We start from the raw sequence: 56,826 nt of genomic DNA, 5'->3' as shown, positions 1-56,826 counted from the left end.
ACGTACCATCCGGTGACCATGGGCATCGAAAAGGTCTTCATGGCGCGTAACGCCGACTCCGCCCTGAAATTGGGGCAGGCCCGCGGTGCCGCCATTGTGGCGGGCGCGGAAGAAAACCTGGAAATTGCCGAATACTCCGCGACCCAGGTCAAGCAAGCGGTGGTTGGCACCGGTGCGGCTAATAAAGAGCAAGTGCAGATGATGGTCATGCACATGCTGAAATTGACCAGCAAACCCCAGATCGATGCCTCGGACGCCCTGGCCATTGCCATCTGCCACGCTCATACCCGTTCCAGTCTGTTGCCCCATGGGCTGGGAGCAGCACGCAGTCGTGGCGGGCGCCTGCGTCTCTGATAGCATCAGCAATCATTTTCATGGAGTGAGGGCGTTCCGCCTGGGTTGTCGGCGGTATTCCCTCGCTCTATCAGTCGCTGGCCCAGAGCTGGCCAACGCTCAAGGATTTGTAACGTGATTGGACGTTTGCGCGGCACCCTGGCTGAGAAGCAGCCTCCCCATCTGATTCTGGATGTAAATGGCCTGGGCTATGAACTTGAAGTGCCCATGACGACTCTTTACCGCTTGCCGTCGGTCGGTGAGCCGCTAACCTTGCATACCCATTTGGTCGTGCGCGAAGACGCACAGTTACTCTATGGTTTTGTCGGCAAGCGTGAGCGCGACTTTTTTCGCGAATTGATCCGCCTCAACGGCGTCGGGCCGAAACTGGCCCTGGCCTTGATGTCGAGCCTGGAAGTCGACGAACTGGTTCGTTGCGTACAGTCCCAGGACACTTCGGCGCTGACCAAGGTCCCGGGCGTCGGCAAGAAAACCGCCGAGCGCTTGCTGGTGGAGCTCAAGGATCGCTTCAAGGCCTGGGAAACCGTGCCGGCCATGTTCGCCCTGGTGCCGAACCAGCCGGATGGACCGGCCCCGGTGAACACTGCCGAGACTGACGCCGTCAGCGCCTTGATTTCCCTGGGCTACAAGCCACAGGAAGCGAGCAAGGCGGTGTCTGCGATCAAAGAGAAAGACTTGAGCAGTGAAGACATGATTCGTCGTGCCCTGAAGGGAATGATCTAAGTGATTGAAGCTGATCGTCTGATCGCTGCCACGCACAGCCCGCGTGAGCGCGAAGAAGTCCAGGACCGCGCCATTCGCCCGGTCAGCCTGGCCGAATACATTGGCCAGCCGACCGTTCGCGAGCAGATGGAGTTGTTCATTCAGGCCGCTCGCGGTCGTAACGAATCCCTGGATCACACGCTGATCTTCGGGCCGCCCGGCCTGGGCAAGACCACTCTCGCCAACATCATCGCCCAGGAAATGGGCGTATCGATCAAGAGCACCTCGGGGCCGGTGCTGGAGCGCCCCGGTGACCTGGCGGCGCTGTTGACCAACCTTGAGCCTCACGATGTGCTGTTTATCGACGAAATCCATCGCCTGTCGCCCATCGTTGAAGAAGTGCTGTACCCGGCCATGGAGGATTTCCAGCTCGACATCATGATCGGTGAGGGGCCGGCCGCGCGTTCGATCAAGCTGGACCTGCCGCCGTTCACCCTGGTGGGCGCAACAACGCGGGCGGGGATGCTGACCAATCCGTTGCGAGACCGTTTCGGCATCGTCCAGCGTCTTGAGTTCTACAATACCGCCGACCTGTCGACGATTGTCAGTCGTTCGGCCAGCATCCTCGGTTTGCCGCTAGACCCGGAAGGTGCATTCGAAATCGCCCGCCGTGCCCGTGGCACGCCACGGATCGCCAACCGTTTGCTGCGCCGTGTGCGCGACTTCGCCGAAGTTCGCGCCAAGGGGCATATCACCAAGCCGATTGCCGACCTGGCGCTGAACCTGCTGGACGTCGACGAGCGTGGCTTCGATCACCAGGACCGGCGTCTGTTGTTGACCATGATCGAGAAGTTCGACGGCGGGCCAGTCGGGGTCGACAGCCTGGCCGCCGCCATCAGCGAAGAGCGTCACACCATTGAAGACGTGCTGGAGCCTTACCTGATCCAGCAGGGCTACATCATGCGCACGCCACGGGGGCGGGTGGTGACGCGGCATGCCTACCTGCATTTCGGTTTAAACATTCCGTCACGATTGGGCGAAATGCCCGTGGTAGACGAGTTCCTCGATGCCGCTGACGATTAATTAACGTTGCGTGCTGATTTTTTCGGGCAATGTAGGGTCCCAGGACCGTACTTTCACGAGAAAGCCGCAGAACAATGAAAAACAGTTGCCATGCCGGATTGGCAACCTGAGGAGTAAGCACTAGAGTATGCGCGCGCAAAACGGGCTTGAGCCTTTCGCACATCGTTGTCGCGTTTATTACGAGGACACCGATGCGGGCGGCATCGTGTATTACGTTAATTACCTCAAGTTTATGGAACGGGCTCGAACCGAGCGGCTACGAGATCTGGGCTTTGCCCAATCGCAGCTTGCCGGGGAGGACCTGTTGTTCGTCGTGCATTCCAGCGAAGCGCGCTACCACGCGCCGGCGCGACTGGATGACGAACTGCTGGTAAGCGCTGAAGTAATCGAATTGAACCGTGCCAGCCTGCGCTTCAAGCAGCAGGTCAGGCGGGCAACGGATAATGCACTGCTCTGCGAAGGGCAGTTTCTGGTGGCCTGTGTGCGCACTGAAAGTTTGAAACCCCGGGCCATTCCCGAAGCTCTACGAGCGGCCTTTGCCGACGTGAGCGGCGCGGGTACACACTCAAAGCAGGAGATAAAGCGTGGAAGCTAACGTCGTCGACCATTCCTCCATGTGGAGCCTGGTCAGCAATGCCAGTATCGTGGTGCAACTGGTAATGCTGATCCTGGTAGCCGCATCGGTGACCTCATGGATCATGATCTTTCAGCGCAGCAACCTGCTGCGCGCCGGTCGACGTGCCCTGGAGAGCTTCGAAGAGCGCTTCTGGTCAGGTATCGACCTGTCCAAGCTGTACCGTCAGGCCGGCAGCAATCCGGACCCTGATTCGGGCGTCGAGCAAATCTTCCGTGCCGGTTTCAAGGAATTCTCCCGTCTGCGCCAGCAGCCAGGCGTTGACCCGGAAGCGGTCATGGAAGGCGTGGCGCGTGCCATGCGCGTTGCCATTTCCCGCGAAGAAGAAAAGCTCGAGCAGAGCCTGCCCTTCCTGGCCACCGTTGGTTCCGTCAGCCCGTACATCGGTCTGTTCGGTACGGTCTGGGGGATCATGAACTCCTTCCGCGGTCTGGCGACCGCCCAGCAAGCGACCCTGGCCACTGTGGCCCCGGGTATCGCCGAAGCACTGATCGCCACCGCGATCGGTCTGTTCGCCGCCATTCCAGCCGTTATCGCTTACAACCGTTTTGCTGCTCGCAGCGAAACCCTGCTGGGCCGCTACTACACCTTCGCCGACGAGTTCCAGGCGATCCTGCACCGCAAAGTGCACACCAGCGAAGAATAAGCAGGTAATTTCCAATGGCTTTAATCGCTCGAGCTCGCAAAAAGCGCAAGCCGGTCGCCGAGATGAACGTGGTGCCTTACATCGACGTGATGTTGGTGCTGCTGGTGATCTTCATGGTGACCGCGCCGATGCTCAATCAGGGCGTGAAAGTTGATCTGCCCAAGGTTTCCAGCGAAGCCTTGCCGCAGGACAACAACACCCAGGTCCTGACCATTTCCATCAAATCCGACAAGACCTACTACTGGAACCTTGGCAGCGAAGTCGACACCGAAAAGCAGCAGGATCGGGCCATGACCCTGCCGCAGATGACTGACGCGGTGACCAAGATCATTCGCGTCGGCAACGAAGGCGGCAAGCGTACCCAGGTCTTCATCCGCGGCGACAAGAGTGTCGATTACGGCTCCGTCATGGGGGCCATGGGCGGGTTGCAGAAGGCCGGGGTCGGTAATGTTGGCTTGATTACCGAGGCGCCCTGATGCAGCAACAGCGAGAGCCGTCCGCCTCGGAAAGCTACTTCTGGCCTAGTGTCTGGGCGATTGGCTTGCACGTGCTGGTGTTCGGCATGCTGTTCGTCAGCTTTGCCTTTACCCCGGAACTGCCGCCGGCCAAGCCGATTGTCCAGGCGACCTTGTACCAGCTGAAATCGAAAAGTCGGGCGACCACCCAGACCAATCAGAAGATTGCCGGTGAGGCGCAGAAATCTGCTGCGCGTCAGACCGAAGTCGAGCAGATGGAACAGAAAAAGGTCGAGCAGGAAGCGGTGAAGGCTGCGGAACAAAAGAAAGAAGAGGCGGCTCAAAAGGCCGAAGAAGCCAAGAAGGCCGACGAGGCGAAGAAAGCGGACGAGGCGAAAAAGGCTGATGAAGCCAAAAAAGCCGACGATGCGAAGAAAACCGCGGAAGCCAAGAAGGCAGAAGAGAAACAATTGGCTGATATAGCCAAGAAGAAAGCTGAAGAAGAAGCCAAGAAAGCTGCAGAAGAAGAGGCCAAGAAAGCGGCAGCTGAAGAAGCCAAGAAAAAGATCGTCGAAGACGCGAAGAAGAAAGCCGCGGAAGACGCCAAGAAGAAAGCTGAAGCTGAAGAGGCGAAGAAGAAAGTCGCCGAGGAAGCGAAGAAGAAAGCTACTGCCGATGCTGCGAAGAAGAAATCGCAGGACGCGGCACGTAAATCCGCCGAAGACAAAAAGGCTCAGGCCCTGGCAGATTTGCTTTCCGACACGCCGCAGCGTCAGCAGGCGTTGGCCGATGAGCAGGGCGACGAAGTCGCCGGCAGTTTCGATGACCTGATTCGTGCGCGTGCAGCGGAAGGCTGGGCTCGTCCACCTTCGGCACGCAAAGGCATGACGGTCGTATTGCAAATCGGCATGTTGCCGGACGGTACGGTGACTTCGGTCAGCGTGTCCAAGTCCAGTGGCGACGGTCCGTTTGACGCCTCGGCTGTTGCAGCGGTGAAGAATATTGGACGTTTGACAGAAATGCAGGGAATGAAGCCGAGTGATTTCGCTCCGTATCGTTCATTCAAGATGACATTCACACCTGAGGATCTAGCCTTGTGAGAAACCTTCTTCGAGGAATGCTGGTCGTTATCTGCTGCATGGCAGGGATGGCGATGGCAGATGAGAAAAACATTCTGGTTACCAGTGGCAGCGATCGGGCGACCCCGATCGCCGTAGTACCGTTCGGCTTCCAGGGCGGTAGCGTGCTGCCGGACGACATGGCGGAAATCATCGGTAACGACCTGCGCAACTCGGGTTACTACTCGCCGCTTCCAAAGCAGAACATGATCAGCCAGCCGAGCCAGGCCAGCGAAATCATCTTCCGTGACTTCAAGGCGCTGGGTGCCCAGTACGTCATGGTCGGCAGCATTGTGCCGGCGGGCGGTCGCCTGCAGGTGCAATACGCACTGTTCAACGTCGCCACGGAGCAGCAAGTGCTGACCGGCAGCGTGTCGGGCGGCGTCGATCAGTTACGCGACATGGCGCACTACATCTCTGACCAGTCGTTCGAAAAACTCACGGGTATCAAGGGTGCCTTCTCGACTCGCCTGCTGTACGTAACGGCCGAGCGTTTCTCCGAGAACAACACTCGCTACACCCTGCAACGTTCGGACTACGACGGTGCCCGCGCCGTAACCCTGCTGCAATCGCGCGAGCCGATCCTGTCGCCGCGTTTCGCACCGGATGGCAAGCGCATCGCCTATGTCTCCTTCGAGCAGAAGCGTCCACGCATCTTCATGCAGAACATCGACACCGGTCGCCGTGAGCAGATCACCAACTTCGAAGGCCTGAACGGCGCGCCAGCCTGGTCGCCGGACGGCAATCGCCTGGCGTTCGTGCTGTCCAAAGACGGCAACCCGGACATCTATGTGATGAACCTGGGTTCGCGTCAGATCAGCCGCGTTACCAACGGTCCTGGCATCAACACCGAACCGTTCTGGGGCAAGGATGGCTCGACCATCTACTTCACGTCCGACCGTGGCGGCAAGCCGCAGATCTACAAGACCAGTGCCGGTGGTGGCGGTGCCGAACGCGTGACTTTCGTCGGTAACTACAACGCCAACCCTAAACTGTCGGCTGATGAAAAGACGCTTGTCATGATTCACCGTCAGGATGGCTTCACCAATTTCAAGGTGGCGGCCCAGGATTTGCAGCGCGGTAGTGTAAAAATCCTCACTGATAGCACTCTGGACGAGTCGCCTACTGTCGCGCCCAACGGCACCATGGTAATCTACGCCACCCGCCAGCAGGGCCGGGGAGTCTTGATGCTCGTGTCCATCAATGGACGCGTAAGGCTCCCGCTTCCTACCGCACAAGGCGAAGTCAGAGAACCTTCCTGGTCCCCTTACCTGAACTGACGCGGCGCTATACGTTGTACTTAACACACTGGGGTTCATTAGGAGTTTCACGATGGAAATGCTGAAGTTTGGTAAATTTGCTGCGCTGGCACTGGCCATGGCTGTAGCTGTAGGTTGCTCGTCCAAAGGCGGCGACAATGCCGGTGAAGGCGCGGTAGATCCAAACGCTGGTTACGGCGCAAACACTGGTGCAGTTGACGGCTCCCTGAGCGAAGAAGCTGCACTGCGCGCTATCACCACTTTCTACTTCGAATACGACAGTTCGGACCTGAAGCCAGAAGCCATGCGCGCTCTGGACGTTCACGCCAAAGACCTGAAAGCAAACGGCGCTCGCGTTGTTCTGGAAGGCAACACCGACGAACGTGGTACTCGTGAGTACAACATGGCTCTGGGCGAGCGTCGTGCGAAAGCCGTTCAGCGCTACCTGGTACTGCAAGGCGTTTCCCCAGCTCAGCTGGAACTGGTTTCCTACGGCGAAGAGCGTCCAGTTGCTACCGGCAACGACGAGCAGTCCTGGGCTCAAAACCGTCGCGTCGAACTGCGTAAGTAATTCGTCATGCGAACGTGCCGTCGTGCTGTAACTGTTTTGGCTCTCAGCCTCGCACCGTTTGCGGTGTGGGCTGCGGTTCCTGTGGTCGAGGACAACTCCGGCTATAACAATAGCGGGAGCAGTTATCCGCCTGCGGGTTACGGTACGAACGGCGCCTATGCCGGGGGAGGGGTTTCGGCCCCTGTCTCGGCACAGGGCGAGCTGTTCAACCAACTGCAATCAATGCAGCAACAGATCGAGCGCCAGCAAGGTGCGATTGAAGTTCTGCAAAATGATGTAGCGCGCATGAAGCAGGAAAACCTGGAGCGATACCAGGATCTTGATCGGCGCATAGGAACCGGCGTTGCACCAGCCGCGAATCCTCAGAATTCTTCCACCGGTGGTGATTTGAATGCCCCCGGTGCAGCCGCAGGTGCAGCAGCTGGCGCAGCCGCCGCTCAAGCACCTGCCGCAGGTGGCGAGCCGGCAGATCCGGCGAAGGAAAAGCTCTATTACGATGCTGCCTTCGACCTGATCAAGGCCAAGGATTTCGACAAGGCCAGCCAGGCTTTCGCCGCATTCCTGCGCAAATACCCGAACAGCCAGTATGCGGGCAATGCCCAGTACTGGTTGGGCGAAGTGAACCTGGCCAAGGGCGATCTGCAAGGTGCAGGTCAGGCATTTGCCAAGGTTTCGCAGCTGTATCCCAAGCACGCCAAAGTGCCGGACTCGCTGTACAAGCTCGCTGATGTAGAGCGTCGCCTGGGTCATACCGACCGGGTCAAGGGCATTTTGCAGCAGGTGGTTTCCCAATATCCGGGTACTTCCGCTGCTCAATTGGCCCAGCGCGATCTGCAAAAAATGTAAGCCGGCTTGACCCGCTTCAAAGAAACCCGCGCTTGTCGCGGGTTTTTTCGTTAGAATTCACACCCTTTTTCTGAAACACGCTTTTTGGGATCTGCGCATTGCCGGGGTTCCTTGAAGTGCCTGACGGAGGCGGACAGCCTGTTTAGCTGTTACGCCCGTGGCGACTATGCAAGACACATTGAGAATCACCGAAGTTTTCTACTCGTTGCAGGGTGAGACTCGGACTGCCGGGCTGCCCACTGTTTTTGTGCGCCTGACCGGTTGTCCGTTGCGTTGCCAATACTGCGACAGCGCCTACGCGTTCACCGGTGGGACCATCCGCACCCTCGACGATATCCTCGAGCAGGTCGCCGGTTTTCGTCCGCGATACGTCTGTGTCACGGGCGGCGAGCCGCTGGCGCAACCCAACGCCATTCCCTTGCTCAAGCGCCTGTGTGACGCCGGTTACGAAGTGTCACTGGAAACCAGTGGCTCTATCGATATCTCGGCAGTAGATTCCCGGGTCAGTCGCGTTGTCGATCTGAAAACCCCGGGTTCGAAGGAAGCACACCGCAATCGCTACGAAAACATTGAGCTGCTCACGCCCAACGATCAGGTGAAGTTTGTCATCTGCTCGCGGGAGGACTATGACTGGTCCGTTTCCAAGCTGATCCAGTACGGTCTTAACCTGCGTGCCGGCGAAGTCCTGTTCTCGCCAAGTCACCATGATCTCAATGCCCGGGACCTGGCGGACTGGGTGGTGGCGGACAATCTGCCAGTGCGTTTGCAATTGCAGCTGCATAAATATCTATGGAATGACGAGCCGGGGCGCTGAAATGACTGAACAACTGAACACTGCTGAAAAACGTGCGGTCATCCTGCTGTCCGGTGGCCTGGACTCGGCGACCGTCGTGGCCATGGCGCGCGCCGAAGGCTACAGCTGCTACACCATGAGCTTTGACTACGGTCAGCGCTCTCACGCCGAACTGCACGCCGCCGAGCGTGTGGCGCGGGACCTGGGTGTGGTCGAGCACAAGGTGATCGGTCTGAACCTGAACGGCATGGGCGGCTCGGCGCTGACCGACAGCAGCATCGATATTCCGGAAGAGTTGGGTGAGGGCATTCCGGTGACTTACGTGCCTGCGCGTAACACGGTGTTCCTGTCCCTGGCCCTGGGCTGGGCTGAAGTACTCGGCGCACGTGACATCTTCATCGGTGTCAATGCGGTGGATTACTCCGGTTACCCGGACTGCCGTCCCGAGTTCATCGAGTCGTTCGAGCGCATGGCCAACCTGGCAACCAAGGCCGGCGTGGAAGGCAATGGCTTCCGCATCCAGGCGCCGCTGCAAAACCTCAGCAAGGCGCAGATCGTCCAGGCCGGCGTTAAGCTTGGCGTGGATTATGGTCTGACCGTTTCCTGCTATCAGGCCGACGATAACGGTCGTGCCTGCGGCAAGTGCGACAGCTGCCGACTGCGTGCAGAAGGCTTTGCGGCGGCCGGAATCAGCGATCCAACCCCTTATTTTTGATTTATTTCAAAATAGGTGTTGAATAGTCCTTAAAAATCAGTATTATACGCGCCACCACACAGCGGGTCGTTAGCTCAGTTGGTAGAGCAGTTGGCTTTTAACCAATTGGTCGTAGGTTCGAATCCCACACGACCCACCATTTTTGGCGGTTTAGAAAATCCGGAAGGCCCACGCAAGTGAGGATTTCCGGGTTTTTTTTTGCCTGAAATTCAGTGCTGGCAGGTCTGGAGGGTGGGGCTTTCGCTAAGGTATCAGTGGTTGCCCGGTTTTACCGCGTCGCCGCGATTTTCAGTTCCCACGGTTTAAAACTCAGCCACAACAACACCCCTGGTACCTGCAACGCGATCATCACTCCCAGCGACCACTGATAAGCCTCCACTGGATGTCCTTGTCCAGATCTTGGCCACAGATTCAGGATTTCCCCCATCAACCATTGCAAGACGAACGCCAATACGAACACTACCAGGTTGAACGACGAACTGACCCGCCCGGCAAGTTCAGGGGATACCGACTGAGCCACGATCGCGTAGTTCATGGTGGTGGAAGTGCCGAAGAAGCTGAACCCCATAGCAATCAGTAGCGGCGATACGGGTAGTCCGCTGATCATCAGTGATTGAAATACGATGAAGATTGAAACCCCGGCGCCGCACACCATGATCGGCTGCACACCAAAGCGCCGCAGGTAGTCGGTGAACGAGCCGAAGGCCAGCGAGCCTGCCACCATCGCCACGGTGCCCCAGAGCAAGGTGTTGGCCATACTGGACTCGTTCAAATGTGCGACATCGCGTAGCCACGGCCCCATCCATAGCGACAGCACCGACATGTAGATCGCATGGGCAAACACCGAGTACAACGCCAGTCGCCAAAATACCCAGGAGGAGTAAAGCCTTCCCACTGCCTTGGACATTTCGGCAAGAGTGGTGTGTTTGGGGTTGTAGGTGCGCGGCACGCTCCGATGAATGACTACGCAGACGAACAAAGTCAGCAGCGCCAGAATCAAGAATGCTTCACGCCATGAGATCCACTTGAGCAGTTCATGCAACGGCGTGGTGGACGCCATTGCGCCCAAGCCGCCCACAGATAACAGGCATGCTGTACTCAGCGGCAGGCGTTCGGCAGGCAGCCAGATGGCACACGCTTTGATCGCACTCATCAGCGAGCCAGCAACACCTAGGCCGATCAGGCCGCGACCAATGATCAAGCCCAGTTCCGTATGGGAGAAGCTGAAAATCAGCGAGCCCAACACAGCGAACAGCAGCATGGGTGCCTGCACGCTACGCGGACCGTAGCGGTCGAGCATGACCCCCAGCGGAATCTGCGCTGCGGCGAAAGTCAGAAAGTACACACCGGTAAGCAGGCCCAGGCTGCTGGCGGGCAGGTGCAGTTCCCGCTCCAGATCCACATAGATCAAGGCGTTGACCGTGCGAAACAGGTAGGACACAAAATGCCCGAGGCCAAAGGGGATGAATATGGTCAAAAACAAGTACAAAAACGAGTGTCTGGTTTCCTGGTCGGCTTTTGCGCAAGAGCCTGAATTCTCGTTACTCATGTCGCAAGAGCCTCGCATGTGGAAAATGTCGTGCGTATTTCACAGCAGAAACGCCCCCGCTCTTCTTCAAGCCATAGCCCATCAGGGCACGGTCTCATTTCTGAGAACTTTACGTGGACAGCGTTCCTCAGGGCGTTGCTGATGCCGTCTAAGGACAACGGGTTATCGACGTCGAGGAGGCCCAAGTATGTGAGGATTTCCGGATTTTTTTCTGCCTGCGATTTAATTCAGCGATGCGCCAGGCTGCGCAGGTCAGAATCATCTTTTGCATCCGTCGGATATTCTGTAGCCTTGCGCAGCTTCAACGCTGTCCGTGCCTGATGAATACTCACTTTCCCGGCGGTACCCTGTAGGGTCCGGAGCCGGGTGTATACTCGACTTTCGCGCGAATGCGCCTGCAGGTCTTGCGAACATGACGCAAATTTCCGAACGCCTTCTGGTTCAAGCCCACCTCGACGCCAAGCAGCCCAAGCCGCTGACCGCCGATGAAGAGGCTTATTACCGTGCCGCCATCGCTGCCGAGCTCAAGGCTCAGGACGCGGTGCTGGTGGCCCACTTCTATTGTGACCCTGTCATTCAGGCGCTGGCCGAAGAGACGGGCGGCTGTGTCTCCGACTCGCTGGAGATGGCCCGTTTCGGCAACGCCCATCCGGCCAAGACCGTGGTCGTCGCCGGCGTGAAGTTCATGGGTGAGACCGCCAAGATCCTCAACCCCGAAAAACGCGTGCTGATGCCGACGCTCGAAGCGACCTGTTCGCTCGACCTGGGTTGCCCGGTGGACGAATTTTCCGCGTTCTGCGATCAACACCCGGAACGCACGGTGGTGGTGTACGCCAACACTTCGGCTGCGGTAAAGGCCCGAGCGGATTGGGTGGTGACCTCAAGCTGTGCGCTGGAAATCGTCGAAAGCCTGATGGACAACGGCGAGACCATCATCTGGGGCCCGGACAAGCACCTGGGGACCTACATCCAGCGCCAGACCGGTGCTGACATGCTGCTGTGGGACGGTGCCTGCATCGTTCACGAAGAGTTCAAGTCCAAGCAGCTTGAAGACATGAAGGCGCTGTACCCGGATGCTGCGATCCTGGTGCACCCGGAGTCGCCGACATCGGTGATTGAACTGGCCGATGCCGTGGGTTCCACCAGTCAGTTGATCGCGGCGGCACAGAGCCTGCCGAACAAGACGCTGATCGTGGCGACCGACCGCGGCATCTTCTACAAGATGCAGCAGCTGTGCCCGGACAAGGTCTTTATCGAAGCCCCGACGGCAGGTAACGGCGCGGCGTGCCGCAGTTGTGCACATTGCCCGTGGATGGCCATGAACACCCTTGAGCGCACGCTCAAGGCGTTGAAGGAAGGGGCGAACGAGATCTTTGTCGACCCGGCGCTGATCCCTCAGGCGATCCGACCGCTCAAGCGCATGCTTGATTTCACTGCTGCAGCCCGGATGAAACTCGCGGGTAACGCCTGAGATCTTTCAGGTAAGCCGCAAAAACTGTGGGAGCGAGCTTGCTCGCGATGAGGGCGTGTCAGTTGACACTAATGTCTGCTGTCAGGCCGCCATCGCGAGCAAGCTCGCTCCCACAGTGGTTTTCGATCAGTTCAATTACTTGGTTTTTTTCGGAATCCGCACCAGCCGGGTGTTGGAATACATGTCCTGCCAACTGCGTTTCTGTTTGTCGAACAACGACCAGAAGAATCCCAGACCAACACACAGCACCGAAGCAAGCGACACGACAAAGCGCAGCAACGCCTGCCACAGGCTGATGGATGAGCCATCGGCGTTCTGCACGCGGATGCACCAGACCTGCATGCCCAGCGTCTGACCGGACCAGGTCCAGAATTTGGCGAAGAAGCCGAACAGTACGAACAACAGCACCGTCGAGAGCAGGGGATCGCCGTCCAGCGCACCCGCTTCGGTCAGGGTGCGCATCCTTTCTTCGCCGATGATCGCCATCTGGATCATCTTGTAGATGCCGCTGGTGACGATCAGCAGGGCGGTACACAGCAGGAAATCATAGAACATGGCTGCCAGGCGACGACCCAGGCCAGCGGCAGGAAAGTCGCCCTGGGGAGTAAGCAGGTGTTTCGACATGGCAGGCTCTCGGCGAAAAAAGAAGCCATTTTACGGATTTACGCGCACAAAAAAGCCCCTGATGTCAGCATCAGGGGCTTTTTCGTTACAGAAGATTAGGCTTCTGCTTGTACTTCGTCAGCCTGCATGCCTTTCTGGCCCTGCACGGCGATGAAAGTCACTTTCTGGCCTTCTTTCAGGCTCTTGAAGCCGTTGCCCTGGATAGCGCGGAAATGCACGAACAGATCCGGACCGCTTTCAGGAGTGATAAAACCAAAACCTTTCTCGTCGTTAAACCACTTGACGGTACCGCTCTGACGTTGGGACATTTCTTATTTCCTTTGACGCAAAAATTAATGACAGTCTCCTTCTCATGAAAGAGTACTGGGGCTGGTTGCAGGAGAGTAAGAAGACGTCGAACGGGATGTAGCTAACTTGTAGGCTACTGCCCAGGTCACGATTCCAAGCGACCCATGCAAACACAGTGAACAAACTCTACGCCAACTACGGGAGAAAAAACAAGCCCTGTGAAGGCCCCGTATTTCCTCAGGTTGATGGCAAAGTAAGTCCACTAGCGGGGGCTTATTCCCTGGTCTTGTTCAGTTGTTTTCGATCGTTATAAGCAAAGTTCATAATCGAAGCTTATAGCCAAACGATGCACTGTTATATGGCGGTTGCGTTACACATTAGTGCACCGTTAACGCAACCGCGTTACTTATAGGAACATTCAATCAGCCGCGATAGTAGCGTTGTGGAACAAATGGCATTTTGCTTACAAGCAAAGGCACCTTTTTCCCACGAACGATCGCCCAGACCTGTGTGTCCAGTGCGATATAAGCGCTGTCGACATAACCCATGGCCAGCGGCCCGCCCAGGGTTGGCCCGAAACCGCCGCTGCAGACGCTACCGATGATGTCGCCGGCTTCGTTGACGATCTCGGCGCCTTCACGCACGGGTGTACGTTCCTGTGGTAACAAACCCACACGTTTGCGGTTCACGCCTGCCTGTTGCTGGGCGAATACGGTTTCGGCGCCAGGGAAGCCACCGGCCCGTGCGCCATCAGTGCGACGTGGCTTGGAGATCGCCCACAGCAGGCTTGCCTCGATTGGGGTGGTGTCGGTGTTCATGTCGTGGCCGTACAGGCACAAACCCGCTTCCAGGCGCAGGGAGTCGCGGGCGCCAAGGCCGATGGCGGCCACTTCGGCCTCAGCGAGCAGTGCGCGAGCCAGGGCTTCGGCGTTCGCGGCGGGTACGGAAATTTCGAAACCGTCTTCACCGGTGTAACCCGAACGGCTGACAAAGCAGTCCACGCCCAGCAGCTTCGCGCGGGCGAACTGCATGAAGGTCATCTTCGCAACTGTAGGTGCCAGGCGTGCCAGCACGGTCACTGCAGCCGGGCCTTGCAAGGCGAGCAGGGCGCGCTCTTCGAACAGCGGCTCGATCGTGCACTGGTCGCCAATGTGCTTGCGCAGGTGGGCCAGGTCCTGGTCCTTGCAGGCGGCGTTGACCACCAGGAACAGTTCGTCGTTGCCCAGGTTGGCGACCATCAGGTCGTCGAGAATGCCGCCGGTCGCATTGGTGAACATCGCGTAGCGCTGCATGCCCACCGGCAGGTCGATGATGTCCACCGGCACCAGGGTTTCCAGGGCCTTGGCGGCATTGGCGCCGGTCAGGCGAATCTGGCCCATGTGCGAGACATCGAACAGCCCGGCCTGGTCGCGGGTGTGCTGGTGTTCTTTCATCACGCCCAGCGGGTACTGCACGGGCATGTCGTAGCCGGCGAACGGCACCATGCGCGCGCCGAGTTCGATGTGCAGTGCGTGCAACGGGGTTTTCAACAGTTGTTCGGTGGACATATTCAGCTCCTGAAGAAGGGTGCAGATGAGCGCACATCAGCACTCGATAATGTTGACCGCCAAACCGCCACGGGCGGTTTCCTTGTATTTGCTTTTCATGTCGGCGCCGGTCTGGCGCATGGTGCGAATGACCTTGTCGAGGGAAACGAAGTGTTGCCCGTCGCCGCGCAGGGCCATGCGCACGGCATTGATGGCCTTGACCGAGCCCATGGCGTTGCGCTCGATGCAAGGCACTTGCACCAGCCCGCCAATCGGGTCGCAGGTCAGTCCGAGGTTGTGTTCCATGCCGATTTCCGCGGCGTTCTCCACTTGTTGCACAGTGCCGCCAAGCACTTCGCACAAGGCACCGGCGGCCATCGAGCAGGCAACGCCGACTTCGCCCTGGCAGCCGACTTCGGCGCCGGAGATCGAAGCGTTTTCCTTGTACAGAATGCCGATGGCCGCGGCAGTGAGCAGAAAACGCACCACGCCGTCGTCATTGGAACCCGGGATAAAGCGCATGTAGTAATGCAGCACCGCTGGAATGATCCCGGCCGCGCCGTTGGTGGGGGCGGTGACCACGCGCCCGCCATTGGCGTTTTCTTCATTGACCGCCAGGGCGTACAGGTTGACCCAGTCGAGCACCGACAGCGGGTCGCGCAACGACGATTCCGGGTTCTTGCACAACTGCCGATGCAGCGCGGCGGCCCGGCGCTTGACCTTCAGCCCGCCGGGCAGGATGCCTTCATTACGGCATCCGGCGGCGACGCAGTCCTGCATCACTTGCCAGATGTTCAGCAGGCCGGCGCGGGTTTCCGCTTCCGGGCGCCAGGCGCTTTCGTTGGTCAGCATCACCTGGCTGATCGACAGCCCGTATTTGACGCAATGACCGAGAAGATCCTTGGCACTTTTGAACGGAAAGGTCAGGGGAGTGGCGTCTTCGACGATGCGATCGGCGCCGGCGGCGTCCTCATCGACCACAAAACCGCCGCCGACCGAGTAGTACTCGCGGCTGCGGACTTGCAGGCCGGCTGCGTCGAAGGCGCGGAAAATCATGCCGTTGGGGTGATACGCCAACGGTTTGCGAATCATCGCCAGGTGTTCTTTCTCGTTGAACGCAATGCTGTGTTCGCCGAGCAGGTTCAAGCGTCCGTTGCTGCGGATTTCTTGCAGGCGCGCGGCGACGGTTTCCGTATCCACGGTGTCCGGGTGTTCACCTTCCAGGCCCAGCAACACAGCCTTGTCACTGCCGTGGCCTTTGCCGGTGGCGCCGAGCGAGCCGTACAGCTCGACCTTGACGCAGGTGGTGGCCGTCAGCAGCCCTTCACGACGCAGGCCTTCGACGAAACGCACAGCGGCGCGCATCGGGCCGACGGTGTGGGAGCTGGAGGGGCCGATGCCAATCTTGAACAGGTCGAACACGCTTAACGACATGGTGGTTCTCCGGTTTCTTGTTATAGGCGTATCACGGGAGATGCTTTGCGTAGGAGCTGCCGCAGGCTGCGATCTTTTGATCCTGTTTTTTCAAGATCAAGATCAAAAGATCGCAGCCTGCGGCAGCTCCTACAGGGTATTGCGGTGTATCTGAAAGAGGGGGCGAGTAAACCCGCCCCCTCTTTCGTTTAAGCGTAGCTTTCGATCGACGGGCAGGCGCAGACCAGGTTGCGGTCGCCGAACACGTTGTCGACGCGACCGACCGGCGGCCAGTACTTGCCTTCGATCAGCGACGCAACCGGGTACACCGCTTGCTCACGGCTGTACGGGTGAGACCACTCGCCGACCAGTTCCTTGGCGGTGTGCGGGGCGTTTTTCAGCGGGTTGTCGTCCTTGTCCAGGGTGCCGTTTTCCACTGCGCGGACTTCTTCGCGGATGCGGATCATGGCGTCGCAGAAACGGTCCAGTTCTTCCTTGGATTCGCTTTCGGTCGGCTCGATCATCAGCGTGCCGGCCACCGGGAACGACATGGTCGGCGCGTGGAAACCGAAGTCGATCAGGCGCTTGGCGACGTCATCGACGCTGATGCCGCTGCTGTCTTTCAGTGGGCGCAGGTCGAGGATGCACTCATGCGCCACCAGACCGTTGCTGCCGGTGTACAGAACCGGGTAGTGCTCTTCGAGGCGACGGGAGATGTAGTTGGCATTGAGGATCGCCAGCTGCGAAGCACGCTTGAGGCCCGCGCCACCCATCATACGAATGTACATCCAGGTGATCGGCAGAATGCTTGCGCTGCCGAACGGTGCCGCGCAAACGGCGCCTTCCTTGCGCTCCATCTGTGCGTGGCCCGGCAGGAATGGCGCCAGGTGCGATTTCACACCGATCGGGCCGACGCCCGGGCCGCCACCGCCGTGGGGGATGCAGAAGGTCTTGTGCAGGTTCAGGTGCGAAACGTCGCCGCCGAACTTGCCCGGGGCGCAGAGGCCGACCATGGCGTTCATGTTGGCGCCGTCGATGTACACCTGGCCGCCGTTGTCATGAACGATGCCGCAGATTTCGCGGATGCCTTCTTCGAACACACCGTGGGTCGACGGGTAGGTGATCATCAGCGCGGCGAGGTGTTCGCGGTGCTCGATAGCCTTGGCGCGCAGGTCTTCGATGTCGACGTTGCCACGGGCATCGCAGGCGGTGACGACCACACGCATGCCGGCCATTTGTGCGGTGGCCGGGTTGGTGCCGTGGGCCGACGACGGGATCAGGCAGATGTCGCGACGGTCTTCGCCACGGCTCTGGTGGTAGGCACGGATCGCCAGCAGACCTGCGTATTCACCCTGGGAGCCGGCGTTCGGTTGCAGCGAAACCGAGTCATAACCGGTGGCGGCGCAGAGCATCGCTTCCAGCTCGTCGGTCAATTGCTGGTAGCCGGCGCTTTGCTCGGCCGGGGCGAACGGGTGCAGGGCACCGAACTCGGCCCAGGTCACCGGGATCATTTCGCTGGCGGCGTTGAGTTTCATGGTGCACGAACCCAGCGGGATCATGGTGCGGTCCAGCGCCAGGTCCTTGTCCGCCAGTTTGCGCAGGTAACGCATCAGCTCGGTTTCCGAGTGATAGCGGTTGAACACCGGGTGGCTGAGGATCGGCGACTGGCGCACCAGCGTGGCCGGGATGGCGCTCTGCACCGAGGCGGCGAGGGCGGCGAAGTCCGGCAGGGCCTTGCCGTCGGACAGCAGGCTCCACAGGGTTTCAACGTCGGCCTGAGTGGTGGTTTCGTCCAGGGACAGGCCCAGGCGCTCACCATCGACCACGCGCAGGTTGATGCGCTGGGCGTGCGCCTTGTCGTGCAGGGCGGCGGTTTGCGCGCCGGTCTTCACGGTCAGGGTGTCGAAGAAGCTCGCTTGCTCGACGCTCAGGCCCAATGCGCTCAAGCCTTTGGCCAGGATCGCAGTCAGGTGATGCACGCGATTGGCGATTTGCGTCAGGCCTTTTGGACCGTGGTACACGGCGTACATGCTGGCGATGTTGGCCAGCAGCACTTGCGCGGTGCAGATGTTGCTGGTGGCTTTCTCGCGACGGATGTGTTGCTCGCGGGTCTGCATGGCCAGGCGCAGGGCCGGGTTGCCGAAACGGTCTACGGAAACACCGACCAGGCGGCCCGGCATGTCACGCTTGAACGCGTCCTTGGTGGAGAAGTACGCCGCGTGCGGGCCACCGAAGCCCAGCGGCACGCCGAAGCGCTGTGCGCTGCCGATGGCCACGTCGGCGCCGAATTCGCCCGGCGCGGTCAGCACGGTCAGGGCCAGCAGGTCGGCAGCCACGGCAACGAGGGCATTGGCGGCGTGGAAGCGTTCGGTCAGCTCGCGGTAATCGAACACGTCACCGTTGCTCGCCGGGTATTGCAGCAGTGCGCCGAAGAACGGCGTCACGTCAGTCAGTTCGCGCTCGTCGCCAACCACCACGTCGATGCCCAGGGGCTCGGCACGGGTGCGCAGTACGTCGAGGGTCTGCGGGTGGCAATGCACGGAGGCGAAGAAGGCGTGGCTGCCCTTGTTCTTGCTCAGGCGTTTGCAGAAGGTCATGGCTTCGGCAGCGGCGGTGGCTTCGTCCAGCAGCGAGGCATTGGCGATCGGCAGGCCGGTGAGGTCGCTGATCAGGGTCTGGAAGTTCAGCAGCGCTTCGAGACGGCCTTGGGAGATTTCTGGCTGGTACGGGGTGTAGGCGGTGTACCAGGCCGGGTTTTCGAGCAGGTTGCGCAGGATCGGCGACGGCGTGTGGGTGCCGTAGTAGCCCTGGCCGATGAAGGTCTTGAACAGCTGGTTTTTAGTCGCGATGGACTTGATCAAGGCCAGGGCATCGGCTTCGCTCAAACCGTCTTCCAGGCCGAGGACGCTGGTGCCCTTGATGCTGTCGGGAATCACGCTGGCGCTCAGGGCTTCCAGGGAGTCGAAGCCGAGGCTGTTGAGCATGGCTTGCTCGTCACCGGCGCGCGGGCCGATGTGACGGGCGATGAATTCGTTGGCGGTGGTCAGATTTATTTGAGTCATGTCGGTGCTCCTCAGGCTTGGGCTTTGATCAGGCGGTCGTAGGCGTCCTGATCCAGCAGTTGGCCGACAGCGGTGGCGTCGCTTGGTTTAAAGCGGAAGAACCAGCCTTCGCCCAGCGGATCTTCGTTGACCAGTTCAGGGCTGCTGTCGAGCGCCGGGTTCACTTCCAGCACTTCGCCGTCCAGCGGCATGTACACGCCGCTGGCAGCCTTGACCGATTCCACGGTGGCGGCTTCGGCGCCTTTGTCGTAGGACTGCAGCTCAGGCAGTTGAACGAAAACCACGTCGCCCAGGGCGTTCTGTGCGAAAGCGGTGATGCCGACTGTGACGCTGCCGTCAGCTTCGGTGCGCAGCCATTCGTGATCTTCAGTAAAACGCAACTCGCTCATGGAAACTCCTAAGGGGCCAGACTCGTCTGGTGGACGCGATTGAATGCTTGGGCGATGCCCGGGTTATGGGGGAGTACATAGCAAGAACACGGCCAACGTTGTTTTTATTGTTATTGATCAATGATTTAGGTGGTTTTGACAAAGGCTGAAATTCAATCGTTGTAGCGAAATCGATACGGCATATGTCTAGGATGAAAGCCGAGGTGGATCAAAGCCTTGCACAGCCGTGACCGGAGAGGGGTGTAGCGATATCGTTCCGCTGTAGCGCTTTCAGTACAGATGGAGGTCGTTTTTGGCGCGGTTTCATGCTGGACACAAAACCTGTGGGAGCGAGCTTGCTCGCGATAGCGGTGGGTCAGTCACCATCAATGTTGAAGTTCTGACGCCATCGTCGGAACGCCGCCCGGAGCAAGCTCGCTCCCACAGGGATCTGCGGTGGATTGGACATTGAGGCCTCAGGCCTTGCCGGGAATGCCGTACTTGCGCAACCGATGGGCAATCGCGGTGTGGGAGGTTTGCAGGCGGGTCGCCAGTTGCCGGGTCGAGGGATAGCTGATGTAGAGCTTTTCCAGCAGGGTTTTCTCGAACTCGTCCATGGCCTGTTCCAGGCTGTCGACGTCATGGTCGTTCTGGCGCGCTACCGAGGTGCCGGCGATGTCGAGGTCGCCAATGTCCACTAGGCTGCTTTCGCAAATCGCCGCGGCGCGGAAGATCACGTTCTGCAATTGCCGCACGTTGCCCGGCCAGCGGTTGCCCAGCAGCGCCGGATAAGTGCCCGGCGCCAGGCGACAGATCGGGCGCTGGATCTGCGCGCAGGCCTGCTGCATGAAATAGCGGGCCAGCAGCAGGATGTCCTGGCCGCGCTCGCGCAGGGGAGGCACTTCAACGTTGAGGACGTTGAGGCGATAGAACAGGTCTTCGCGGAACAGGCCTTCGCTGACCATTTTTTCCAGGTCGCGGTGGGTCGCGCTGAGGATCCGTACGTTGACCTTGACCTCACGGTCACCGCCGACCCGGCGAAAACTGCCGTCGTTGAGGAAACGCAGCAATTTGGCCTGCAAGTACGGCGACATCTCGCCGATTTCATCGAGAAACACCGTGCCCTGGTTGGCCAGTTCCATCAGTCCTGGCTTACCGCCTCGCTGCGCGCCGGTGAAAGCGCCGGGGGCGTAGCCGAACAGTTCGCTTTCGGCGAGGTTCTCTGGCAATGCCGCGCAATTCAACGCCAGAAACGGTGAACTGTGCCGGGCGCTGATGGCGTGGCAGGCCCGGGCCACCAGTTCCTTGCCGGTGCCGGTTTCGCCCTGGATCAGCAGCGGTGCATCGAGGGCCGCCACCCGCTGGGCGCGCGCCTTGAGGGTGCGGATCACCGGGGACTCGCCGAGCAGTGCGTCGAAACCTTCGGCGTGGTCATGGTGCAGCGCGGAAAGGCGTTCGCCGATGCGGTTCGGTTGATACAGGGTCAGCAGGGCGCCGGCGTCGGTGATCGGTGTGGCGTCGAGCAATAAGGTCTGGCCGTTGACGGTGATTTCCCGCAGCGGCAGGCGAAAGCCGTGTTCGAGCAGGGCGTCGAGCAAGGCCGGGTCGGCAAACAGCTCGGCCACGCTTTCACCGTCCGGTTCGCGGCCGTACAGGGCGATGAGGGCCGGGTTGGCCAGCAGCACCTTGCCGTCGCTGTCCAGTGCCAGCACCGGGTCGGTCATGGCTGCCAGCAAGGCGTCGAGCTGCAAGTGCCGGCGCTGGCCGGGCAGGATGTCGACCACCGTCACCGCTTGCACGCCACGCACGCTGAACAGGGCATCGCGCAGTTCCTCGAGCACTTGCGCGCTCAGGGTCGGGGCGTCGATATAAACATTGGGCGGGACCATTTCCACCGCATCCAGGTTCAGATTGCGCCCGCCGAGCAGGGCCAGGACTTCCTGGGTGATACCGACGCGGTCGATGAAGCTGACGTGGATACGCATGGGGCGGTCTTGGGTTCTGCAGTGCGGAGGGTGGCAAGTATGCCTTGGGGCGGGCTAATGGTGAAATGTGCCGCCGATATTCAGGACGACATTATCCCCTGTGGGAGCGAGCTTGCTCGCGATGGCAGTGTGTCAGTCAACATCAATGTTGGATGACAGGCCGCTATCGCGAGCAAGCTCGCTCCCACAGTGATCGGTGGTGTTCACAGAATCCGGGGTTATTCCAGGTGCTCGGGTTTGACCGGGTCGCCCGATTTCATGTTCAGCTGCACCCGCACATCTTCGAACATGGCGTCGTAATGTTTGTGCACCGAACCGATGTTGCTATGGGTTTTCGGGACACCGTACTTCTCGGCAATCTTGGTGACGTTGCTGGCGAAGTTGTAGGCCATGTCCTTGGGCAGGAAGAACGACTCGCTCATGTCTTTGTTCTGAATGCTGCCGTGCATTTTGAACAGCATCCCTTTGCCTTCCTTGGGATCCTGGCTGACTTCATAGTCGAGGTAGATGTTGTAGCTGACGTCGTCCTTGTTCAGCGCGTGTCGCTCGATGTGCAGGTGACCCGGCTCGAACGTTGCCATTGTTGACTCTCCTTCAAAAGGTCTTGAATCAGGGCAGGCCTCAGGCCGGCCCCGCAGTTTTGTTTACTGATAGCTGATGCCCGGTGTCGCCGTACTGATGCGTGTGCCGGCCTTGCCCTGGACGATCGCTTCGATGTCCGCGAGCGAGCCGATCACCGCCACTTTTCCAGTATGGCGCGCGAATTCGCAGGCTGCCTGCACCTTCGGTCCCATGGAGCCGGCGGCGAAGCCGAGTTTTTCCATTTCGTCGGGGTGTGCCTGGGCAATGGCTTTCTGCGTGGGTTTGCCAAAATCGATGAAGGCGGCGTTGACGTCGGTGGCGATCACCAGCAGATCGGCTTCAAGCTGTTCGGCCAGCAGTGCCGAGCACAGGTCTTTGTCGATGACCGCTTCGACGCCTTCGAGTTTGCCGGGCGAGGTATACATGGTCGGAATGCCGCCGCCGCCGGCGCAGATCACGATGCTGCTTTTTTCCAGCAGCCATTTGATCGGACGGATTTCGAAGATGCGTTTCGGTTTCGGGCTGGCAACCACGCGGCGATATTTGTCGCCGTCCGGGGCAATGGTCCAGCCTTTTTCAGCAGCGAGTTTTTCCGCATCGGCCTTGCTGTAGACCGGGCCGATGGGCTTGGTGGGGTTCTTGAAGGCCGGGTCATTGGCATCGACTTCGACCTGGGTCAGCAAGGTCGCAAAGGGCACTTCGAAGTCCAGCAGGTTGCCCAGTTCCTGTTCGATGATGTAGCCGATCATGCCTTCGGTTTCGGCACCGAGCACGTCCAGCGGGTAAGGGGTGACGGAGGTGTAGGCCGCCGCTTGCAATGACAGCAGGCCAACTTGCGGGCCATTGCCGTGGGCGATGACCAGTTGGTTGCCGGGATGGATCCTGGCGATCTGTTCGGTGGCGATCCGGATGTTGACGCGCTGGTTGTCAGCGGTCATCGGTTCGCCGCGGCGGAGCAGGGCATTACCGCCAAGAGCTACGACGATGCGCATGGTGCAGTCCTTCTAGTAAAAAGGTTGCAGGCACTCTGTCTCCCGGTGGGAACCCGATCAATGTGGGAGCGAGCTTGCTCGCGATGACTCTTTCACATTCAACACATTTGTTGACTGTTACTCCGCTATCGCGAGCAAGCTCGCTCCCACAGGGGGGTATGTTCCGTCAGTGGGAGCCGAGTGAGCCGTTATAGATCCGCCAGCGTCGACACCAGAATCGCCTTGATCGTGTGCATGCGGTTTTCCGCTTGCTCGAATGCGATGCAGGCCGGCGACTCGAACACGTCATCGGTCACTTCGATGCCGTTCTTCAGGTGCGGGTACTGTTCGGCAATCTGCTTGCCGATCTTGGTATCACTGTTGTGGAACGCCGGCAGGCAGTGCATGAACTTGGTGCGCGGGTTGCCGGTGGCTTTCATCAGTTCGGCGTTGACCTGATACGGCAGCAGTTGCTGGATGCGCTCGGCCCAGGCTTCGACCGGCTCGCCCATCGACACCCACACGTCGGTATGGATGAAGTCCACGCCCTTGACGGCGGCTTTCGGGTCTTCGGTGAGGGTGATGCGCGCGCCGCTTTCTTCTGCGTATTGCTTGCAGCGAGCCACCAGGTCGTCCGCCGGCCACAGGGCTTTCGGCGCGCAGATGCGCACGTCCATGCCGAGCTTGGCGCCGATCAGCAGCAGCGAGTTGCCCATGTTGTTACGCGCATCGCCGAGATAGGCGTAGCTGATCTCGTGGATCGGCTTGTCGGCGTGTTCGCGCATGGTCAGCACGTCGGCGATCATTTGCGTTGGGTGGTATTCGTCGGTCAGGCCGTTGAACACCGGCACACCGGCGAACTTGGCCAGTTCCTCAACGATTTCCTGCTTGAAGCCACGGTACTCGATGGCATCGTACATGCGCCCGAGCACACGGGCGGTGTCCTTCATGCTTTCCTTGTGGCCGATCTGCGAAGAGTTCGGGTCGATGTAGGTGACGTTGGCGCCCTGGTCATAGGCTGCAACTTCGAACGCACAGCGGGTGCGGGTCGAGGTCTTTTCGAAGATCAGCGCGATGTTGTTGCCCTTGAGATGCTGCTGTTCGGTGCCGGTGTACTTGGCACGCTTGAGGTCGCGGGACAGGTCGAGCAGGTAGCGCAATTCGCGAGGGGTGTGGTGTTCCAGGCTCAGCAGATTGCGGTTATGGATATTGAACGCCATTTTGGATCTCCTAAGGTGAACAGGTTAGTAGTCAATCGGGTCGCGGATGATCGGGCAGGTCATGCAATGGCCGCCGCCCCGTCCCCGGCCGAGTTCGCCGGCGCTGATGGTGATGACCTCCACACCGGCCTTGCGCAGCAGGGTGTTGGTGTAGGTGTTGCGGTCATAGCCGATGACCACGCCCGGTTCCACGGCCACTACGTTGTTGCCGTCGTCCCATTGCTCGCGTTCGGCGGCGAAGCTGTTGCCGCCGGTTTCCACCACGCGCAAAGCTTTGAGGTTCAGGGCCTGGGCCACGGTATCGAGGAAGTTGGTTTCTTCGCGACGGATGTCGATGCCACCGGCCTTGCTTTCATCGGGGCGCAGGGTGAAGGCGACAATCTGGTTCACCACTTCCGGGAAGATCGTGACGAGGTCGCGATCGCAGAAGCTGAACACGGTGTCCAGGTGCATCGCCGCGCGGGATTTCGGCAGGCCGGCGACGATCACTTTCTCGACGGCCTTGTTTTTGAACAGGTTCACCGCCAGTTGCGCAATGGCTTGGCGCGACGAGCGTTCGCCCATACCGATCAACACCACGCCGTTGCCGATCGGCATCACATCACCGCCCTCAAGGGTGGCGTTGCCATGGTCTTTGTCCGGGTCGCCGTACCAGATCTGGAAGTCGGCGTTGGTGAACGCGGGGTGGAATTTGTAGATGGCGGTGGTCAGCAGGGTTTCCTGACGGCGCGCCGGCCAGTACATCGGGTTGAGGGTGACGCCACCGTAGATCCAGCAGGTGGTATCGCGGGTGAACTGGGTGTTGGGCAGCGGCGGCAGGATGAAGCTGGAGTTGCCGAGGAAGTCGCGGAACATCTCGATGGCCTTGCCACCGAAACTGGTCGGCAGATCATCGCCCGATACGCCGCCGATCAGGAACTCGGCGATCTTGCGCGGCTCCAGGCTGCGCAGCCACGAGGCGGTTTCGTTGATCAGGCCCAGACCCACCGAGTTGGCGGTGATCTTGCGCTCCAGGATCCAGTCCAGGGCTTCGGGGATGGCGACGATGTCGGTCAGCAGGTTGTGCATTTCCAGCACATCGATGTTGCGTTCGCGCATCTTGGTGACGAAGTCGAAGTGGTCGCGCTTGGCCTGGGCCACCCACAGCACATCATCGAACAGCAGTTCATCGCAGTTGTTCGGGGTCAGCCGCTGATGGGCAAGTCCTGGGGAGCAAACCATGACTTTGCGCAGTTTGCCGGCTTCGGAATGGACGCCGTACTTAACTTTTTCCGTGGTCATTACAGTGATCCTCCAGATGACAAAACAAGGGAGTTACAGAGTCAGGAAGCCGTCATAGAGACCGTAGGCCGCCACCACGGCACCGACGACCACCGCAGCGAAAACCAGCTTCTCGACGTTGGTGAAAACCGGTTTGTTGATTTCCAGCTTGGCCTTGGCGAACAGGATCACGCCGGGGGCGTAGAGCAGGGCAGACAGCAGCAGGTACTTGATGCCGCCGGCGTACAGCAGCCAGATCGCGTAGACCAGGGCCACGGCGCCGATGATGAGATCCTTCTGCCGTTCGCCCGCCGCGCCTTCGTAGCTTTCGCCACGCACCGCCAACAGCAACGCGTAGGCCGCCGACCACAGGTACGGCACCAGGATCATCGAGGTGGCGAGGTAGATCAGCGACAGGTAAGTGCTGGCGGAGAACAGCGTGATGATCAGGAAAATCTGCACCATGGCGTTGGTCAGCCACAGGGCGTTGACCGGTACATGGTTGGCGTTTTCCTTGCGCAAAAACGCCGGCATGGTGTGGTCCCTGGCGGCGGCGAACATGATCTCCGCGCACAGCAGCACCCACGACAGCAACGCCCCCAGCAACGAGATGATCAAACCGACGCTGATCAGCACCGCACCCCAGTGACCGACCACGTGTTCCAGCACGGCGGCCATTGAGGGGTTCTGCAGTTTGGCCAGTTCCGGCTGGGTCATGATCCCCAGCGACAGCACGTTGACCAGCACTAAAAACAGCAGCACGGTGACGAAGCCGATCACAGTGGCCTTACCCACATCGCTGCGCTTTTCCGCCCGGGCCGAAAAGATGCTCGCGCCTTCGATGCCGATGAACACCCACACGGTGACCAGCATCATTTTGCGTACCTGGTCCATCACGCTGCCCAGGTCCGGGTTCTTCAGGCCCCAGATGTCGGCGGTGAAGATGTCCAGTTTGAAGGCGAACAATGCAATCAACATGAACAGCAGCAGCGGCACGATCTTGGCGACGGTGGTCACCAGGTTGATGAACGCTGCTTCCTTTATTCCTCGCAGTACGAGGAAATGTACGGCCCAAAGCAGCACCGAGGCGCCGATCACGGCGGCAGGGGTATTCCCCTCCCCAAATAGCGGAAAGAAGTAGCCGAGCGTGCTGAACAGCAAGACGAAGTAGCCAACGTTGCCCAGCCAGGCACTGATCCAGTACCCCCAAGCGGACGAGAAGCCCATGTAGTCGCCGAAACCGGCCTTGGCGTAGGCGTAAACCCCGCCATCAAGGTCGGGTTTGCGGTTGGCCAGGGTCTGGAACACGAACGCCAGGGTGAGCATGCCGACGGCGGTGATCGCCCAACCGATCAGAATGGCGCCGACATCGGCACTGGCGGCCATGTTTTGTGGCAAGGAAAAGATCCCGCCACCAATCATCGAACCCACGACTAACGCAACCAGCGCGCCGAGTTTCAGTTTTCCGGGAGCTTCAGACATTGCATGACTCCAATGCAGGAGAAGAGAGGCAACAGACTAATTCCGTTGACTGCTCAATCAGCTGACTTAGATCACTAAATGAGAGCGTTCCCAGTTTGTTGGCGGAGTGCCATCATTTACAATGTTGCTGCCTGTAATGCCTGTTCTAGAGGCTTTTGCAGATTATTCAAGAACTTTTTAGCATTTGTTTCGAATTATGACGCTAGTTGGTTTTTCAAAATCTGCAAATTTTATTCATGCATTTTTTGTACTGAATTGATGTATTAAAAAGACGTATAAAACAAATGATTATATCGGTGTAAAAATAGCCATTTTGTGCAAGTAAAAAAGAAGTTTGTTGGCGTTATCCAATAAACGTTATTACTCTTCATCAGTTTAGTTGCCGCCCGTTATGTGACGACTTCGCGGCAGTTGCCGCCCCCAAAAATGGAGATGCAACGATGTCGCAATCACCGAACAAGCTTCGCCTGAGCGCGTTGATCGCGTTGGTGGTGGGTTCGATGATTGCTGGTATCGCTCTGGGTTATGCGGGGCTGGCGGCCTATGGCGTGTACAGCGGCTTGTTGAGTCTGTGAAGCTGTTGCTGGCGTACCAGCCACCCTATGACTGGCCGGCGCTGCTCGGGTTTTTGTCGGCGCGGGCGATTGTCGGGTTGGAAACGGTGGTCGACGGTGTGTATTCGCGCAGCATCGGTTTGAACGGTGCTTGCGGTATGTTCTCGATCCAGCCTGGCACCTTGGATGCCCTTGAGTTGACCCTGGATTTTCCTGATCCGGGCGCCGTCCCTGCAATCGTCGCAAGCGTGCGGCGGATGTTTGATCTGGACGCCGACCTGTCCACGATTCACCGGCACCTGGCAGTTGATCCGCTGCTGGCGCGGCTGATTGCCGAGCACCCCGGGCTGCGTGTGCCGGGGGCGTGGGATGGCCTGGAGTTGGCGATCCGCGCGGTACTGGGGCAGCAGATCACGGTGGTGGCGGCGATCAAATTGGCGGGGAAACTGGTGGCGCAGTACGGCACGCCATTCCATTCACGGTTGCCGGGGTTGACCCATGTGTTTCCCGAGGCCAGCGTTTTGGCAGGCGCAGATCTGGCCGCGCTGGGCATGCCGAAAAGCCGAGGCCGGACGTTGTCGGGGGTGGCCCAGGCATTACTCGATGATCCACGGTTGTTCGAGCCCGGTCGGGAGGGAGGCGTAGCGCGGTTATTGGCCTTGCACGGGATTGGCGACTGGACGGCGCAATACATTGCGTTGCGACAGTTGCGGGAGATGGATGGATTTCCCAATGGCGACGTGGGGTTGATCAATGCGTTGGCGGCGCTGGAGGGTGGGCCGGTGACGGCGCGGCAGCTTTTGGCGCGAGCCGAAAGCTGGCGGCCTTATCGAGGGTATGCGGCGCAGGTGCTGTGGACTTCGTTGAGTCGGGCGGACTGAGCTTGATCCGGATTCTGTGCTCAATGGTCTGGCGCCTTCGCTGGCAAGCCAGCTCCTACAGGTATTCGCGGTGCATGGACGAATACGATCTACTGTAGGAGCTGGCTTGCCAGCGAAGGCTATCTCACCGTCACCACCACTGCGCGCGATGGGAACCCAATTCAGTAGCAGGCAAGGCCCATTGCAAAGGCGTTCCCGTGATCCTCAGCGGAGCGTGCAACCGATGCGCCGGTCCCCACGGTGTTTGCTCAACTTGTATCCCCTGATCGTTTTGATCTTCGCCACGCAACGGTTCACTTGGGCCGGCACCTTGTTCGATCAACAACTTCGCCGTACGCGCCAACGACAACCGGGCCGATCCCCCCATCCCGCGGCTCAAGCGCTCTGCCAACAACCTGATCGCACTGGCCGCCATCAAATACCCGGTGGCGTGATCGAGGGCCTGGACCGGCAACGGTGTCGGCTTGTCCGCCTGTTTCCAGCGCATGCCCGCTTCGGCAATGCCGCTGCTCATCTGCACCAGGCTGTCGAAGCCCCTTCGGTTTTGCCAGGGGCCGATCCAGCCATAGGCGTTGAGGCAAACATCGATCAGGCCTGGGTTCAGTTGCCGGCGCTCATTCATGCCCAGGCCAAGTCGCTCCAGTGCATCGGCGCGATAACCGTGGAGCAGAATGTCGGCATCCTTGAGCAGGCATTCGAATATGCCGCGGTCGGACCTGTCATTCAGATCAAGACGCGCGCAGCGTTTTCCCAATGTGACTTCCGGCACCACCCCCGGCTCGTTCCAGGTCGGCGGATCGATGCGCAAGACATCAGCGCCCAGGCCGGCCAGAAAGCGGCTGGCGATGGGGCCTGCCAGCACCCGGGTCAAATCCAGCACCTTGATGCCAGACAGTGGCCGGGCCACTGAGCCCGCCCACGGTTTGTCGCTCTGGCCAGGGTGGCTGGTGAAATGAATCAAGGGTTCGGCATTTACCGCCTGGCCTTGAGGATGGGTCTGCCATTGATCCCAGGTGCGCATTTCGGCGGCACAGCCACCGGCATCGACCACCGCCTGCTCCAGCTCGCTTTTCGCCCATCGAGCCACTTTACCGGCCATCGCTGCGCGGTCGGTACAGGCACCGAGCACGCGTTCGGCAGCGGCGCGGTGGTGGGGTGCGTTGGTGTGCAGGCGAATCCAGCCATCGCGGGTGGCGTAGTCACCGGCCACCGCATCCCACAGCGGCGGAACGCTCCAGCCGATCGGGCGAATCGAGGTTGAGAACCAGAAGGACGCCAAACGCCGGTCAACTTCAAGATCGGGCAGGCGTCCGGTTTGTTGGTGCAGCAGTTCGCTGACGACCTGGCCGGCGGCAGCGATGCTGGCGCAGGCCAGATCCGTGACGGCAAACGCCGAGGGCAGGGCGCCGCTGGACGTGAATGGAATCGGATAGTGAGGCAAACCGAGTGCAGCTTGAATGGACGTGAGCAGATCAGTCATCGAAGGGCCCTCCGGAACGAGAGCCAGATCTTAGTCCAAAACATGGCTGGATCATGTGAAACCTTGTGGGAGCGAGCTTGCTCGCGATAGCGGTCTTTCAATCAACATTGATGTTGAATGTAATTCCGTCATCGCGAGCAAGCTCGCTCCCACAGGGGGATCTTCGGTCGGTGCTTTAAACGCGGAACTGATCCATCAACTTCATCTGCTGGGTGGTCAGGGCGTTGAGCTGGCTGCTGATCTGTGCCGATTCGGTGGCCTGGCCGGTCAGGGTTTCGGTGACGGTGCGGATCGCCGAGACGTTGCGGTTGACCTCTTCGGCCACGGTGCTTTGCTGCTCGGCGGCGCTGGCGATTTGCAGGTTCATGTCGCTGATCACGGTGACCGCGTCACTGATCTTGTTCAAGGCCTGGACCGCCTGCTTAATCTGCCCGGCGTTGTTGTGGGCCTGGGTCTGGCTTGAATGCATGGTCGCGACCACGCCGCGGGTGCCGGACTGGATGCGTTCGATCACCAGGCGAATTTCTTCCACCGAGTCCTGGGTACGCTTGGCCAGGTTGCGCACTTCATCGGCCACCACCGCAAAGCCGCGACCGCTCTCGCCGGCACGGGCGGCTTCAATCGCCGCGTTGAGCGCCAGCAGGTTGGTTTGATCGGCGATGCTGCGAATCACCTCCAGCACCGAGCCGATCTGCTCGCTGTTGACCGCGAGGGCTTCGACTTCGGTCACGGCCTTGCTGACTTCGTTGGCCAGTTGATTGATGTCGCGGGTGCTGCGCTCGATGATCGACATGCCGTCGCGGGCCGACTGGTCGGCACCCTTGGCGGCGTTGGCCGCGTTCGAGGCGCTGTTGGCGACATCGTGGGCGGTGGCGCTCATCTCGTTGGACGCGGTGGCGACCTGGTCGATTTCGCGGAATTGCACCTGCATGCCTTCGCTGGTCTGGCGGGCGATTTCTGAAGACTGGTCGGCGGTGCCACGGGCATCGGTGATGCTTTGCTTGATCTGCGCGATGGTCGGTTGCAGCTTGTCGAGGAAGCGGTTGAACCAGCTCACCAGTTCGCCCAGTTCGTCCTGCTTGCTGTAGTGCAGGCGCTGGGTCAGGTCGCCGTCGCCACTGGCAATCGCCTTGAGCATTTGTGCCACGCTGTTGATCGGCCGGGTCACGCCCGACGCGGTGAGCCACATCAGCAACAGCCCGAGCAGGCCGGCGATCACCGCCACCGACAGCGCCTTGATCGTGCCGCTTTGCTGGGCATCGTCGAGCACGGCCTGCAGCTTCACCGAGTCGGCCAGCAGCACTTGCCTGGGCAGGTCGATGACCACGGCCCAGGCCTTGGCATCGGCAATCGGACTCACCGGGTACACCGCGCGGATCAGGTCACCTTGCTGGAGAATCTTCGGCGCGCCAGTAGCGAGCAATTGCAGGATGTCCTTGCCATCCGCGCCCAGGGTGTCGCCGATGTTCTTGCCGACTTTACCGGCATCGACACTGTAGGCAGCCAGCACGCCAGTGCCGGAGACGATCAGCATGTGTCCGGCGCTGTTGAACAGCACGCGCTGGGAATCAACCGCCGCCGCTTGCAGGGCATCAAGGGCGATGTCGATACCGACCACGCCGATGGACTTGCCATCCACCAGCAGCGGTACGGAGATGGTGGTCATCAACACTTCCTTGCCGCCGACAGTATCGGCGTAGGGGTCGAGCAGGCAGGTGCGCTGGCTGTCCCGCGGGCAGGTGTACCAGACGTTGTACGGCGTGCCGCTGAGGTTCAGGGTGGTTTTGGTCATGTCCTCTTCGACCATGATGGTGTTCAGCGACTCACCACCGGCACGGCTCCAGTAGGTGGCAAAACGGCCGATCTCGTTAGACTGGCGGGCGGCGTCGTTGGCGAACTCGCTGTCCTTGCCGTCCAGGCCGTTGGGTTCGAACGCCAGCCAGATGCCCAGCACTTTGCCGTTGCGCTCAAAGGCGGTTTTCAGGCTCTGGTTCAACTCTTCACGCAGGGCGCCGGGCGCAAGCTCGCGCTTGGCGGCCAGGGTGCGCATGTCCTTGATCTGGTCCGCGAGGGCGGTCACCACCGTCAGGGTTTCACCGAAGGTCTTCTGCACCCGCACCGCTTGCTCGGCGGCTTTGGCCTGAAGCAGGTCCTGCACACTGGCGGTAAGCATTCTGCTGCTGGAATCGTTGACCAGGTCATCGTTCTGATTGGTCTGGTAAATGTTCATGCCCACTATCAAGGCGACTACACCCAGCAGGCACAGACCGGACAGCAGGACGATTTTCAGGCGAATGGACAGTGAGTCGAACATGAGGCGAACTCGCGAATGGATGAAGTGTTGGCTGTGGGCCGTTACGGCTCACTCGCTAAATCCATTTAGCGCCGATCAATGCACATCGGCGTGGCGCTGAGGTTACATGAGGGGCAACTCGACGAACGGTAGTGGTTGAACGTTTGCGCAGAAAAATGTGCCGAAAATGGGGGTAAAAATAGGAAAAAGCGCGGAGTCATTTCAGGGCAGTGGCGCCGAAAATGAAATTCACGAAATACATATGTACCGCTTCTCATTCAGGGCAGACCGCTTAAATGCGCAGGCCACCTCGGTGGAACGCTTGCGAAAGTTTTCGCTTCTGGCATCTGACAAAAAATAATGAGAAGGACTTCATGTGTATGACTTGTTTTAAAGGGATCGGGCTTCGCTCGGTGTTGTTGTTTTGGGGGATGTTATTGGCGGCAGGTGCGGCACCTGCGATGTCTTTTCTGAGCTCGGCAGCTGTTTCGGGTATCGCCTCTCAAATACCCTCTGCGGCCACGGTACTGCCGGACAAACTGAACACCCTCGAGGAAAGTCTGGCTGACGAAACGGATGTGAAGCAATACAGCTTCATGGCGTTACGGGGACAGGATGTGTGGATCCATGCGAGAGGGACGAAAGGCGGGCCATTGACGCTGGAATACAATCGCGATGGAATCTGGGCCGTAATCCCTTGGGGCACACCCTTTACGATTTCTGGCTTGCAGCCGGATCAGGAAGTTCAGGTTCGTATCTCGAAGAAGCCGTCTGCCCCGTTCGTGGCGGGTGATATCTACAAGCTCGAGTTTGGCTCTGCGCCTTACTACGCCGACAGTCGCGTCCAGGGCGATACCGGTGATCTGCGGCACTACTGGGCGACTACGCAGGCCTACAGAGTCTTGAACTGGTCGGTGCGGTTGAGGGATTCGACCGGGCAGCCGCTCGAAGGCGCTACCGCTACTTTGATATTGAACAAAGGGGCGGATGACGAGAAGTTTGCCCTTATAACGGATAGCACTGGCAGCGCTGCGCAAACCCTTGAGTTAGGCAGGTGTTACGGCCAGTTGAAGTCTGATCCTTTCTGGACCAGCAGTGGCAAGTATCGCTATCAGTGGGAAGTTGAATACAATCTGGGGCATTGGTCGATTCAGGTTCAAGACAAAGAGGATTCGGGGGTGGGAGGTTACAACGTGCCGAATGTTTCATTTGCTCAAATCTGCTATCAAAACATGTTGCGTAACTAGGTCTGTCATGTTTCCGGCAAAGCGCTCATGCACAGTCGCTTTGCCGGGCTTTTTCAAACGATCAGGCTTCGATGTGCAATCCCTGCTTTTTCTCGCCCGGTTCCTTTTCGGCTTTTTTATGCAATTGATCCAGCCAGGAGTCTGCTCTTCCCAGGTCCAGCGCGCCTTTGTTCAGCAATAATCCATAGTCAATCATCTTGTGGAAGTTGCTCAGGTCCAGTTTCACCTTGCCCTCAAACTGTGGCTTATCCCGCTTGACCAGTTCGATCACGGCCTTGGCGTGCTTGAGAGTCAGGGGTTGCAAGCCTTTGGCCTCGTTCAACAGGGTATTCAATATTTCCTCATCCCTGGCAGTCAGGGTGTTGGGCGGTGAAGTGACTTTCAGTTGACCGTCTTCGGTCACGGTGAAGCCCATTGGCTTATTGGCCAGGCCAGACCATTTGCTCTGCAGATCTTTTTTAAAATCGGAGTAAATCCCTTCCATTTCACGGAGCATATCTCCTGCGCGGAGTTCGTTACCCCAAAGGATTACAGCTCTAAAACCCTTTATCTCATGACGTAGCCCGCCAAGCCTTTCGTCTGGATCGGTCACACTTAAAAATTCCTCCAGCTCATCCAGGTTTTCGCTGGTGATATCTCTCTGACTAGGGGACCGGAGTTTCTCGATGGTCGACCACACCCTTTGCTCATTTATTACCGAGCCTTCGACTTGTTTATCGGGTTGGGCGTTTTCCGTGTTCACCCTCATTGCTTGCGGGTACGAAAATCGAAAATATGCAGCGTCACTTACATTCATGTCAGCTTCTCGTTGTGGGGGTTCATGGTGCTTAACGGCCAAACCCGGTCATGGATGACCTGATAAACACGTAGGAGAAATCCGAGCAGGAAGTAGGTACTTTCAAGTGTGCCGTTGTCGGCTGTTACAGGGCGGCTTGAGGAGACTTCAGGTGACTTGCGACAGTGATTCCGGTCGTGACCAGATCCACAGATTGCCCAGCCAGGCACTCAGGCGCGGCGAACTGCGGGCCGCAGCACATTTACGCGCGACCCTGCAAATAGGTCGCGTAATCGGGAATCCGATGGGTATGCGCCTGATCCATCAACGGGCTGCTGAGCAGGTAGTCGGCGCTGCATTCGTTGCAAGCCACCGGGATGTTCCACACCGCTGCGACCCGCAGCAATGCCTTGATATCCGGGTCGTGGGGCTGGGGTTCGAACGGGTCCCAGAAAAACACCAGCATGTCGACCCGCTGCTCGGCGATTTGCGCGCCGAGTTGTTGGTCGCCGCCCAGTGGCCCGCTGATCATGCTTTGTACCGGCAGGTCGAGGCGTTGTTGCAACAACAAACCCGTGGTGCCGGTGGCGACCAGATCATGCTGGGCCAGTCTGTCTTTTTGCCGTTCGGCCCAGTCCAGCAAGAACACCTTGCAGTGGTCATGGGCAACCAGGGCGATACGCTTGCGCGCCGCCAGGGTCTTTTGTGTAAAGCTGATGCCGATCATGGGGGGCTCCAAGGCATGAACACGATGCTGTGCATTGCACGTATCTGTAGGAGCTGCCTCCGGCAGCTCCTACAGTCGTAAGCTTCGCTTACTCGGCGTTGCACAGCGCCAGGCAGTTATCGAGCATGCGGTTGGAGAAGCCCCACTCGTTGTCATACCACGCCAGTACCTTGAGCAGCTTGCCGCTGGCCTTGGTGTGGTTGGCGTCGAAGATCGACGACAGCGGGTTGTGGTTGAAGTCGCTGGAGACCAGCGGCAGGGTGTTGTACCCAAGGATCTTCGAGTGCTGGCTGGCTTCTTTCAGCAGCGCATTGACTTCATCGGCCGACGCTTCGCGCTTGAGCTGCACCGTCAGGTCCACCAGCGAAACATTGATCACCGGTACGCGCACCGACATGCCGGTCAATTTGCCCGCCAGTTCCGGCAGCACCAGGCCCACCGCTTCGGCAGCACCGGTCTTGCTCGGGATCATGTTCTGGGTGGCCGAACGGGCGCGGTACGGATCGACGTGATAGACGTCGGTCAGGTGCTGATCGTTGGTGTAGGCGTGGATGGTGGTCATCAGACCGCTTTCGATACCCAATTCGCGATGCAACACCTGGGCCACCGGGGCCAGGCAGTTGGTGGTGCACGATGCGTTGGAAATGATCTGGTGCGATTGGCGCAGAATGTCGTGGTTCACCCCGTAAACCACGGTAGCGTCGGCGCCTTTGGCCGGGGCCGAGATGATCACTTTGCGCGCGCCGGCTGTAATATGCGCGGCGGCTTTGGCCCGGTCGGTGAACAGACCGGTGCATTCGAACACCACATCAATTTTTTCCGCGGCCCAAGGCAGCTCGGCCGGGTTGCGGATGGCGCTGACCGAAATGCGGTCGCCGTTGACCGTCAGGGTCTCCAGATCGTGCTGGACATCGGCATCGAACGTGCCGTGAACGGTGTCGTACTTGAGCAGATGAGCATTGATCGCGCTGTCGCCCAGGTCGTTGATGGCGACGATCTGCAGATCCTGACGGTAGCCCTGGGTATAGAGTGCACGCAGGACATTACGGCCGATGCGGCCAAAACCATTGATTGCGATTCGAAGAGTCATATTGCGGCGCTACCGTCGTTTTGTTGTTGGAATTACAAGATTATTCGTAAAAAAATAGAAAACAAGCCTTTTTGATGGCAATATTTTGTTCGATCTACAACGAGTGACCTGAATCAACTGGTCCGAATGGTCAAACAAACCGTCTGTCATCCCATCGACACCGGCCTTTGATCAACATAGACAATCAGGTCGCCACATCCGTTAGCCTGGAGTTCTACACATGCATCCCCGCGTCCTTGAGGTCACTGAACGGCTTATCGCCCGCAGCCGCGCCACGCGTGAGGCCTACCTTGCATTGATCCGCGGTGCGGCCAGCGACGGTCCGATGCGCGGCAAGCTGCAATGCGCCAACTTCGCCCACGGCGTGGCCGGTTGCGGCAGCGATGACAAGCACAGCCTGCGGATGATGAACTCCGCCAACATCGCGATAGTTTCGTCATATAACGACATGCTCTCGGCGCACCAGCCGTACGAAGTCTTCCCCGAACTGATCAAGAAAGCCCTGCGCGAGATCGGCTCCGTCGGCCAGTTCGCCGGTGGCACCCCGGCGATGTGCGATGGCGTGACCCAGGGCGAGCCGGGCATGGAACTGAGCCTGCCGAGCCGTGAAGTGATCGCGTTGTCCACGGCCGTGGCGCTGTCCCACAACATGTTCGACGGCGCGCTGCTGCTCGGCATCTGCGACAAGATCGTGCCGGGCCTGATGATGGGCGCGTTGCGCTTCGGCCATCTGCCGATGATCTTCGTACCGGGCGGGCCGATGGTCTCGGGCATTTCCAACAAGCAAAAAGCCGACGTGCGCCAGAAGTACGCCGAAGGCAAGGCGACCCGCGAGGAGCTGCTGGAATCGGAAATGAAGTCCTATCACAGCCCTGGCACCTGCACCTTCTACGGCACCGCCAACACCAACCAGTTGCTGATGGAAGTCATGGGCCTGCACCTGCCGGGCGCGTCCTTCGTCAACCCGAATACGCCATTGCGCGACGCCTTGACCCGCGAAGCGGCGCATCAGGTCACGCGTTTGACCAAGCAGAACGGTGACTACATCCCGATTGGTGAAATCGTCGACGAGCGTTCGCTGGTCAACTCGATTGTTGCGCTGCACGCCACCGGCGGCTCGACCAACCACACCTTGCACATGCCGGCCATCGCCATGGCGGCGGGCATTCAGCTGACCTGGCAGGACATGGCCGACCTCTCCGAAGTCGTGCCGACCCTGAGCCACGTCTACCCGAACGGCAAAGCCGACATCAACCACTTCCAGGCGGCGGGCGGCATGTCGTTCCTGATCCGCGAACTGCTGGAAGCCGGATTGCTCCACGAAAACGTCAACACCGTGATGGGCCACGGCCTGAGCCGCTACACCCAGGAACCGTTCCTCGACAATGGACAGTTGGTCTGGCGCGAAGGCGTGACCGACAGCCTCGATGAAAGCATCCTGCGCCCGGTCGCCCGCGCGTTCTCGGCAGAGGGTGGCCTGCGGGTGATGGAAGGCAACCTCGGTCGTGGCGTGATGAAAGTCTCCGCCGTGGCCGTGGAAAATCAGGTCGTCGAAGCGCCAGCCATGGTGTTCCAGGATCAGCAGGACCTGGCCGATGCCTTCAAGGCCGGTTTGCTGGAGAAGGATTTTGTCGCAGTGATGCGCTTCCAGGGCCCGCGCTCCAACGGCATGCCGGAACTGCACAAGATGACGCCGTTCCTCGGTGTGTTGCAGGATCGCGGCTTCAAGGTGGCACTGGTGACTGACGGGCGCATGTCCGGCGCATCAGGGAAAATCCCGGCGGCCATCCACGTCAGCCCCGAAGCTTATGTCGGCGGCGCTTTGGCGCGGGTGCAAGAGGGCGATATCATCCGCGTCGATGGCGTCAAAGGCACCCTGGAGCTTAAGGTGGACGCCGAAGAATTTGCAGCGCGCACGCCGGCCAAAGGTCTGTTGGGCAACAACATCGGCACCGGTCGCGAGCTGTTCGGTTTCATGCGCATGGCCTTCAGCTCGGCGGAGCAGGGCGCCAGCGCCTTCACTTCTGCCCTGGAGACGCTTAATTGAAACTGGCTTTGGTCGGTGACATCGGTGGGACCAACGCACGTTTCGCGTTGTGGAAAAACCAGCAACTGGAATCGGTCCAGGTGCTGGCGACAGCAGATTTCCCCAGCCCAGAAGAGGCGATCAGCCTCTACTTGAGCGGTCTGGGGCTGGCGCCGGGGGCGATCGGTTCGGTGTGCCTGTCGGTGGCCGGTCCCGTGAGTGGCGATGAATTCAAATTCACCAACAATCACTGGCGCCTGAGCCGCAAGGGCTTTTGCCAGACCTTGCAGGTCGAGCAACTGTTGCTGGTCAACGACTTCTCGGCCATGGCCCTGGGCATGACCCGTTTGCAGCCCGGCGAATTCCGCGTGGTCTGCGAAGGCACGCCGGAGCCGTTGCGCCCGGCGGTGGTGATTGGCCCGGGCACAGGCCTGGGTGTCGGCACCTTGCTCGATCTTGGCGAAGGGCGTTTTGCCGCGTTGCCCGGCGAAGGCGGTCACGTCGATTTGCCGCTGAGCAGTCCACGGGAAACCCAACTCTGGCAGCACATCTTCAACGAAATCGGCCATGTCAGCGCCGAAACAGCCTTGAGTGGCGGTGGCTTGCCCCGCGTTTACCGGGCGATCTGCGCGGTGGACGGGCACACGCCGGTGCTCGACACGCCGGAAGCCATCACCGCTGCCGGGCTGGCGGGCGACCCGATTGCCGTGGAAGTGCTCGAGCAGTTCTGCTGCTGGCTCGGTCGCGTGGCCGGCAACAACGTGCTGACCACCGGCGGGCGTGGTGGCGTGTACATCGTGGGTGGGGTGATTCCGCGGTTTGCCGACTTCTTCCTCGAAAGCGGTTTCGCCCGGTGCTTCGCCGACAAGGGTTGCATGAGCGATTACTTCAAGGGGATTCCGGTGTGGCTGGTGACGGCGCCGTATTCAGGCCTTGTCGGGGCGGGAGTAGCGCTCGAACAATCCACTCCGACCTGAAACCCGATCACCTGTAGGAGCGAGCCTGCTCGCGATGGACTTGAAGGCACCGCGTGCATTCAGAAAACACGCGTTATCGTTGACGTCCATCGCGAGCAGGCTCGCTCCTACAATGGTTCTGTAGTGTTTGTAAAATCAGCGCATAAGGCATAATCCGCCCAATTCAAACAACAAGGACGCCGCCCGTGAGCTCAGTCAACAAGTCGATTTTATTGGTCGATGACGATCAAGAGATACGCGAGTTGCTGGACACCTACCTGACCCGCGCCGGTTTCCAGGTGCGTGCCACCGCCGATGGCGCCGGTTTTCGCCAGGCGCTGAACGACGCGCCGGCCGATCTGGTGATCCTTGATGTGATGCTGCCCGACGAAGACGGCTTCAGCCTGTGTCGCTGGATTCGCCAGCATCCACGCCAGGCACAGGTGCCGATCATCATGCTCACCGCCAGTTCCGACGAAGCCGACCGCGTCATCGGCCTGGAACTGGGCGCCGACGATTACCTCGGCAAGCCCTTCAGCCCACGGGAATTGCAGGCGCGGATCAAGGCATTGCTACGCCGTGCGCAGTTCGGTCAGGAGCGTAATGGCGGTGAGGTGCTGGCCTTCGATGACTGGCGGCTGGACATGGTCAGCCATCGGCTGTTTCACATCGACGGCGAAGAGGTGATTCTCTCGGGCGCCGACTTCGCGCTGCTGAAACTGTTCCTCGATCACCCGCAGGAAATCCTCGACCGCGACACCATCGGCAACGCCACCCGTGGCCGTGAACTGATGCCCCTGGATCGCATCGTCGACATGGCGGTCAGCCGGTTGCGCCAGCGCCTGCGCGACACCGAAAAGCCGCCACGGCTGATCCGCACCGTGCGCGGCAGCGGCTACCAACTGGCAGCCAATGTGGTTGCCGGCAATGGCCACTAAGCTATTGCGCAAGCTCGCCGCCAAGGTGCCGATGCCGCGTTCGCTGCTCGGGCGGATGTTGCTGTTGACCTTGCTGGCGGTGTTGTTCGCCCAAGCGTTGTCGAGCGTGATCTGGGTATCGCAACTGCGTGCCACGCAGCTCGAGGGCCTGGTCACCAGCGCCCGCAGCCTGGCCCATTCGATGACGGCCAGTGTCAGTTATTTTCGTTCGTTGCCGGTGGCGTTTCGGCCCTTGGTGCTCGATCAGTTGCGCAGCATGGGCGGCACCCGGTTCGTGGTGACGCTCAATGACAAACCCCTGGGCATGGAAGTGCTGCCCATCACCCCGCGCAAAGAGGCGGTGCTCAAAGCGGTGGACGAAGTGCTACGCCAGTCCCTCGGTCAGGACGCCGACATCTCGGTGACCTTCGTCAGCCCGGAAGACCTGCGCATCTTCAATGGCGGCCTGAAGCTCGATGAGTTGCCACGCTCATGGGCGCACTACGCGCTGACCCTGGAACCGGTGAACCCGCCGGTACTGGTCACGCAGATCCAGATGGCGCCGGGCGAGTGGCTGTACATCGCCTCGCTGTTGCCCGAGCCCTACACCAGTCTTGAAGAGCAGGGCCTGCCGGCGCAGCAGGTGTGGTTCATCGTCCTGACCAGCAGCTTTTTGCTGTTGTTCATCGGCCTGCTGGTGCACTGGCAGAGTCGTCCGCTCAAGCGCCTGGCGCGGGCGGCGCGGGACCTGTCGTTGGGGGCCGACGTGGAACCGGTGGCCGAAGGCGGGGGTAGCGAAGTGGTCGAGGTCGGGCGCGCCTTCAACACCATGCGCGAGCGCATCAGTCGTTACCTGACCGAGCGCAGCCAGTTGTTCAGCGCGATTTCCCATGATTTGCGCACGCCGATTACCCGACTGCGGTTGCGCGTTGAATTGCTGGAAGATGAGAAGTTGCAAGCCAAGTTCGGCCGCGATCTGGACGAGCTCGAATTGCTGGTCAAGGGCGCGCTGCAATGCGTGAAAGACACCGACATCCACGAGAACATCGAGCCGGTGGATCTCAACCATGTGCTCGATTGTCTGGTGGAACCCTATCTCGCACCGAACGGCAACGGCCGCGTGACCCAGCAGGGGCGGGCGCTGGCGGCGTACCCGGGCAAACCGCTGGCGCTCAAGCGCTGCATCGGCAACCTGATCGACAATGCGTTGAAGTATGGGCAGAACGCGCACCTGCACATCGATGACGACGAAAGCGCGTTCATCCTGCACGTCGATGATGAAGGGCCGGGCGTACCGGAGCAGCGTCTGGAGCAGGTGTTCGAACCGCACTTCCGCCTGGCCGGGCAACAGCAGGGTTATGGGTTGGGGCTGGGGATTGCCCGCAACATTGCCCATAGCCATGGCGGTGAAGTGAGTTTGCAGAATCTGCGTGAAGGCGGGTTGCGGGTGACCCTGCAGTTGCCCCGTTCGGTTGATTGAAAGATCAAAAGATCTTAGCCTTCGGCAGCTCCTACAGAGATCGGCGTAGGAGCTGCCGCAGGCTGCGATCTTTTGATCTTTCTTTGTCACTGAGTGGTGACAAACCCCACCCCCTTCGTTACAAGTCCGCCTTCGTCCGTTGTTTATGCTGCCCCACAGTCATAACAACAAAAAAGGTACGCCATGGACACCTTCCAACCGGCCTTCAGCAGTTGGCTGAACGCACCTGCCCATCAGCAATGGCTCGCCACCGAAGGCTTGCGCCTGCTGGCCTTCGCCAAGGCTTCGAAGCTGCCTGAAGGCTTCGGCAACCTCGATGAAAAAGGCCGTCTCGCGGCTGATGGGCAAGCCCAGACCATGAACACCGCGCGCATGACCCACAGCTTCGCCATGGCCCATATTCAGGGCTTGCCGGGCTTTGCCGAACTGGTGGATCACGGCGTTGCGGCGCTGCGCGGGCCGTTGCGCGACGCGCTGCATGGCGGCTGGTTCGCGGCCGCCGAACATCGCGATGGCAACACCGGCAAGAACGCCTACCTGCATGCCTTCGTCGCGCTGGCGGCAAGTTCTGCGGTGGTCGCGCAGCGCCCCGGTGCGCAAGCCTTGCTCGATGATGCGATCGATATCATCGACACCTGTTTCTGGAGCGAAGAAGAAGGCGCGATGCGCGAGTCCTTCAATCGCGACTGGAGCGAGGAGGAGGCGTACCGAGGCGCCAACAGCAACATGCACGCCACTGAAGCCTTCCTCGCCCTGGCCGATGTCACTGAAGACAACCGCTGGCTGAGCCGCGCCCAACGGATTGTCGAGCGAGTGATCCATGGTCACGCCGCTGCCAACGATTACCTGGTGATCGAGCATTTCGACCGCGACTGGCAGCCGCTGCGGGAATACAACCACGACAACCCCGCCGACGGCTTCCGCCCATACGGCACCACCCCGGGCCACGGTTTCGAGTGGGCGCGATTGTTGCTGCACCTCGAAGCTTCGCGGGTGAGAGCAGGGATGCTCACACCCGGCTGGCTGGTCACCGACGCGCAAAAACTCTTCGAGCACAATTGCCGTCACGGCTGGAGCATCGACGGCGCGCCGGGCATTGTCTACACCCTGGACTGGGACAACAAAGCGGTGGTCCGCCATCGCCTGCACTGGACCCATTGCGAAGCCAGTGCCGCCGCCAGTGCGCTACTCAAACGTACTGGCGATGAGCAGTACGAGCACTGGTACCGACTATTCTGGGAATTTTGTGACAGTCATTTCATCGACCGCTGCGATGGCAGCTGGCATCACGAACTCGACCCGCTGAACCGCCCGAGTGCCGATATCTGGCCCGGCAAACCTGACCTTTACCACGCCTGGCAAGCCGTATTGATTCCGCGCCTGGCGCTGGCGCCGAGCATGGCCACGGCGCTGGCGCAGTTGTCCCAGAGCGGTTCTATGTAACCATGCGGTGACATTCGCGCATCCCTTCGTTACCTGCGAGGGGATATCCCCTGTTTAAACTCCTATGCAGCGCAAGCAATAGACTTGCATGCATAACAACAAGAAAGGTGCTCCTGGATGAATGCGATTTCTCGCCTCGCTACTGTCATTTCTCTCGCTTCCCTGTCTGCGCTCCCCCTCAGTGTTCTTGCCGCTGAATCCAAAGGTTCCGTTGAAGTCGTTCACTGGTGGACCTCCGGTGGTGAAAAAGCAGCAGTCGATGTCCTGAAGGCTCAAGTCGAAAAAGACGGCTTCACCTGGAAGGACGGCGCAGTCGCCGGTGGCGGCGGTTCCACGGCCATGACCGTACTCAAAAGTCGCGCCGTAGCCGGCAACCCGCCGGGCGTCGCGCAAATCAAAGGTCCGGATATCCAGGAGTGGGGTAGCACTGGCCTGCTCAGCACCGACGCGTTGAAAGAAGTATCCAAGTCGGAAAACTGGGATGGCCTGCTGTCGAAGAAAGTCTCCGACACCGTCAAGTACGAAGGCGATTACGTGGCTGTGCCGGTGAACATCCACCGCGTCAACTGGCTGTGGATCAACCCGCAAGTGTTCAAGAAAGCCGGGATCGAAAAAGCCCCGACCACCCTCGAAGAATTCTATGCCGCCGGCGACAAGCTCAAAGCCGCCGGCTTCATCGCGCTCGCCCACGGCGGTCAGCCTTGGCAGGACAGCACCGTGTTCGAAGACGTGGTGCTCTCGGTCATGGGCGCCGACGGTTACAAGAAAGCCCTGGTCGACCTGGACCAGAAAACCCTGTCCGGCCCGCAGATGACCCAGTCGTTCGCCGAGCTGAAAAAGATCACCGGCTACATGGACCCGAACCGCGCCGGTCGTGACTGGAACATCGCCGCCGCCGACGTCATCAACGGCAAGGCCGGCATGCAGATGATGGGCGACTGGGCGAAAAGCGAGTGGACTGCGGCGAAGAAAGTCGCGGGCAAGGACTACCAGTGCGTAGCGTTCCCGGGCACTGAAAAAGCCTTCACCTACAACATCGACTCCCTGGCGGTGTTCAAGCTCAAGGCCGATCGCAAAGGCGACATCGCTGCCCAGCAAGACCTGGCCAAGGTCGCATTGGGTACCGACTTCCAGAAAGTCTTCAGCATGAACAAGGGTTCGATCCCGGTGCGTAACGACATGCTGAACGAAATGGACAAGCTCGGCTTCGACGAGTGCGCCCAGAAATCGGCGAAGGACTTTGTCGCGGACGACAAGACCGGCGGCCTGCAACCGAGCATGGCGCACAACATGGCCACCTCCCTGGCCGTGCAGGGCGCGATCTTCGACGTGGTCACCAACTTCATGAACGACAAGGACGCTGACCCGGCCAAGGCCAGCGCCCAACTGGCCTCGGCTGTCAAAGCGGCCCAGTAATCCCTTGGCATTTACCTGAGTGAGTTCCTCCCCTGTAGGAGCGAGCCTGCTCGCGATGGTGTGTCAGCTGCACAGATGTTGACTGACACTCCATCGCGAGCAAGCTCGCTCCTACAAGGGATCGCACTCCGATCCTTTTATCTAAACCTGGATTATCCCGATGAGCTCTGTGGCGGTTTTCAGCAAAGCCTCACCGTTCGATGCGCTGCAACGCTGGCTACCCAAGTTGGTACTCGCGCCGAGCATGCTGATCGTGTTGGTTGGCTTCTACGGTTACATCATCTGGACGTTCATTCTGTCCTTCACCAACTCCAGCTTCATGCCGAGCTACAAGTGGGTCGGCCTGCAGCAATACATGCGCCTGATGGACAACGACCGCTGGTGGGTCGCGAGCAAGAACCTCGCGGTGTTCGGTGGCATGTTCATCGGCATCAGCCTGGTGCTGGGCGTGTTCCTCGCCGTGCTGCTGGACCAGCGCATTCGCAAGGAAGGCTTCATCCGCACCGTCTACCTGTACCCGATGGCGCTGTCGATGATCGTCACCGGTACCGCGTGGAAATGGCTGCTCAACCCTGGCCTGGGCCTGGACAAGATGCTGCGGGATTGGGGCTGGGAAGGCTTCCGCCTCGACTGGCTGGTGGATCAGGATCGCGTGGTTTACTGCCTGGTGATCGCCGCCGTATGGCAAGCCTCCGGGTTTGTCATGGCGATGTTCCTGGCCGGCCTGCGCGGTGTCGATCAGTCGATCATCCGTGCCGCCCAGGTCGATGGTGCGAGCCTGCCGACCATCTACCTGAAGATCGTCCTGCCGAGCCTGCGCCCGGTGTTCTTCAGTGCCTTCATGATCCTGGCGCACATCGCGATCAAGAGCTTCGACCTGGTCGCGGCGATGACCGCGGGCGGTCCGGGTTACTCCTCCGACCTGCCGGCGATGTTCATGTATTCCTTCACGTTCAGCCGTGGCCAGATGGGCATCGGTTCGGCCAGCGCCATGCTGATGCTCGGCGCGGTGCTGACCATCCTCGTGCCGTACTTGTACTCCGAGCTGCGAGGCAAACGCCATGACTAATCAACTCGGCAAACCAACGCTCAGTTTCAGCCGCATCGCGATCTACACCACCTTGCTATTGGCAGCGGCGGTGTACCTGATCCCGTTGGTGGTGATGCTGCTGACCAGTTTCAAATCCCCTGAAGACATCCGCACCGGCAACCTGTTGAGCTGGCCGACCGTGATCGATGGCATCGGCTGGATCAAGGCCTGGGACGTGGTCGGCGGCTACTTCTGGAACTCGGTGAAGATCACCGTGCCGGCGGTACTGATTTCCACGTTTATTGGTGCGATGAACGGCTACGTGCTGTCGATGTGGCGCTTCCGAGGTTCGCAACTGTTCTTCGGCCTGTTGCTGTTCGGCTGCTTCCTGCCGTTCCAGACCGTGCTGCTGCCAGCCTCGTTCACCCTCGGCAAGTTCGGCCTGGCCAACACCACCTCCGGCCTGGTGCTGGTGCATGTGGTCTACGGCCTGGCGTTCACCACGCTGTTCTTTCGCAACTACTACGTGAGCATTCCGGATGCGCTGGTCAAGGCCGCAAGGCTCGATGGCGCGGGCTTCTTCACGATCTTCCTGAAGATCCTGCTGCCGATGTCGATCCCGATCGTGATGGTCTGCCTGATCTGGCAGTTCACCCAGATCTGGAACGACTTCCTGTTCGGCGTGGTGTTCGCCAGTGGCGACGCCCAGCCAATTACCGTGGCCCTGAACAACCTGGTCAACACCAGCACCGGGGCCAAGGAATACAACGTTGATATGGCCGCCGCGATGATCGCCGGGCTGCCGACACTGCTGGTCTACATTTTCGCTGGCAAGTATTTCCTGCGTGGGCTGACGTCCGGCGCGGTCAAGGGGTAGAAACATGGCAACTCTCGAATTACGCAACGTCAACAAGACCTACGGCCCCGGCTTGCCGGACACCCTGAAAAACATCGAACTGAAGATCGATGACGGTGAGTTCCTGATCCTGGTCGGCCCGTCGGGCTGCGGCAAGTCGACCTTGATGAACTGCATCGCCGGCCTGGAAACCATCAGCGGCGGCGCGATCCTGGTGGACGACGCCGACATCAGCGGCATGAGCCCCAAGGATCGCGACATCGCCATGGTGTTCCAGTCCTACGCGCTGTATCCGACCATGAGCGTGCGCGACAACATCGCGTTCGGCCTGAAGATCCGCAAAATGCCCACCGCCGAAATCGACGAAGAAGTCGCTCGGGTTTCCAAGCTGTTGCAGATCGAACACCTGCTCAGCCGCAAACCCGGCCAACTCTCCGGTGGACAGCAACAGCGTGTGGCGATGGGCCGTGCACTGGCGCGGCGGCCGAAGATTTATCTGTTCGACGAACCGCTGTCCAACCTCGACGCCAAGCTGCGGGTCGAGATGCGCACCGAAATGAAACTGATGCACCAGCGCCTGAAAACCACCACGGTCTACGTGACCCACGACCAGATCGAAGCCATGACCCTGGGCGACAAAGTGGCGGTGATGAAGGACGGAATCATCCAGCAGTTCGGCACGCCGAAAGACATCTACAACAACCCGGCCAACCTGTTCGTGGCGAGCTTCATCGGTTCGCCGCCGATGAACTTCATCCCGCTGCGTTTGCAGCGCAAGGACGGTCGTCTGGTCGCGCTGCTCGACAGCGGCCAGGCCCGTTGCGAATTGCCGCTGGGCATGCAGGACGCCGGTCTTGAAGACCGCGAAGTGATCCTCGGCATGCGCCCTGAGCAGATCATCCTGGCCAACGGCGAAGCGAACGGTTTGCCGACCATTCGTGCCGAAGTCCAGGTCACCGAACCGACCGGTCCCGACACCCTGGTCTTCGTCAACCTCAACGACACCAAGGTCTGCTGCCGCCTGGCGCCAGACGTGGCGCCGGCAGTGGGCGAGACCCTGACCCTGCAATTCGACCCGGCGAAAGTGCTGCTGTTCGATGCCAAGAGCGGGGAGCGCTTGGGGATTGCCGGCCTGCCAAAAGCCGAGGCGCATGCTGACAACGTGGCCCGATTCAAAGGCCGCTGAAGAACAAAACTGTAGGAGCGAGCTTGCTCGCGATGATCTCAATGGCGCCGCATTTGATCAGAGAGTACGCGTCGTCATTGCGTCCATCGCGAGCAAGCTCGCTCCTACAGGGGGGGATATGCGTCGGGTGGAGACCCCCGTCGCAACTGATGTAACCGCGTTAAAGAAGAAAAGTTAATAACAATAAAACGAGGAAGTAGGGATGAAGATGAAGAACAAGGCCCGGTTGATCTGCCAGGTTTCAGCAGCGGCAGCACTGGTTCTGGCCGGCAATGCGATGGCCGATGAAGCGTTCAGCTCCGACTCCAAGTGGATGACGGGCGACTGGGGGGGCGAGCGTACCAAGCTGATCGAGCAAGGCATCGACATCAAGATGGACTACGTCGGTGAAGTCGGCGGCAACCTGCATGGCGGTTTCAACGATGACAAGACCGCGCGCTACGCCGACCAGTTTGGCCTGGGCGCGGCGCTGGACCTGGAGAAACTGTTCGGCTGGGATAACACCCAGGCCAAGATCCAGCTCACCAACCGTAACGGTGAGAACATCTCCAACGACCGTATCGGCGATCCGCGTGCCGGCACCTTGAGTTCCTCGCAGGAAGTCTTCGGTCGTGGCCATATGGTGCGTCTGACCCAGTTGTGGATTCAGCACCAGTTCCTCGACAACAAACTGGACGTCAAAGCCGGTTACTTCGGTGAAGGTGAAGACTTCAACACCTTCCCGTGCGAATTCCAGAACCTGGCGTTCTGCGGATCCCAGGTGGGTAACTGGGCCACCAACATCTGGTACAACTGGCCGGTGATGCAGGCGGCGATCCGCGTGAAGTACAACATCAATGACGAGCTCTACGCCCAGATTGGTGCGTACAACCAGAACACGTCGCAACTGGAACACGGTAACGGCTTCAAGCTCAGCGGCAGTGGTACCAATGGCACCGTCCTGCCGGTCGAGCTGGTCTGGTCGCCGAAGGTCAACAACCTGCCGGGCGAATACCGTGTCGGTTACTACAAAAGCACTGCGCCTGCCGACGACGTGCGCGAGGACGACAATGGCCAGGACGCAGCGACCACGGGCAACCCTTTTCGCGTCCACGATAGCAAGCATGGCTACTGGTTCGTCGCGCAGCAGCAACTCACCAGTCACAACGGTGACGCTTCTCGCGGTCTGAACATCGCGGCCAACGCCACTTTTCACGACAAGGACACCAACTTCATCGACAACTACCAGTCGCTGATGTTTGTGTACAAGGGCCCGTTCGACGCGCGTCCGAAGGATGACGTCGGCATCGGTTTCGCCCGTATCCATGTCAACGATGACGTGAAGAAAAACGCCGAGCTGACCAACGCGGCCAATGGTGTTTCGGAATACGACAATCCGCTGTTCTCGCCCATTCGTGAAACCGAATACAACTACGAGATCAACTACGGCTTCCACGTGACCAACTGGCTGACCGTACGCCCCAACCTGCAATACGTCACGCACCCGGGTGGTGTGGATGAAGTCGACAACGCGCTGGTGGCTGGCCTGAAAATTCAGTCGGTGTTCTAACGCGTCTGCGATAAGCTTCTCTCCATGTGCGCATATTTGCGGACAGCCATGGCTGTCCGCTTTTTTTTGCGGGTCGCGCACCCCGGTGACAGTTGATTTCAGGACCGTGGCACATGCTTGAGCATCCGCTACAACGCTTCTTCAAATCCTTGCGCGAGCGCTCCGTGTTTGCGTGGGAGCGCTATCAGATGCGCGATGTGCTGGTGATCGATCATCCGCTGTGTCAGGCGGTGTTCAGTCGTCAAGGCGCGCAGTTGCTGCACTTCCAGCCCAAGGGCCAGAAACCCTGGCTGTGGTGCGCGGCGAAGTGGCCGCAGGTCGGTGCCATTCGCGGTGGCGTGCCGGTGTGTTGGCCGTGGTATGGCCGGCATCCGAGCGAAAACGCCTGGCCGTCCCATGGCTGGGCGCGGTTGCTCGACTGGAAGCTGCTCGACAGCAGCAGTGACGACGACGGCGTGCGATTGCACTGGCAGCTGAAGTTGTGCGACTGGCAGGTGGACCTGCACGCACACCTGGGTGAGCGCATGGAGCTGCGTCTGAGCACCGAGCATCAGGACGACATGCCGTGCCAGCTGAGCCAGGCTTTGCATGCTTACTGGCGTATTGGCGATGTCAGTGAGATAGCGCTGTCTGGGCTCGAAGGCGCGCAGGGTTACGACCAGTTGAGCCGGCAGGTCTGTCAGCAGGAAGGCGAATTACGGGTGGACGGCGGATGCCAGCGGGTGTTCCAGCATGACGGTGAATTGCAGCTCAATGACCACGCCTGGCAGCGGGCTTTGTGCATCGATACGGGGGATACGGCCGACACGGTGGTGTGGCATCCCGGCTCGCGGCCGTTGCTCGGCGTGACCTGGAACGAGATATCCGAATTTGTCTGTGTCGAAGCGGCGAGCGGCGGCACGGACAGCCTGTGCCTTGCGCCTGGGGAGCGGGCGCATTTGAGTTTACAGGCGCGGGTGGGGGGGTAGTTCGATTTCGATGTTGTCTGGACTGGCGCCATCGCGAGCGAGCTCGCTCCCACATTGGATCTTCGGTGAACACAAGTTTAATGTTCAAACCAAATCCCCTGTGGGAGCGAGCTTGCTCGCGATGAGGCCGGATCAGTCAGCGCAAATATTGGATCAATTGAACTCGTCGCCCACCGGATACCGGCTGGCATTCAAGCTCTCCTTGATCTTGCGCAAATGCGGCTGGAAATCCACACCCCGGCGCAACGTCATGCCGGTGGCGAGCACGTCCAGCACGGTCAGCTGGATGATCCGCGACGTCATCGGCATGTAGATGTCGGTGTCTTCCGGCAGCGGAATGTTCAGGCTCAGGGTGCTGGCCTTGGCCAGTGGCGAGTTCTCGGCGGTCAGGCCAAGCACCGAGGCGCCGTTTTCCCGGGCGATGCGCGCCACTTCCACCAGTTCGCGGGTGCGACCGGTGTAGGAAATGATCACGAACAACTCGCCGGTGTGGGCCACCGAGGCAATCATGCGCTGCATCAGCACATCCGCGTGGGCCGTGACGGCGAGGTTGAAGCGGAAGAACTTGTGCTGCGCATCCAGTGCCACCGGGGCCGAGGCGCCGAGGCCGAAGAAGTGGATCTGCCGCGCCTGGATCAGCAGGTCGACGGCGCGGCTGATCAGGTTCGGGTCGAGTGCCTGGCAAGCGCTGTCCAGCGAGGCGATGGCGCTGCCGAAGATCTTCTGGGTGTAGGCCTCCGGATTGTCATCGGCCTCCACCGCACGGCTGACATAGGCGGCGCCACTGGCCAGGCTCTGGGCCAGTTGCAGTTTGAGCTCAGGGTAGCCGCTGACGCCGAACGAACGGCAGAAACGGTTGACCGTCGGTTCGCTGACCGAAGCGGCCTGGGCGAGGGCGGCGATGCTGAAGCGGGTGGCCTGCTGCGGGTTGAGCAGAATCACCTCGGCGACTTTGCGTTCGGCCTTGTTCAGCTCTTCAAGGCGATTCTGGATTTGCTCCAGTAAATTTCGCACGCGGTCCATATAAGTATCCTTGATTCACCGGCACCGATAAGCGCGCGGTTAATGCAAAAAGGGCCTTTGGTGAGGCCCATCACGGTGGCCTATCCTACTGATGGCTCCGACCGACCACCACTCGGAATCTGTATTTTGCGAAAATGTTGTGGTTATTACTACATTTTCCCTTGAGTGATGCCTTGAAAAAAGGTATTTGTAGCTTAACTTGATAAAAGAACAAACATCATGCTCTCGATTACGGTTGAACCGTGCACCTTTACCTTGTTCGGCGCCTTGGGCGATCTGGCCTTGCGCAAGCTGTTTCCTGCCCTTTATCAACTCGACGGCGCAGGCCTCTTGCACGAGGACACGCGCATCATCGCGCTGGCCCGTGAGGCTGGCAGCGAACAGGAACACCTGACGTTCATCGCCTCCGAGCTACGCCGTTATGTCGGCGCCAAAGAGCTGGACGAAGCCGTAGTCGAGCGTTTTCTGGCGCGCTTGAGCTACCTGCACGTCGACTTCCTCAAGCCCGAGGATTATGTGACCCTGGCCGAAGTCGCCGGCACCGCACAGCGAGTCATTGCCTACTTTGCGACCCCGGCCGCCGTGTATGGCGCGATTTGCGAGAACCTGGCCAAGGTCGGTCTGGCAGAAAACACCCGCGTGGTGCTGGAAAAACCCATCGGTTCGGACCTGGAATCCTCGCGCAAGGTCAACGACGCGGTGGCGCAGTTCTTCCCGGAGAACCGCACCTACCGCATCGACCATTATCTGGGCAAGGAAACCGTCCAGAACCTGATCGCCCTGCGTTTCGCCAACAGCCTGTTCGAAACCCAGTGGAACCAGAATTACATTTCCCACGTGGAAATCACCGTGGCCGAGAAGGTCGGCATCGAAGGCCGCTGGGGTTACTTCGACAAGGCCGGCCAGCTGCGGGACATGATCCAGAATCACCTGCTGCAACTGCTCTGCCTGATCGCCATGGACCCGCCGGCCGACCTGTCCGCCGACAGCATTCGCGACGAGAAAGTCAAAGTGCTCAAGGCCCTGGCGCCGATCAGCCCGGAAGGCCTGACCACTCAAGTGGTGCGCGGCCAGTACATCGCCGGCTACAGCGAAGGCAAAGCGGTGCCGGGGTACCTGGAAGAACCCAATTCCAACACCCAGAGCGATACCGAAACCTTCGTCGCCCTGCGTGCCGACATCCGCAACTGGCGCTGGGCCGGCGTGCCGTTTTACCTGCGTACCGGCAAGCGCATGCCGCAGAAGCTGTCGCAGATCGTCATCCACTTCAAGGAACCGTCGCACTACATCTTCGCCCCCGAGCAGCGCCTGCAAATCAGCAACAAGCTGATTATCCGCCTGCAGCCGGACGAAGGCATTTCCTTGCGTGTCATGACCAAAGATCAAGGCCTGGACAAAGGCATGCAGCTGCGCAGCGGTCCGTTGCAGCTGAATTTTTCCGACACCTGGAGCAGCGCACGGATTCCCGATGCCTACGAGCGGTTGTTGCTGGAAGTAATGCGCGGCAATCAGAACCTGTTTGTCCGTAAAGATGAAATCGAAGCCGCGTGGAAGTGGTGTGACCAGTTGATCGCCGGGTGGAAAAAATCCGGTGATGCGCCCAAGCCGTACGCGGCCGGGTCCTGGGGGCCGATGAGCTCCATTGCTCTGATCACGCGGGACGGGAGGTCGTGGTATGGCGATATCTGATTTGAAACTGCCGCAGGGCGTCAGCGCCCATGCATACAAGAGCCCGGTGCTGCTGGCTGAAAGCCTGGCACTGAACGTGGCGAAACAACTGAGCGACGCGATCGAAGCCCAGGGCGCTGCGACCCTGGTGGTTTCCGGTGGCCGCAGCCCGGTGGCGTTTTTCCAGCACCTGGCCAAGCAGACGCTGGACTGGTCGAACGTGGTGGTCAGCCTGGCCGACGAGCGCTGGGTGCCGGTGGAACACGCCGACAGCAACGCCGGTCTGATCAAGCGTTACCTGCTGCAAGGCCCGGCGGCCAAGGCGCAATTCCTGAGCCTGTACAGCGCCAGCGCCAACCTGGAACAGGCGGCCGAGCAGGCCGACCGTTTGTTGTCCGAGTTGCCGGTGATCGACGTGCTGATCCTCGGCATGGGCGATGACGGCCACACCGCGTCGCTGTTCCCCAACAGCCCGAACCTTGCCGAGGCATTGCAGGCCGATGGCGTCCGTCGCTGCTGGCCGATGCTGGCGCCGACCGTGCCGCATCAGCGCCTGACCATGAGCCGGGCGCTGCTGGCCTCGGCCAAGCATAAGGTTCTATCGATTTCCGGTCAGTCCAAGCTGACCACCCTGAGTACCGCACTGGCCGGTGACGATGTCGCCGCACTGCCGATTCGCGCGTTTCTGCAACCCACGTTAGAGATTTACTGGTGCCCATGAGCCAAGGAACAGCCGCTATGACAAACCCATCCCCGACCGTTTCCATGGCGGACAAAGTTGCCCTGATCGACAGCATCTGCGCGAAAGCGCGGATTCTGCCGGTGATCACCATCGCCCGCGAGCAAGACGTTCTGCCGCTGGCCGACGCCCTCGCGGCCGGTGGCCTGACGGCCCTGGAAGTGACCTTGCGTTCGCAATTCGGCCTCAAGGCCATCCAGATTCTGCGCGAGCAGCGTCCGGAACTGGTGACCGGTGCCGGCACCGTGCTCGATCGCCACATGCTGGCGGCGGCGGAAGCGGCCGGCTCGCAATTCATCGTCACGCCGGGTATCACCCGCGACCTGCTGGAAGCCAGCGTCGCCAGCCCGATTCCACTGTTGCCGGGCATCAGCAATGCCTCGGGCATCATGGAAGGCTACGGTCTGGGGTATCGTCGCTTCAAGCTGTTCCCGGCCGAAGTCAGCGGCGGCGTTGCAGCCATCAAGGCTTTGGGCGGTCCGTTCGGCGAAGTGAAATTCTGCCCGACCGGCGGCGTGGGACCTGCCAATATCAAGAGCTACATGGCGTTGAAAAACGTCATGTGCGTGGGCGGTAGCTGGATGCTTGATCCGGAGTGGATCAAGAACGGCGACTGGGCCCGCATTCAGGAATGCACCGCCGAGGCCTTGGCGCTGCTGGACTGATCGCTTCACCCTACACCTCGTTGTGTGTTCTACGGCTTTACGGTGCGCTTGGTCGGTGCACCGTTTTTTTTTGCCCGCGAAAAATTGAGGCAATTAATACCTGTAGGAGCGAGCTCGCTCGCGATGGTCGTGAACGATAACGCGGGAACCCGATAGCCAGCGGTGCCTGGAAGTTTTTCGCGAGCGAGCTCGCTCCTGCAGGTCAGCACAATTGCGCCAGCGCCGTGGTCAGCCGCGTCATGTGCTCGGCGGTGGTGGTCAGCCCCGGGGTGATGCGGATGCACGGGCCGCACGCCGCGCCAGTGCGTACCACGGTGAACAGGTTGTAGTCCTTGAGCAGCCGCTCGACCATCGCCTGCTGATCGGTCTGTGCGATGAAACGCATGGACGTGATGCCGCAGTACAGTCGCGGGTCGTCCGGGGTCAGGACTTCGATGCCCGGTAGTTCGCGCACGGGGCGGACCCACAGGTTGCGCAGGTAGTTGAGCCGAGAACCCTTGGCCGCCGCGCCGCCCATGGCGTGATGCTCCTCGAGTACCAGCGGCAAGGTCAGCAACGCCGGAATGTTCGGTGTGCTGTACGGCATACGGGCACGAATGTCAGTGACCGGAAAATGCATCTCGCCCATGTCCGGGTCGATGTCGGCCAGGTGTTCGGGTGCAATGTAGATAAAGCCGAGCGTCAGCGGTGCACCGATCCACTTGTGCAGGTTGTAGCCGGCGAAGGCGATACCGAACTCGGCCAGGTCGAATTCGAACTGACCGAGGGCATGGGCACCGTCGAGGATGACGTCGATGCCGTGTTCCTTTGCCGCGGCTGCAATCGCCTGCACCGGCATCACCAGGCCCGTGCGATGGGTGACGTGGGTCAGGGCCATCAGCTTCAGCCGTGGGTGCCGCGCGAAGGTTTCGCGGTAGGTATTGAGCAGGCTGTCGAAGGTTGCGGGGTGGGTGTGTTCGATCTCGATCACTTCAACACCGCGATTACGCGCCAGCCAGCGCATGGCGCCTTTGACCGTGTCGTATTCCAGATCGCAAACCAGTACCTGATCGCCGGGCTGGAGCCGGTTGTAGTTGCGGATCAGCGACTGCAAACCTTCCGACGCGTTGCGGGTCAGGGCGATGCTGTCGGCGGGTACGCCTATCAACCGGGCCAGTTGCGCGCGGATCTTCAGGCTGTCGCCCTGTTCGAAGCGCTGGCGCACATAGACCGAATTGCTGCGGTTGATCAGCTCGATGTTGCGCTGGTATTCCTCGACCACCGTGCGCGACATGCGTCCAAAGTAACCGTTCTCCAGGTTGAGCGGGCCGGGTTCGACATCGTAGCGGTCGGCAAAGGTTTGCCAGAAGGCTTCATCACGGGCGCGGCGGGTGTTGTCGGGCATGGGCTACTCGGTAGGTGTTCAGTGGCGCGGGGCCGGTTTGCCGTGTTTGGCGCGCAGCGGTTCGAGCAAGTCCGACAAACCGTTGTGATCGATTTCCTGCATCAGGGCCAGCAGGCCGCCCAACTCGCCATGGGGGAAACCCTCCCGGGCGAACCAGTTCAGGTAAGGGCCGGGCAGGTCGGCAATGATTCGGCCCTTGTACTTGCCGAAGGGCATTTCGCGGGTGATCAGCAGTTCGAGCTTTTCAGGATTCATCGATCGCTCGTCTTGATTCAGTCAGTCTGGAAAATACAGGCATTCCGACAAGCCCCCCTCGCCACAGAGGGTTAGCCGATGCTGATCGCTGGCAGTGTGGTCAAGGTCACGCTCTGTTGTTTGCGTGGTGCGAGGATTTCCGCCTCGCCATCCACCACCAGTTCATCGCGCTGGTTGAACACGCGCGTGGCAATGCGTACGCGAAATTTCGGCAGTTTTTCCAGGATTTCCAGGCGCACGGTCAGGGTGTCGCCGATCTTCACCGGTTTCTGAAAGCTCATTTGCTGGCCGATGTAGATGGTCCCCGGGCCAGGCAATTCGCAGGCGACCGCTGCGCTGATCAACGCGCCGCTGAACATGCCGTGGGCGATGCGCTCCTTGAACATGGTGCTGGCGGCGTAGTCGGCATCCAGGTGCACCGGGTTGTGATCGCCGGACATCGCGGCGAACAACTGGATGTCGCGCTCTTCGACGGTCTTGCTGAAACTGGCGGTCTGGCCGACTTCGAGGGCTTCGTAAGGGGTGTTGGTAACCTGGGTCATCTGTCTCGATTCCTGTGACGAATTAGAAAATTCACAAAACGTTATTCGGATCGGTGCGGCCGAGGAGTGCTCAAGGCCTGTGCGATCCAGTTCAGCACATCGGCGATGATTTCATCGCGGTTGCTCTCATTGAACAGTTCGTGCCGCGCCTGCGGGTAAACGGTCAGTTGCAGGTGCTGGCTGCCGGCCGCCCGCAACGCGTCGGCAAGATCCTTGAGACGTTTGCCTTCGCTCACCGGATCACATTCACCGCCAATCACCAGCAACGGCAGGCCCGGGTCGATCTGGGCGAGATTGGACGCTTTGCTGATTTGCTGCAAGCCACCGAGCAAATCGATCCACAGTTGATTGGTGCAGCGAAAACCACAGAGCGGGTCGTTGACGTACAGATCGACCTGCGCCGGATCACGGCTGAGCCAGTCGAACGGCGTGCGTGCCGGTGTGAATTTGTTGTTGAACGAGCCGAACGACAGCCATTCGATCAAGGCGCTGCGGCCTTTGCGGCCCTGGCGCAGGCGTTCGAAACGGGCGATTTGCCGTGCCGCGCGATAAAGCGCCACAGGCTGGAAGTTCGAGCCGCTGAGGATTGCCCCGTGCAGGCTGGCACTGTGGTGCAGCAGATAGGCCTGGGCGATGTAACTGCCCATGCTGTGACCGAGCAGCACGATCGGGACGCCAGGGTACTGCTGGCCGATGTGC

At 59.9% G+C, this 56,826-nt stretch carries 53 protein-coding genes, 1 tRNA gene and 1 pseudogene (2 of these 55 cut by a window edge); 31 read left to right on the top strand and 24 right to left on the bottom strand.

From position 1 onward, the window contains the following. From ruvC to AC1DKH_RS10195, 13 genes are all read left to right on the top strand, one after another. A protein-coding gene (gene ruvC / locus AC1DKH_RS10255; RefSeq protein ID WP_046042207.1) for a crossover junction endodeoxyribonuclease RuvC crosses the window boundary here: on the top strand, positions 1-354 show its 3' portion. The gene continues 171 nt to the left of window position 1, outside the view; only the last 354 of its 525 coding nucleotides appear in the window; its start codon lies beyond the left edge, outside the window; its stop codon occupies positions 352-354. 114 nt (positions 355-468) lie between these two features. Then, positions 469-1,077: a Holliday junction branch migration protein RuvA gene (gene ruvA, locus AC1DKH_RS10250; RefSeq protein WP_008052450.1), complete on the top strand. Its 609-nt coding sequence runs from the start codon at positions 469-471 to the stop codon at positions 1,075-1,077. Next, complete coding sequence (gene ruvB / locus AC1DKH_RS10245; RefSeq protein WP_046042209.1) at positions 1,078-2,139, top strand: Holliday junction branch migration DNA helicase RuvB; 1,062 nt, start codon at positions 1,078-1,080, stop codon at positions 2,137-2,139. Positions 2,140-2,266: 127 nt separating this feature from the next. Next, a complete protein-coding gene (gene ybgC / locus AC1DKH_RS10240; protein ID WP_057713518.1) occupies positions 2,267-2,734 on the top strand; it encodes a tol-pal system-associated acyl-CoA thioesterase in 468 nt (155 codons plus the stop codon). After that, positions 2,724-3,419 (top strand): protein TolQ, encoded by a 696-nt coding sequence (gene tolQ / locus AC1DKH_RS10235; protein ID WP_008147369.1) that lies wholly within the window; start codon positions 2,724-2,726, stop codon positions 3,417-3,419. The genes ybgC and tolQ overlap by 11 nt, the downstream gene beginning before the upstream one ends. Positions 3,420-3,442: 23 nt before the next feature. After that, positions 3,443-3,895 carry a protein TolR gene (gene tolR, locus AC1DKH_RS10230; RefSeq protein WP_162135951.1) on the top strand — a complete coding sequence of 151 codons (453 nt, stop codon included), beginning with the start codon at positions 3,443-3,445 and terminating at the stop codon, positions 3,893-3,895. Continuing rightward, entirely contained in the window at positions 3,895-4,974 is a 1,080-nt protein-coding gene (gene tolA / locus AC1DKH_RS10225) for a cell envelope integrity protein TolA (RefSeq protein WP_046042213.1), read from the top strand. The genes tolR and tolA overlap by 1 nt, the downstream gene beginning before the upstream one ends. Positions 4,975-4,991: 17 nt before the next feature. Then, entirely contained in the window at positions 4,992-6,272 is a 1,281-nt protein-coding gene (gene tolB, locus AC1DKH_RS10220; protein ID WP_167362903.1) for a Tol-Pal system beta propeller repeat protein TolB, read from the top strand. Between the two features lie 52 nt (positions 6,273-6,324). Next, positions 6,325-6,822, top strand: a complete 498-nt coding sequence (gene pal / locus AC1DKH_RS10215) for a peptidoglycan-associated lipoprotein Pal (RefSeq protein WP_003178634.1) — start codon at positions 6,325-6,327, stop codon at positions 6,820-6,822. A gap of 6 nt (positions 6,823-6,828) precedes the next feature. Continuing rightward, entirely contained in the window at positions 6,829-7,668 is an 840-nt protein-coding gene (ybgF, locus tag AC1DKH_RS10210; RefSeq protein WP_477762780.1) for a tol-pal system protein YbgF, read from the top strand. Positions 7,669-7,834: 166 nt separating this feature from the next. Further along, positions 7,835-8,482: a 7-carboxy-7-deazaguanine synthase QueE gene (gene queE, locus AC1DKH_RS10205; protein WP_150754451.1), complete on the top strand. Its 648-nt coding sequence runs from the start codon at positions 7,835-7,837 to the stop codon at positions 8,480-8,482. A 1-nt stretch (position 8,483) separates the two neighbouring features. Then, positions 8,484-9,176 carry a 7-cyano-7-deazaguanine synthase QueC gene (gene queC, locus AC1DKH_RS10200; RefSeq protein WP_007982287.1) on the top strand — a complete coding sequence of 231 codons (693 nt, stop codon included), beginning with the start codon at positions 8,484-8,486 and terminating at the stop codon, positions 9,174-9,176. A 63-nt stretch (positions 9,177-9,239) separates the two neighbouring features. After that, positions 9,240-9,315, top strand: a tRNA-Lys gene (locus AC1DKH_RS10195). A gap of 129 nt (positions 9,316-9,444) precedes the next feature. Here AC1DKH_RS10195 and AC1DKH_RS10190 read toward each other — a convergent pair. Then, entirely contained in the window at positions 9,445-10,725 is a 1,281-nt protein-coding gene (locus tag AC1DKH_RS10190) for an MFS transporter (RefSeq protein ID WP_477762782.1), read from the bottom strand. A gap of 412 nt (positions 10,726-11,137) precedes the next feature. Between AC1DKH_RS10190 and nadA the strand changes: the two genes are divergently transcribed. Further along, complete coding sequence (gene nadA / locus AC1DKH_RS10185) at positions 11,138-12,196, top strand: quinolinate synthase NadA (RefSeq protein WP_110662488.1); 1,059 nt, start codon at positions 11,138-11,140, stop codon at positions 12,194-12,196. 135 nt (positions 12,197-12,331) lie between these two features. Here the strand turns inward: nadA and AC1DKH_RS10180 are convergent, their stop codons facing one another. The 12 genes from AC1DKH_RS10180 to arcD all read right to left on the bottom strand — a co-directional run bounded on the left by AC1DKH_RS10180 (position 12,332) and on the right by arcD (position 26,977). After that, a complete protein-coding gene (locus AC1DKH_RS10180) occupies positions 12,332-12,820 on the bottom strand; it encodes an RDD family protein (RefSeq protein WP_477798096.1) in 489 nt (162 codons plus the stop codon). Positions 12,821-12,915: 95 nt separating this feature from the next. Beyond that, complete coding sequence (locus AC1DKH_RS10175; RefSeq protein ID WP_007977299.1) at positions 12,916-13,128, bottom strand: cold-shock protein; 213 nt, start codon at positions 13,126-13,128, stop codon at positions 12,916-12,918. Between the two features lie 402 nt (positions 13,129-13,530). Beyond that, positions 13,531-14,655 (bottom strand): glycine cleavage system aminomethyltransferase GcvT, encoded by a 1,125-nt coding sequence (gcvT, locus tag AC1DKH_RS10170; protein WP_477798095.1) that lies wholly within the window; start codon positions 14,653-14,655, stop codon positions 13,531-13,533. Between the two features lie 36 nt (positions 14,656-14,691). Further along, complete coding sequence (locus tag AC1DKH_RS10165; RefSeq protein WP_477798094.1) at positions 14,692-16,068, bottom strand: L-serine ammonia-lyase; 1,377 nt, start codon at positions 16,066-16,068, stop codon at positions 14,692-14,694. A 188-nt stretch (positions 16,069-16,256) separates the two neighbouring features. Then, positions 16,257-19,109 (bottom strand): aminomethyl-transferring glycine dehydrogenase, encoded by a 2,853-nt coding sequence (gene gcvP, locus AC1DKH_RS10160; RefSeq protein ID WP_477798093.1) that lies wholly within the window; start codon positions 19,107-19,109, stop codon positions 16,257-16,259. An 11-nt stretch (positions 19,110-19,120) separates the two neighbouring features. Then, positions 19,121-19,498: a glycine cleavage system protein GcvH gene (gene gcvH, locus AC1DKH_RS10155; RefSeq protein ID WP_477798092.1), complete on the bottom strand. Its 378-nt coding sequence runs from the start codon at positions 19,496-19,498 to the stop codon at positions 19,121-19,123. Positions 19,499-19,953: 455 nt separating this feature from the next. After that, the gene (locus AC1DKH_RS10150; protein WP_477798091.1) at positions 19,954-21,462 is read right to left on the bottom strand and encodes a sigma-54-dependent transcriptional regulator; all 1,509 of its coding nucleotides are present in this window, start codon (positions 21,460-21,462) and stop codon (positions 19,954-19,956) included. Between the two features lie 218 nt (positions 21,463-21,680). Next, complete coding sequence (locus tag AC1DKH_RS10145; RefSeq protein WP_477752518.1) at positions 21,681-22,043, bottom strand: DUF5064 family protein; 363 nt, start codon at positions 22,041-22,043, stop codon at positions 21,681-21,683. A gap of 63 nt (positions 22,044-22,106) precedes the next feature. After that, the gene (gene arcC / locus AC1DKH_RS10140) at positions 22,107-23,036 is read right to left on the bottom strand and encodes a carbamate kinase (RefSeq protein ID WP_477798090.1); all 930 of its coding nucleotides are present in this window, start codon (positions 23,034-23,036) and stop codon (positions 22,107-22,109) included. Positions 23,037-23,224: 188 nt separating this feature from the next. Beyond that, entirely contained in the window at positions 23,225-24,235 is a 1,011-nt protein-coding gene (locus AC1DKH_RS10135) for an ornithine carbamoyltransferase (RefSeq protein ID WP_046042231.1), read from the bottom strand. Between the two features lie 24 nt (positions 24,236-24,259). Continuing rightward, positions 24,260-25,516 (bottom strand): arginine deiminase, encoded by a 1,257-nt coding sequence (gene arcA, locus AC1DKH_RS10130; protein WP_477752516.1) that lies wholly within the window; start codon positions 25,514-25,516, stop codon positions 24,260-24,262. 33 nt (positions 25,517-25,549) lie between these two features. Beyond that, positions 25,550-26,977, bottom strand: a complete 1,428-nt coding sequence (gene arcD, locus AC1DKH_RS10125) for an arginine-ornithine antiporter (protein WP_477752515.1) — start codon at positions 26,975-26,977, stop codon at positions 25,550-25,552. A gap of 440 nt (positions 26,978-27,417) precedes the next feature. Between arcD and AC1DKH_RS10120 the strand changes: the two genes are divergently transcribed. Both AC1DKH_RS10120 and AC1DKH_RS10115 read left to right on the top strand, forming a co-directional pair. Continuing rightward, positions 27,418-27,552 carry a hypothetical protein gene (locus AC1DKH_RS10120; protein ID WP_477752567.1) on the top strand — a complete coding sequence of 45 codons (135 nt, stop codon included), beginning with the start codon at positions 27,418-27,420 and terminating at the stop codon, positions 27,550-27,552. Then, entirely contained in the window at positions 27,549-28,412 is an 864-nt protein-coding gene (locus tag AC1DKH_RS10115) for a DNA-3-methyladenine glycosylase family protein (protein ID WP_477762791.1), read from the top strand. Before AC1DKH_RS10120 ends, AC1DKH_RS10115 begins: the two co-directional genes overlap by 4 nt. Before the next feature lie 130 nt (positions 28,413-28,542). On the opposite strand, the gene AC1DKH_RS10110 is transcribed toward AC1DKH_RS10115, so the two are convergent. The 3 genes and pseudogenes from AC1DKH_RS10110 to AC1DKH_RS10100 all read right to left on the bottom strand — a co-directional run. After that, entirely contained in the window at positions 28,543-29,892 is a 1,350-nt protein-coding gene (locus tag AC1DKH_RS10110) for a CoA transferase (RefSeq protein WP_477798089.1), read from the bottom strand. Positions 29,893-30,067: 175 nt separating this feature from the next. Beyond that, entirely contained in the window at positions 30,068-30,823 is a 756-nt protein-coding gene (locus AC1DKH_RS10105; RefSeq protein ID WP_477798155.1) for a methyl-accepting chemotaxis protein, read from the bottom strand. Positions 30,824-30,925: 102 nt separating this feature from the next. Next, a pseudogene (locus AC1DKH_RS10100) lies at positions 30,926-31,942 on the bottom strand (methyl-accepting chemotaxis protein); the annotation flags it as partial. A 623-nt stretch (positions 31,943-32,565) separates the two neighbouring features. On the opposite strand from AC1DKH_RS10100, the gene AC1DKH_RS10095 reads away from it, so the two are divergent. Next, entirely contained in the window at positions 32,566-33,432 is an 867-nt protein-coding gene (locus AC1DKH_RS10095; RefSeq protein ID WP_477798088.1) for a hypothetical protein, read from the top strand. A gap of 61 nt (positions 33,433-33,493) precedes the next feature. Here AC1DKH_RS10095 and AC1DKH_RS10090 read toward each other — a convergent pair whose 3' ends face one another. The 3 genes from AC1DKH_RS10090 to gap all read right to left on the bottom strand — a co-directional run bounded on the left by AC1DKH_RS10090 (position 33,494) and on the right by gap (position 36,024). Continuing rightward, complete coding sequence (locus AC1DKH_RS10090) at positions 33,494-34,228, bottom strand: hypothetical protein (RefSeq protein ID WP_477798087.1); 735 nt, start codon at positions 34,226-34,228, stop codon at positions 33,494-33,496. Between the two features lie 241 nt (positions 34,229-34,469). Further along, complete coding sequence (locus tag AC1DKH_RS10085; RefSeq protein WP_218427125.1) at positions 34,470-34,934, bottom strand: methylglyoxal synthase; 465 nt, start codon at positions 34,932-34,934, stop codon at positions 34,470-34,472. An 88-nt stretch (positions 34,935-35,022) separates the two neighbouring features. Further along, positions 35,023-36,024 carry a type I glyceraldehyde-3-phosphate dehydrogenase gene (gene gap / locus AC1DKH_RS10080; protein ID WP_477798086.1) on the bottom strand — a complete coding sequence of 334 codons (1,002 nt, stop codon included), beginning with the start codon at positions 36,022-36,024 and terminating at the stop codon, positions 35,023-35,025. Between the two features lie 220 nt (positions 36,025-36,244). Here gap and edd point away from each other — a divergent pair, with 220 nt between their 5' ends. From edd to AC1DKH_RS10025, 11 genes are all read left to right on the top strand, one after another. Further along, on the top strand, positions 36,245-38,071 hold the full coding sequence (gene edd, locus AC1DKH_RS10075) for a phosphogluconate dehydratase (protein WP_223445794.1): 1,827 nt from the start codon (positions 36,245-36,247) through the stop codon (positions 38,069-38,071). Beyond that, entirely contained in the window at positions 38,068-39,027 is a 960-nt protein-coding gene (locus tag AC1DKH_RS10070) for a glucokinase (RefSeq protein WP_477798085.1), read from the top strand. Before edd ends, AC1DKH_RS10070 begins: the two co-directional genes overlap by 4 nt. A 185-nt stretch (positions 39,028-39,212) precedes the next feature. Further along, complete coding sequence (locus AC1DKH_RS10065; RefSeq protein WP_477798084.1) at positions 39,213-39,944, top strand: response regulator; 732 nt, start codon at positions 39,213-39,215, stop codon at positions 39,942-39,944. Between the two features lie 31 nt (positions 39,945-39,975). After that, positions 39,976-41,403: an ATP-binding protein gene (locus AC1DKH_RS10060; RefSeq protein WP_477755244.1), complete on the top strand. Its 1,428-nt coding sequence runs from the start codon at positions 39,976-39,978 to the stop codon at positions 41,401-41,403. A 183-nt stretch (positions 41,404-41,586) separates the two neighbouring features. Beyond that, a complete protein-coding gene (locus tag AC1DKH_RS10055) occupies positions 41,587-42,846 on the top strand; it encodes a D-mannose isomerase (RefSeq protein WP_477798083.1) in 1,260 nt (419 codons plus the stop codon). Between the two features lie 117 nt (positions 42,847-42,963). Further along, positions 42,964-44,262 (top strand): ABC transporter substrate-binding protein, encoded by a 1,299-nt coding sequence (locus tag AC1DKH_RS10050; protein WP_477755238.1) that lies wholly within the window; start codon positions 42,964-42,966, stop codon positions 44,260-44,262. Between the two features lie 160 nt (positions 44,263-44,422). Then, positions 44,423-45,331 (top strand): carbohydrate ABC transporter permease, encoded by a 909-nt coding sequence (locus tag AC1DKH_RS10045; protein ID WP_007974433.1) that lies wholly within the window; start codon positions 44,423-44,425, stop codon positions 45,329-45,331. After that, complete coding sequence (locus tag AC1DKH_RS10040; RefSeq protein WP_477798082.1) at positions 45,324-46,169, top strand: carbohydrate ABC transporter permease; 846 nt, start codon at positions 45,324-45,326, stop codon at positions 46,167-46,169. The genes AC1DKH_RS10045 and AC1DKH_RS10040 overlap by 8 nt, the downstream gene beginning before the upstream one ends. Positions 46,170-46,173: 4 nt before the next feature. Next, positions 46,174-47,334: an ABC transporter ATP-binding protein gene (locus tag AC1DKH_RS10035; RefSeq protein WP_477798081.1), complete on the top strand. Its 1,161-nt coding sequence runs from the start codon at positions 46,174-46,176 to the stop codon at positions 47,332-47,334. A gap of 202 nt (positions 47,335-47,536) precedes the next feature. After that, entirely contained in the window at positions 47,537-48,883 is a 1,347-nt protein-coding gene (locus tag AC1DKH_RS10030) for a carbohydrate porin (protein ID WP_477755241.1), read from the top strand. 113 nt (positions 48,884-48,996) lie between these two features. After that, positions 48,997-49,851 carry a D-hexose-6-phosphate mutarotase gene (locus tag AC1DKH_RS10025; RefSeq protein ID WP_477755242.1) on the top strand — a complete coding sequence of 285 codons (855 nt, stop codon included), beginning with the start codon at positions 48,997-48,999 and terminating at the stop codon, positions 49,849-49,851. 153 nt (positions 49,852-50,004) lie between these two features. Here AC1DKH_RS10025 and AC1DKH_RS10020 read toward each other — a convergent pair whose 3' ends face one another. Next, positions 50,005-50,865: a MurR/RpiR family transcriptional regulator gene (locus AC1DKH_RS10020; RefSeq protein WP_170948639.1), complete on the bottom strand. Its 861-nt coding sequence runs from the start codon at positions 50,863-50,865 to the stop codon at positions 50,005-50,007. A 228-nt stretch (positions 50,866-51,093) separates the two neighbouring features. On the opposite strand from AC1DKH_RS10020, the gene zwf reads away from it, so the two are divergent. From zwf to AC1DKH_RS10005, 3 genes are read left to right on the top strand one after another with little or no spacing between them, the layout of a single operon-like run. Further along, positions 51,094-52,563, top strand: a complete 1,470-nt coding sequence (zwf, locus tag AC1DKH_RS10015; protein ID WP_477756200.1) for a glucose-6-phosphate dehydrogenase — start codon at positions 51,094-51,096, stop codon at positions 52,561-52,563. Continuing rightward, a complete protein-coding gene (gene pgl, locus AC1DKH_RS10010; protein ID WP_477756199.1) occupies positions 52,550-53,263 on the top strand; it encodes a 6-phosphogluconolactonase in 714 nt (237 codons plus the stop codon). Before zwf ends, pgl begins: the two co-directional genes overlap by 14 nt. A 17-nt stretch (positions 53,264-53,280) precedes the next feature. Then, positions 53,281-53,946, top strand: coding sequence for a bifunctional 4-hydroxy-2-oxoglutarate aldolase/2-dehydro-3-deoxy-phosphogluconate aldolase (locus tag AC1DKH_RS10005; protein WP_008050561.1), 666 nt, complete (start codon positions 53,281-53,283; stop codon positions 53,944-53,946). Positions 53,947-54,148: 202 nt separating this feature from the next. On the opposite strand, the gene AC1DKH_RS10000 is transcribed toward AC1DKH_RS10005, so the two are convergent. The 4 genes from AC1DKH_RS10000 to AC1DKH_RS09985 form a co-directional block, all read right to left on the bottom strand. After that, the gene (locus AC1DKH_RS10000; protein WP_477756198.1) at positions 54,149-55,330 is read right to left on the bottom strand and encodes an aminotransferase class V-fold PLP-dependent enzyme; all 1,182 of its coding nucleotides are present in this window, start codon (positions 55,328-55,330) and stop codon (positions 54,149-54,151) included. Positions 55,331-55,348: 18 nt separating this feature from the next. Continuing rightward, the gene (locus AC1DKH_RS09995) at positions 55,349-55,585 is read right to left on the bottom strand and encodes a DUF3820 family protein (RefSeq protein WP_003227425.1); all 237 of its coding nucleotides are present in this window, start codon (positions 55,583-55,585) and stop codon (positions 55,349-55,351) included. 71 nt (positions 55,586-55,656) lie between these two features. Next, positions 55,657-56,127 (bottom strand): MaoC family dehydratase, encoded by a 471-nt coding sequence (locus AC1DKH_RS09990; protein WP_477756913.1) that lies wholly within the window; start codon positions 56,125-56,127, stop codon positions 55,657-55,659. A gap of 41 nt (positions 56,128-56,168) precedes the next feature. Beyond that, positions 56,169-56,826, bottom strand: partial view of a lysophospholipase gene (locus tag AC1DKH_RS09985; RefSeq protein WP_477756911.1) — the 3' portion only. It continues 287 nt past the right edge of the window; 658 of the gene's 945 nt are visible here — the last part of the coding sequence; its start codon lies off the right edge, out of view — the gene reads right to left on this strand; its stop codon occupies positions 56,169-56,171.

The sequence above is a fragment of the Pseudomonas sp. 05L36 genome (genome assembly GCF_056398125.1).
This window is presented reverse-complemented; position numbering and strand designations above follow the sequence as displayed.

Bases quoted from the DNA above. Each gene is read 5' to 3' on its own strand.
- ybgC (WP_057713518.1), top strand. From the start codon at position 2,267: ATGCGCGCGCAAAACGGGCTTGAGCCTTTCGCACATCGTTGTCGCGTT.
- tolA (WP_046042213.1), top strand. From the start codon at position 3,895: ATGCAGCAACAGCGAGAGCCGTCCGCCTCGGAAAGCTACTTCTGGCCT.
- tolB (WP_167362903.1), top strand. From the start codon at position 4,992: ATGCTGGTCGTTATCTGCTGCATGGCAGGGATGGCGATGGCAGATGAG.
- pal (WP_003178634.1), top strand. From the start codon at position 6,325: ATGGAAATGCTGAAGTTTGGTAAATTTGCTGCGCTGGCACTGGCCATG.
- ybgF (WP_477762780.1), top strand. From the start codon at position 6,829: ATGCGAACGTGCCGTCGTGCTGTAACTGTTTTGGCTCTCAGCCTCGCA.
- queE (WP_150754451.1), top strand. From the start codon at position 7,835: ATGCAAGACACATTGAGAATCACCGAAGTTTTCTACTCGTTGCAGGGT.
- queC (WP_007982287.1), top strand. From the start codon at position 8,484: ATGACTGAACAACTGAACACTGCTGAAAAACGTGCGGTCATCCTGCTG.
- AC1DKH_RS10190 (WP_477762782.1), bottom strand. From the start codon at position 10,725: ATGAGTAACGAGAATTCAGGCTCTTGCGCAAAAGCCGACCAGGAAACC.
- nadA (WP_110662488.1), top strand. From the start codon at position 11,138: ATGACGCAAATTTCCGAACGCCTTCTGGTTCAAGCCCACCTCGACGCC.
- AC1DKH_RS10180 (WP_477798096.1), bottom strand. From the start codon at position 12,820: ATGTCGAAACACCTGCTTACTCCCCAGGGCGACTTTCCTGCCGCTGGC.
- AC1DKH_RS10175 (WP_007977299.1), bottom strand. From the start codon at position 13,128: ATGTCCCAACGTCAGAGCGGTACCGTCAAGTGGTTTAACGACGAGAAA.
- gcvT (WP_477798095.1), bottom strand. From the start codon at position 14,655: ATGTCCACCGAACAACTGTTGAAAACCCCGTTGCACGCACTGCACATC.
- AC1DKH_RS10165 (WP_477798094.1), bottom strand. From the start codon at position 16,068: ATGTCGTTAAGCGTGTTCGACCTGTTCAAGATTGGCATCGGCCCCTCC.
- gcvP (WP_477798093.1), bottom strand. From the start codon at position 19,109: ATGACTCAAATAAATCTGACCACCGCCAACGAATTCATCGCCCGTCAC.
- gcvH (WP_477798092.1), bottom strand. From the start codon at position 19,498: ATGAGCGAGTTGCGTTTTACTGAAGATCACGAATGGCTGCGCACCGAA.
- AC1DKH_RS10150 (WP_477798091.1), bottom strand. From the start codon at position 21,462: ATGCGTATCCACGTCAGCTTCATCGACCGCGTCGGTATCACCCAGGAA.
- AC1DKH_RS10145 (WP_477752518.1), bottom strand. From the start codon at position 22,043: ATGGCAACGTTCGAGCCGGGTCACCTGCACATCGAGCGACACGCGCTG.
- arcC (WP_477798090.1), bottom strand. From the start codon at position 23,036: ATGCGCATCGTCGTAGCTCTTGGCGGTAATGCCCTGCTCCGCCGCGGC.
- AC1DKH_RS10135 (WP_046042231.1), bottom strand. From the start codon at position 24,235: ATGGCGTTCAATATCCATAACCGCAATCTGCTGAGCCTGGAACACCAC.
- arcA (WP_477752516.1), bottom strand. From the start codon at position 25,516: ATGACCACGGAAAAAGTTAAGTACGGCGTCCATTCCGAAGCCGGCAAA.
- arcD (WP_477752515.1), bottom strand. From the start codon at position 26,977: ATGTCTGAAGCTCCCGGAAAACTGAAACTCGGCGCGCTGGTTGCGTTA.
- AC1DKH_RS10120 (WP_477752567.1), top strand. From the start codon at position 27,418: ATGTCGCAATCACCGAACAAGCTTCGCCTGAGCGCGTTGATCGCGTTG.
- AC1DKH_RS10110 (WP_477798089.1), bottom strand. From the start codon at position 29,892: ATGACTGATCTGCTCACGTCCATTCAAGCTGCACTCGGTTTGCCTCAC.
- AC1DKH_RS10105 (WP_477798155.1), bottom strand. From the start codon at position 30,823: ATGCAGGTGCAATTCCGCGAAATCGACCAGGTCGCCACCGCGTCCAAC.
- AC1DKH_RS10095 (WP_477798088.1), top strand. From the start codon at position 32,566: ATGACTTGTTTTAAAGGGATCGGGCTTCGCTCGGTGTTGTTGTTTTGG.
- AC1DKH_RS10090 (WP_477798087.1), bottom strand. From the start codon at position 34,228: ATGAATGTAAGTGACGCTGCATATTTTCGATTTTCGTACCCGCAAGCA.
- AC1DKH_RS10085 (WP_218427125.1), bottom strand. From the start codon at position 34,934: ATGATCGGCATCAGCTTTACACAAAAGACCCTGGCGGCGCGCAAGCGT.
- gap (WP_477798086.1), bottom strand. From the start codon at position 36,024: ATGACTCTTCGAATCGCAATCAATGGTTTTGGCCGCATCGGCCGTAAT.
- edd (WP_223445794.1), top strand. From the start codon at position 36,245: ATGCATCCCCGCGTCCTTGAGGTCACTGAACGGCTTATCGCCCGCAGC.
- AC1DKH_RS10060 (WP_477755244.1), top strand. From the start codon at position 39,976: ATGCCGCGTTCGCTGCTCGGGCGGATGTTGCTGTTGACCTTGCTGGCG.
- AC1DKH_RS10055 (WP_477798083.1), top strand. From the start codon at position 41,587: ATGGACACCTTCCAACCGGCCTTCAGCAGTTGGCTGAACGCACCTGCC.
- AC1DKH_RS10050 (WP_477755238.1), top strand. From the start codon at position 42,964: ATGAATGCGATTTCTCGCCTCGCTACTGTCATTTCTCTCGCTTCCCTG.
- AC1DKH_RS10045 (WP_007974433.1), top strand. From the start codon at position 44,423: ATGAGCTCTGTGGCGGTTTTCAGCAAAGCCTCACCGTTCGATGCGCTG.
- AC1DKH_RS10040 (WP_477798082.1), top strand. From the start codon at position 45,324: ATGACTAATCAACTCGGCAAACCAACGCTCAGTTTCAGCCGCATCGCG.
- AC1DKH_RS10035 (WP_477798081.1), top strand. From the start codon at position 46,174: ATGGCAACTCTCGAATTACGCAACGTCAACAAGACCTACGGCCCCGGC.
- AC1DKH_RS10030 (WP_477755241.1), top strand. From the start codon at position 47,537: ATGAAGATGAAGAACAAGGCCCGGTTGATCTGCCAGGTTTCAGCAGCG.
- AC1DKH_RS10025 (WP_477755242.1), top strand. From the start codon at position 48,997: ATGCTTGAGCATCCGCTACAACGCTTCTTCAAATCCTTGCGCGAGCGC.
- zwf (WP_477756200.1), top strand. From the start codon at position 51,094: ATGCTCTCGATTACGGTTGAACCGTGCACCTTTACCTTGTTCGGCGCC.
- pgl (WP_477756199.1), top strand. From the start codon at position 52,550: ATGGCGATATCTGATTTGAAACTGCCGCAGGGCGTCAGCGCCCATGCA.
- AC1DKH_RS10005 (WP_008050561.1), top strand. From the start codon at position 53,281: ATGACAAACCCATCCCCGACCGTTTCCATGGCGGACAAAGTTGCCCTG.
- AC1DKH_RS10000 (WP_477756198.1), bottom strand. From the start codon at position 55,330: ATGCCCGACAACACCCGCCGCGCCCGTGATGAAGCCTTCTGGCAAACC.
- AC1DKH_RS09995 (WP_003227425.1), bottom strand. From the start codon at position 55,585: ATGAATCCTGAAAAGCTCGAACTGCTGATCACCCGCGAAATGCCCTTC.
- AC1DKH_RS09990 (WP_477756913.1), bottom strand. From the start codon at position 56,127: ATGACCCAGGTTACCAACACCCCTTACGAAGCCCTCGAAGTCGGCCAG.